The following is a 57,671-nucleotide window of genomic DNA, read 5'->3' as shown; positions in this document are numbered from 1 at the left end:
CAACTCCTGGGGCGGCTCGCTGAACCCGCATCTGACGAGCTTCAAGGCACCGCTCGCTTCCTGGACCAATGATTCAGTCCTTGGTGATTGGGCAGGTACGATGCTCGACTATGTGACCCGCTCGTTGGAGAGCGAGTTCTAGGGACGCTAACCAGGTCGCGCACCATCCTAGCCGACGCTCCTTCGGCGGACTAAACGATCAGCTGGGGACGCGCGCTACGCGGCACTGCGGGAGCTCGGCCGTGACCCGGGCGCCGAACCTGCCGACCTGCGTCCTGACTCTGCCTCACAATAGCCCGAAGCGTCCCTCGGCCGGGTTGCCTGTGAACACCGTGAGGTTGAGACCCTTGAGCTCACTATCCGGCGGATGCTGATTTTCGATGATGATAACCTGGCTTTCACCGCCATGGTGCGCTTTGATGTAGCTGTAGAAGCGCTCCTTCAGATCCGTACCCTGCAGCGCGGTGTCCTCGTCCCCCTCGGGCTTGAAATAGGCAAGGAGCGGGGAGTCCAGCAGCAGAAAGCCCGGGTGCGGCAGTTCATGCTCCTGGCAATATTCGAGCAAGGCGATCGAAACGGCGGCATGGGTGATCGCGCGCAGCCCTTTGCCGCGACTGCCTCTCGGTTTGCCGTCGATGACGAAATCACTCGCATCCTTGTCGTAATGGACGCGGCATTCGCCAGGAAAATTCCAGGCTTTGAGGAGCTGTTCGACCTTCAACGAGAACTGGTGGGCGACCACCTCCGAAAGTCCGACCGCAACCTTGGCCTTTTCGGCAGGCTCGGGCGCCACGTCATCCAGATCGGCGCGGCGTGCCTCGAGCTTTTCCAGCCGATCGAACAGGGCCAGGGATCCGCGGACCGCTGACCGGGTTTCGATGATGTCGGTGAATTTGGCGCGGGCCTCTTCCACCTCGGGCGCCATGGTTTGCCGGATCTCTGCGTCAACGTTCGCATAGGCGTGCTCGACCGTCGCCCGCAGCGCTGAGAGGCTGTCTTGTTCGGTCAACAGGTCGGTTACCGTCGAGGCGAGTTCCTCCGACAGTCGCTCTATCTTGCTGATTTCGGCCGTCGCGGCTTCGACGATCGTCGCGACATTTCCCTCGCAATCGGCGTCGGCATGCTGCGCCTCGGGGCCCGCTCCGCACAAGGGGCAGACCACGCGCTCGACATAAGCGAATAGCGTCCCGCTTTCCTGGATGGCCCCCAGGCGCTCCCGGTCGACGCCATAATGCTCCCGAAGCAGCTCGAAGCGCGCGAGCAGCTCACGGATCTCGTCGAGACGGTCGACGATTCTGCGCTGCTGCTTCGCCAGTTCGCGGCGCTCCCCCATCTGGACGTCGAGGGTCCGCTGCGCATTCGCCACGCTGTCCCTGTGTTCTGCCGCGGAGTCCTCGAGCCTTTCGAGCTGCGCTTCCAGCTCGCCTTTCTCTTCCCCCATGTCGATGATTTCCGAAACGAGGTCTGCGATCAGTTCGTCGAGTAAGCCGATTTGGCCGGCCTGGTCCGGCTCGTCGGGCGCGGCTGACACGACGGCGGAATCATCGATCCCGGTCAGGAGCAGCTTGATCGTGGCGAGTTCGGCCGTCTTGAGCGTGAATTGCCCACCCCAGAAAGGCGAGCCCTTCTGCTGGATTTCCCCTTCTTGCACGATCACCAGACGCGCCAGGTTGCGGAAGCTGAGGCTATTTGTCTTGCTCTTCGTGCTGCTCTTCAGGATCCGCTTTCCGAGAAGGCCGATCTTCGCGAGCAGAAATCCTGACACATTGTCGACGCGCTCATGGGCATGCGATTGGCGCAGCTTCTCTGTCACGTCGCCCTGACGTAGGATAAAATCCCCGCCGGAGATCGCGCGTTCGAAAGTCCAGGATTCGCCTTCGGTGCTGGATAGACCGAGCTCGATCGCGCTGTAGCCTTCCCGTTCCGGGATCACCCTGAGCTCGGAGCCGCCGAGCATGAAATCGACTGCCTCGGCGAGGAAGGATTTGCCGGTGTCCGACGCGCCACAGATCACGTTGACGCCCGAATAGAAGCGGATTTCGCTGTGCTTAGAGGGGCCTGAAAAGCCCAGTTTGTCGAGGCGCAAATAGCCGCTCACTCGGCAGGTCCCGGAAGCTGCCCGGGCTGGAACTGGCTCGTCCATTTCTCGAAGAAGCGCTGGGTAATGGAGCGGATTTCATCGGTGTTCATATGGCCGAACGCCTGCACGGCCCAGTTTGCCCGGGCGCGCAACTCGATCGAGTAGGGCGCGCTCAACGCAGCCATGTAGGGCGCCGCAGCCTCGCCCGCGCGGTAGAGAATCCCGTCCGGGCTTGCCACCCGCTCGACCAGCCCGCGGCTCGCCATCAACAGCAGTCCCTTCTCAATAATTTCCCTGCGCACCAGGAGTTCGCCGGCCCGCATCGGCAGGGGCGCGTGCAAGCTCTCCGGGCCCCCGGCATCGCCCGAATGAACCACGAGATAATCGAGCTCGACCAGCCGCTGCAGGTCGCAGCCGTTGGGGTGCGCCGCCTCCAGGATCGACAGCGCGCGGACGCCGGTTTCCAGGGGGCTGTTGAACGGGCTCACGCGTTTACTCATCGGGCGACATCCAATTCAGGCGATCCTCGTTCGCAAGCTGATGACAAATGCCCTGCCGGTCCTGAACCCGTGTGGCTGGGGCCAGCGGGTTGGATGTCGAGGCGACCTGGGCCGCTTGCGACACGGTCGCCTTCATGCGTTCGAACCCCGTAGAATGCGAACTCTCGCATATGTCGACGACGCCCTGGAAGATTTCCTCCTGCAGGGCGTCGAACGTGCCCTCGGGCACGGTGTCGCGCGAGAAATTCCTGAGCGCCTCCGCGCTGTAGAAGCGTTCGCGCTGCCTGCTGAAGTCCCGTTGCAGCGGCTGCTGCAGGGCGAGCGCGGCGAGATCCGGCACCTGTTCGCCCAGATGGTCCCCATAGGCATCGAGGAGCTGTCGGATATACCGGCTCTCATGCGCGGCGGGCTCCGCTGGGGGAAAATGTGGGGCCGGGCGCGGCGGGAGGCCGCCGCCGAAACGGATCGCATGAAATTTGGTCGTCTCATGCTGCGCGATCAGCTCCAGCACGCTCTTGGAGCCGAAGATCGAGAAGTCGAAGGCGTCGAAATAGGAGAGAAGTTTGCCTGTGAGTGCTACGTCTGCCGTCGTCGTGATCTGATGCCTGCACTGCTTTTCCCAAGCCAGCCTGACGCTTTCCCTGAGTTTCTTCGGATCGAGAAGAAGCTTTGCAGCCGTCGTGCCGACACCTCTGCTCGCCGCGAAATAGTGCCTTCTCGGCACCGTATATTCGCCCAGCCACGAATAGTAGATGATCTTCCCGATTTCGACATGGATGTCCGCGGGGCGCAGCGGATGATCGTAGCGCTTGCACTGATAATTGTCCCAGAGCGCACTGAAGCCCGCGGCGTCGTTGAAGCCGGCGACATCGAGGCCCATGTCTCCGGACCCGGCGAAGCGCCGCACGATGGCATAGCCCGTGAGCGAACTCGCCCACTCCTCGGTAAACCCCTCCCAGTCGTCCGGCGAGAAAATCTGCACGCGGGCGGCCTTCGGGATCGGTAGCCCGGCCTGGACATGATCTGCGGAAGCGGCGTGCACAATCCCTTTCGGCACAATCGCCTTGAAGTCAGAATTTTGAACCAAAGCCGTCTAAGCCCCCCAGGCCGCCCGCCGTCAAAGCGCAACTGACAGACAGTAACAAACGAATTTGGAGTGAGATCGGACTGATGGACGTCAGGCCTCTAATGTCGTCTCGCTATAAGGTACATCATAGCGCTTCGCGCGGGCGTGAACTCGCTCATCTTGACGTTGCTGACCCTCAGCCACTGGCTCGACAGCCAGCGATGCCAGGAATCAACGTCCGGAAATGCCGAGTGGTGCACGTCCGCTGTTCACAATTGTCACCAAAAGCTGCCAGTCAGCAAGCGGCCCGATTTAGGACATTCAAGACGAGGGGCATCGGGCCCAAAAGCTGACGTTCAATCAAACTGTCTGCAAACGTCAGCATGGGTCAAGGTCGTCACCAAATTCGGCTCCTACCCCAAGATCTCGATCGGGTAGTCAAGTGTGGCGCAGTCGCTGCAGCAATTCCCAGTGGGACGAGGAAGCCGCACTTCGTAGCAATGTGGCGCACCGTATCGCAGTGCCGCGGAAAGAGCCGCCGTCCGGCGCCCGGACCTTCGGCAGCAGGATCGCATCACGGGAGTTAGGATTCGTCGTCCGGCGGTGAATGGCGCCGCCTAGCGCTTGTGCTCGCGGAAGCTGCCACGGTTTTGAGTTGCCGAATGATAGGATTGTAGCTCTGTCGGCTATCGGTCGAAAACGCATGCATTCTAGATGCAAGGCATCCACAAAAAAAGACGTGGCACTGACGTTCTGGAATCTCTATTCTTTCAAATGAGCAATATGTGGTGCTATGAGATAGGTCACCGCATGAAGATTACGAATTATTTCATTCTTTCATCCTTGGTTGCGGGGGGATTATCGGTTGTCACGGGTCTACATCGCGACTGGTCGATGGGGATTAGCTTCGCCGCAGTCGGCCTGTTTGCGGCGCGTTCCCACCTGAGCGCAGTCGACGTGTTTGCGGCGCTTTCCCGCCTGAGGTGGAAGAACGACAAAAATAGCCCCCACATTGAAGCGCTAACCGACCGGACGCCCACGGCCGGTAAGCTAGAAGTCGCCGACGAGACAGCCAATGACACGTCGCACGAAGACCGGGCGGCGGAGCTGCTCGGGGACCTTGCGCTCGCGCCGAGCCTCGAAGGCGACCGGCCGGCGATAATGGCGATTGTCATGCGTCAAATCGTTGATGGCCTTGAGAAGGCCTCGAGGAGTTATTGGTCGACCACAGACGACCAGGGTGTCGCCTATAATGTCGGAAATGACATACTGGCGGCTGCCGGGCTTGCGATATTTGTGATGCGGCAATGCGCCGGCTCGAACGCTGCAATCCGGGAGCGCAAGGAATTGCTTGAGGGACTGGCAGGCGCCATTGCCCGCGCCCGCAACGACTTCAAAATTCTGGTTCCTGACCGCGATGGCTTCGGATCTGCGACGATGGGCGAGATTTGCCGCGATCTGCTTGCGCTTGCCGGAAGCGAGCTGACGTCCCTCGACTATCCCGAGATCGGTATGATCGAACGCCGCGGCGATGTGCGGACGTTGCTGGAGCGACTAGAATTCGAAACCGCACGCGACTTGAGCGACGCGCGTATTCACCTCCCGGTCTTCGCGCCGGACGTACCTAGCATTGCTTCGGACCACACGCGTAAGACGATCGGCACGTTTCGACGCCTCTTGGCAAACGAACTTTGGAACGTTCCGACGAGTGAACACTCTGGGAAAAATGTGCAGGCAAGCATAGCGCGGTTGCGCACCTCGGGCCAAGTTTTTGCCGCCGAGCACGAAGTACTTATCGGCCTTGAGGAAATATTTCCGGAATCTATCAGCCTTGACGCGGAAATTGCGGAATCTCGTTCAATTACGGATAGGATAATTGCTCTTGGAATAAAAGTCGGCCACAGACCTAACACATCAACGCTACGAAATCTTCGCGATATCGTGGAGCGCGCAGTTGACAATCCGTTATATCGATCAAGTTGGGCCGAGAAATCCGTCAATCCGAACGCACTGTGTCCTATTGGCGCGTATGTAACCTATGTCGAGAGGTTCTTCCGTGACGACATTCATGAAAAGATTCATAGCTATAGTCGCCTGATCCTTCTTCGTGATGGCTTATCGCTCCATCGAGAGATATTGATTGATCGCATCAATAATCTCGACAAGGGCACGCTGTACCTGGACTATTTTGTCGTAATCGACGAATGCGATCGCGCTTTCAGCGGCATTGCCCGCGCAAACTATATCGGAGTCAGTTATCGAGGCGGTGATCCCGCATCTATCAGACTCACAAAGTGTCTCAGCGAGAAAAACGAAAACGACCGCGAAATTGCCGATCTGCGAGGGCATTTAACCGGGCTCGGCGAAGTCGAAGCCCGTGCGGGCGGGATCATGCCCGTGCTCAAAGTAGCAATAGGTGTCGCGGAATGGTCCAAGGAGGATTTTCTTCTACTCAAAGGCTTACGTGTCTTCGGGTCATTGGCACGGGAGCTGGGGATAGTAACGAACGCTGGAATCGAACGACTCGTGATCAGGCCGGCCGGCGATATCGGCCGGGTGTCCTTTGAAGCTCTTCCCATGGGGGATATCGTTCGCCTGACCTTAGGGGACTGCTTCGCGATACGGTATGTCCCGTTTAGCCCATTGATGGATGAGGCCGGTCCACGGAATGCTGAACATTCTCATGGCGCGATGGTCGCGGGCGCATTCGACTATGATGCTACCGGCATCGGCCGCTCGACCAAGGTGCTCATTCCTGGCCGAACCAGCCTGTTCGAGCCTCTGGGCGGCGCAGAGCAAGAGATTGAACGCGTTGCCGGCCACCTTCGGGTTTCCCCGCTGCGCGACCCAACAAGAGAGTCGATAAGGGCTGCTGCGGAAGGCGGTGTGAGCGTTCTACACCTCGCAACGCACGCCTACAGCGTCGACCGCCAGTTCCATCAAGGTAGCGCGTTGGGCGGCATGTCCGAAACGGAAATGTTGCCTCGCCATCGCAAAATTTCTTTTGGCGGAATAGTGCTCTCCGGTGCGAATTCGCATATCGACAACAACGGCTGGTTTCATTCCGAGCGAATGCTCGAAAGCTCGGACATTGAAACGTGGAACCTCACACGCGTTGCTTTAGTTACGCTTTCGGCCTGCGAGTCCGCGCTCGGCGTGGTTGAACTTGACGGAATCGGCTATGGGTTGCGCGATGCATTCCTGCGCGCTGGGGCAGCTTGCATAGTGTCGAGCCTGTGGGCCGTCGACGACCATGCAACGGCGAAGTTTATGGACCGCTTCTACGCAGAATTTGCGCGCGGCCTGCCGGTCTCGGCCGCGCTGCTGGCTGCTCGCCGGGCAAGCCGCAAGGACATTGGCTTAGATCGATTTGCCTTTGTGGCGCTCGGGCGTGAAGTTTCGTGGGAGGATGCGGATGCGTGAAATAATTGTTGAAAGCAGAGTTTGCTCCAGCGCCAAAATTGAACAACTGCTGGAAGCCGCACTCCACGAGGGCGTAAGTCTTGCCAGACGCGGCGGCGCTGCGAAGCGCGGGGCCGATCCGAGCCTGTTGATCGCGCTTGTGGGCGCTGGCGGCGCGGCGTTGGGCGCACTCGTGGCCGGTCTTTTGGACATTGCAGAACAGGCGCGGGCCGCACGGATTATCTTGGTAGGCGTCAATGGCCGGCGGGTCGAAGTGCCTGCGACCGTCAGTCCCGCGGAACTAGACCTCTTCATCGCAAAGGCGGCCGAACTCGACGTCGAACGTGTGGTGCTCGACCGAGCGCAGGACTGATAACCGGGCGGCCGCCGGCGTCATCTTGCTCGCGAGCGCGAGCGGTCTTCTCGATGTGCCGCTCGCTTTGGGGTTCGCTCACAGGCTTCGAAACCTCGCGCGCCGTTGCCTGCGCCGTGGGAAGTTCAACTACCGGGATCGCCCCAACTCCAGTCGTTGCCGCTGGACGATCGGTCGATGTCCGCTTTCGCGACACGATGCTTGAATGCCGCCCTTCCGCAACCGGCCCCACACCGGACGCTCCGAGACGCGCTTTGCAAGGTCTGCTATTGGCGCAAAGCCGCAAGCTCTGAACTCGACGGGATGTCGAGAACCGGTCGGGCGGACGACGCGCAGCAGCGACGTACCGATCAACGACATCCAAACGCCCAAGTCCGAGTACCGAAATCGCTACACATTATGCTACACAAAGTACTACCCACGCAATTCGTAACTCATTGAAATACAATGATTCTTCCGTTGTCTGGGACAGAAACGACGGACGCTCCCTCCGCCACCAACACAGCCTCGCTGCCGACCAATCTCATGCCGTTGCTGATTGGCCGAGGAGTGCGTTGTGGCGAAGGAGATCCAGCTCGTCCTGCGGGCGACGTCTATCAGCTGAAGCGGCGCGTCCCGGTCCGCTACCAGGGGATCGAGCCACGCAAGGTCGTCTGGGTCCCGCTGCACACCGACTCGAGACGGTCACCCGCAGCAAGGTGCTGACGCTGAGGAACGAGCCGTCCAAGCTTGGGAGGCGCGGCTCGCTGGCGACAGCAAGGATGCCGAGCAACGATTCGCGGCTGCACGCGAGCTTGCCGAGATGCGCGGCTTCCGCTTCCTGCCGGCGAAGCGGGTCGCCGAGCTTCCGGCCGATGAGCTGATCGCGCGGGTCGACGCTATACCGGTCAGGAACGGCAAGCCTGACCTGGGGGTCGCCGCGGCCACCCTCGGCGGCGCGATGCCTCCTCCGATCACCATCACGCGCGCACTCGACCTCTACTGGACGCTGCCAGCCGACAAGACCCTCGGCAAGAGCGAGGACCAGCGAGGGTTCAGGCCTACTGCCGCATCACATCCATCTCGACACCAATGTGCCTCATATCAGCATCGAGCCGGAGGTGCGCCAGCTTAAGAGACCGTGCGCGCGACGGCGCATTCCGCTCGTCGGCGTGAGGCAACCGTCTTTGCCGAGCCCACGGTGCAGCTTCCTTCGATGCCGACCTGAGCTAGTGAGCCTGCATCGCCAGCGTACAGTGCTCAGCCTGCCTGTGGTTCCCATTCCTCGCACCTGCAAGCCCGGCTACGATGGCGTGCTGCGGACGATCGTTGAACTGACGAGGCTCAGCATTCGCAGCACTTCTCGGGGGGCCGGCTTGCGCCAGACGGTCTGAAAACACTCGACGACGTTTTCGGCGGTGACGGCGAGGCCGGGAAGGGCAACCCAATCCGGCGTCATCCGACCGAGCAGCGTACTGACGGTGACCGAGGCGGCCGTTTCCCCCTGCCGGAACGGCTGTTGGGCAGCGATCGCGACCAGCGAATTGTGCGCCGCGAGGCCAATGGCTGCCTCCTGGCCGAGGTCGACGGTCACCATCGGAATCTGGAGACCGAGCGCCGTCAGCACGCCGGCGGAGGCGATCGATGGCGTATCCCAGACCACGAAGAGACCGGCAATGTCGTGGTGATCGTCGAACAGGCTGCGGGTGACGCGGGCGGCATCGGCGAGCGACGGGAAGCGCCGGACATGCAGCCGCACATCCGGGCGGTTGATCCGCATCCACTTCACGAAGGCGATCTCGCGCTCGTTGGTCGCGAAGAAGTCCGCCTCATAGCCGAGGACGCCGACCTCGCTGCCCTCTGGAACATGCGGCGACAGGCATTCGGCTGCGATTTTGCCAAGGCCGAAATTGTCGGCCGAGACGAGCGACGTGTAGTCCTTGCCGGGCAGCAGGCCGGTCGGCACATTGTCGAGCAGCACCAGCTTGATGCCGGCCGCTGCGACGCGCGCATGGGCGGCGGCAACCTTGGCATTGGCAACGGGCAGCGAGAGAATCGCGTCCGGCGCCTCGGCGATCAGCCGGTCGAGCGCCTCGATCTGCACCTCCGGTGTGAAGGCGCAGTCGACGACGTCGATGACCGCGACGCCGCAATCGCCGAACATGCCGATCACGCCGGAAAGCTGCTGCTTGGCCCAGTCGCTCGCCAGCGTGTGCAGCACAATGGCAACGCGGAAGCCGCGCGCTCGCGCTCGCGCCATGTCCTCCGGCAGCAGGAGGACCCGTTCGGGGGCCGACGCCCGCTCTCCATGCGGGCCGAGACCAGAGATCGCCATTCCCTTCCTCCTCACGCGTCCGGTGGCCGGATGGTGGTGTCCTCCGCCAATCTCTTCCGCGCGATCTGATCCTTGAACCGCTGGAAAAGCGGATGCGCCTGAGGCCTGCCGGCCATGATCCAATCGCGCAGTATGGAGGGCGAGAACACGCCTTCGACCGCGACGATGGCCGCGCCCACAAGGCCCGCCGAGCTTCCCATCTGCGAGCGGACAACCTGCAGGTCGCGGCTCACCAGCGGATGGCAGGCGCCATAGATCGCCTCGCGCGCGGAGGCGAGCAGGATGTCGTTCGTCTGCGCGATCGAGCCCGAAAGCACGATGAGCGCCGGATTCAGCATGTTCGCGAGCGTCGCGACCACCTGGCCGATCAGTCGGCCACTCTGCGAGAGAATCTCGATCGCCGCCGCATCGCCGATCTGCGCTGCCTGCGCCACTTCGAGCGCGGTAATCTCGCCGCCACGGCGCATGTGCTCGGCAAGGATCGGACTTGCCCCGCGCTCCGCGGCGCTCCTGCCTTCCTGGGCGATGTGGTCCGAGCCGGCCATGGCCTCCAGCGTGCCGTTACCCCCGGGCCCTGAAACCGGCACGGAGCCGATGAGCCCGACGGCGCCCTGCGCGCCGCGGAACAGCGCGCTATCGCTGCCGAGGCCTGCGCCGATGCGCTTGCCGACTTTGACGAACAGGATGGTTCGATGGCCGCTTCCTGCGCCTGCATGCAACTCGCCCATCGTCATTGTCTCGACGCTGGATCGAACCCAGACCGGCGCATCGAAGGCTTCGACCAGCGTTTCGACGAGGGGGAAGCTCTCCCAGCCGGGCAGCACCGCAGGCGTGGTGCCGAGGAAGAGCGCTTCGCCGCCATCCGGCACGGCGCCGGGAACCGAGATCGAGATGCCGTAGAGCGGCGGGTTATCCTGCCGTTCGAGAATCCAGCGAAACAGCGTGATCAGCCGCTCGGCGAGCGCCGATACCGGTTGGGTCAGTTCGCTCGCCTCGTGATGCTCCATGATGAGCGCACCATCGAGATCGGCAATCCCGACGCCGAGCGCCGTCTGGTCCAGCGTCGCGACGAGGATCCTGCCGCGATCGGCGCTGAACCGGACGAGGCGCGGGGCGCGTCCGCCGGTCGCCGTACCAAGCTCGCTTTCGTTGATCAGCCCGAGTTCGGCGAGCGTCCCGAGTCGGTCCGCCACGACCGCGCGTCCGAGCTCGCTGTGGCGCTCGATCTCCTGCCGCGTGGTGGCCTGCTCGGACCGAACCAGATTGAGGATTTGGACGAGGCTCGGCGAGGCCGTCTCGGACACGCGCGGGCGGCCCTTCCGACGCGGCAGGGAGGCGGCTTCCGCAAGGGCGGGCGTCGACATGTCTCGTTCTCTCTGCCGCATCGCGTTCGCTCCTTCATAAGACCGAGCGTTTCGACTGGCAACGCCGCACTTATGCAGTAAATCAGCAAAAGTGGCGCTGTATATGATTATAAATTGTTGACATCCATTTTTTCTCGGCCTAAGCCATCGTCACGGTTCGAGGCAAGCACTGGGAGGAGATGCCGATGTCGAGCTTCAAGCTCGCCTATCATGCGAATTGCTGGGGAAGTCTCGGCGGAGACGCCGTTGGCGTTACCTCGATCACCAACCTCGCCTATCGCACCTTCGGCGACATGCGCCGGGCCTGCGCCGATATCGCCGCGGCCGGGTATGAGGGCGTCGAGCTTTTCGACGGCAACCTTCTGGACTTCAGCGCCGCCGAGATGCGGGCGCTTCTCGCCGATAACGGGCTGACGCTCGTTGCGACCTATGCCGGCGGCAATTTCATTTTCGACGACATCCTGCCGGAAGAGCTGGCCCGCATCATTCGCGCGGCGGACCGGGCAGCAGAGCTGGGCGCGCCCCATCTCGTGGTCGGCGGCGGCGCCAAGCGCTTCGACGGCATCCGCGAGGCGGACTATCCGCGGCTCGCCGCAGCGCTCGACCGCGTCAAGGAAATCGCCGAGGAGCGCGGGCTGACCGCCCATTACCACCCGCATCTTTCGACCATCGTCGAGGGGCCGGAGGAAGTGCGGAAGATCTTCGCCCTGACCGGCATCGACTTCTGCCCCGATACCGCACATCTGGCTGCGGCCGGCGGCGATCCGGCAGCGCTGATCCGCGAGCATGCGGCGCGCATTTCCTATGTGCATCTCAAGGGCTTTCAGAAGGAGCCCTTTGCGTTCACCCCCCTCGACCGAGGCGATGTCCCGACCGACGCGATCATCGCGGCGCTGCGCGAGATCGGCTTTGCAGGCTGGGTGTGCACGGAGCTCGATTCCTGGGCCGACCCGCTGGAGGGCGCGAAGGCCAGCAGGAGCTATCTCGAATCGGCCTGAGGGCCGCGACCGGGGCCAAGCCCCACTTCCGGGAGGATGAGTAATGATTTCCAGACGAACCCTGTTGGGCTCGGCCGCCGCGCTGACGCTCGCTCTCGCTTATGCCGGGCCGGCGCTCGCCGATCCTGACCAGGCGCTTGCCGACCTCCAGAAGACCGTTCTTTCCAAGGGTCCTTCGGGCGAGGCGCCCGCGCCGGCTTCCAGCGTCGTGCTGACGCCGGACGAGCTTGCCAAGATCAAGGACATGCATGCGACCGCCGCGATCGTGATGCATTACGGCGGCAATGACTGGTCGCGCGCTCAGATCAACGGCCTGCAAAAGCAGTTCGCCGACATGGGCATCAAGGTGCTCGCGGTGACCGATGCCGGCTTCAAGCCGGAGAAGCAGGTCGCCGACATCGAAACGATCATGGCCCAGAAGCCTGATATCATCGTCTCGATCCCGACCGATCCCACCGCGACGGCCGCCGCCTATAAGGCAGCGGCTGCAGCCGGAACCAAGCTGGTCTTCATGGACAACGTCCCGACCGGCTTTGCCGCCGGCAAGGACTATGTGTCCGTCGTCTCGGCCGACAATTACGGCAATGGCGTCGCCTCGGCGCATCTGATGGCCAAGGCTCTCGGCGGCAAGGGTGAGATCGGCGTCGTGTTCCACGCTGCCGACTTCTTCGTCACCAAGCAGCGCTACGACGCCTTCAAGGCGACGATCGCCGCTGACTATCCGGACATCAAGATCGTCGCGGAGCAGGGCATTGGCGGCCCCGATTTCTCGGGCGACGCCGAGAAGGCTGCTTCGGCGATCCTGACCTCCAACCCGAACGTCAAGGGCATCTGGGCGGTCTGGGACGTGCCGGCCGAAGGCGTGATTTCGGCGGCGCGCAACGCCGGCCGCGACGATCTCGTCATCACCACGATCGACCTCGGCGAGAATGTCGCGATCTCCATGGCCCAGAACGGCTTCGTGAAGGGCCTCGGCGCGCAGCGTCCCTATGACGCCGGCGTCGTCGAGGCAAAGCTTGCCGGCTACGGTCTGCTCGGCAAGGAGGCTCCCGCCTTCGTTGCGCTGCCGGCTCTCCCGGTGACGCGTGACACGCTGCTCGAAGGCTGGAAGGCGGTCTATTCGACCGACGCGACCGACAACGTCAAGAAGAGCCTCGGCCAGTAAGGCCCTGGCGCACGGGGCGCCGCCGCGCGCCCCGTGCCGCATTGAACGGTCCGACCTGCGTCGGCCTCCAGGCCAGAGCAGCGGACGGCTGCTGCTTGCCAAAGCCGCTCTCTTTCAGGAGAAAATCGATGACCAAAGTGATGAACGTCGCCATGATCGGCGGCGGGTTCATGGGCAAGGCGCATGCCATGGCCTATGCTTCCATGCCGATGTTCTTCTGGCCGGCTCCGGCCATTCCCCACCGCAAGGTCGTGGTCGACGTGACCGACGGCATGGCCGAGGAAGCACGTCGCCGCTACGGCTTTGAAGAGGCATCGTCGGACTGGCGCGCCGTCGTTGCCCGGCCTGATATCGACGTCGTCGACATCTGCACGCCCAACAACGTCCATGCCGAGATTGCTATCGCTGCGGCCAAGGCCGGCAAGCACATCATCTGCGAGAAGCCGCTTGCCCGCACCGTCGAGGAAGCGCGGGCGATGGTCGAGGCCGTCAAGGCCGCCGGCGTCATCCACATGGTCGCCTTCAATTATAGGCGCACGCCTGCCGTTGCGCTGGCCAAGAAGTTCATCGAGGAAGGCCGGATCGGCCGCATCCTGAACTTCCGCGGCACCTATCTGCAGGATTGGTCGGCCGATCCGGACTCGCCGCTGTCCTGGCGCTTCCAGAAGAAGATCGCCGGCTCCGGTTCTGTCGGCGACATCGGCACGCATGTGGTCGATCTCGCGCATCATCTCGTCGGGCCGATCGCCGAAGTGATCGCGATGACGCCGACCTACAATAAGACCCGTCCCCTTCAGCAGGGTGGCGTCGACAAGTTGGGTGCCGCCGAGAAGTCGGCTGATGCCGAGCGCGGCGAGGTCGATGTCGATGACGAGCTCGTCTCGATGCTGCGCTTCAAGGACGGTGCCATCGGCAGCCTCGAGGCGACGCGCAACGCCTATGGCCGAAACAACTTCATCACGCTGGAAATCCACGGCACCAAGGGCTCGATCCACTTCAACTACGAGCGCCGCGACGAGCTTCAGGTGATGTTCGCCGACGATCCGGCCGATGCGCGCGGCTTCCGCACGATCTACACCGGCCCGGCCCATCCCTATGGCTCCGGCCTGTGGCCGATCCCCGGCCTCGGCATCGGCTATTCGGAAACCAAGATCGTCGAGTGCTATGACTTCTTCTCTGCAATTGCGAAGAAGCAGCAGCCGAGCCCGAACTTCAATGATGGCTTGCTGACGGAACTCGTCGCCGACGCCTTCATCCGCTCGGGCGAAAGCGGCGTTTGGGAGAAGGTTGGATGAACGCCACCGCCGCCGCAGTCCGCATGACCGGCATCTCCAAGGCTTTCGGGGGTGTGCGCGCGCTTGACGACGTCAGCCTCGAAATCCTGCCGGGCGAGGTTCATGCGCTTCTCGGCGGCAATGGCGCCGGCAAGTCGACGATCCTCAAGATCCTGAACGGGGTTCATCGCCCCGATCAGGGCACGATCGAGGTCGGCGGCGCGCCGCTCACGACGCATACGCCGGAGGCCTCGCGCGCTGCCGGCATTGCCATGAACTATCAGGAAATGAGCCTGGTCCCGACCTTGACCGTGGCTCAGAACATCTTCCTGACGCGCGAATGGCGCGACGGCATCGGCTTCATCGACGACAACGAGGCCGAGCGTCGGGCCGCCGAGATCTTCGCGATGCTCGAGGTCTTCGTCGACCCGAAGGCGATCGTCGCCGATCTCGGCGCCGGCCAGAAGCAGCTGACAGAAATCGCCAAGGCGATCTCGCAGGATGCAAAGGTGCTGGTGCTCGACGAGCCTTCGACGGCGCTTGCCGTTTCCGACGTCGAGCGTCTCTTCGTCTTCCTGCGCAAGCTGAAGGCGAAGGGTGTCGCGATCATTTATGTCAGCCATCGCATGGACGAGATCGCCCGCATCGCCGACCGCGCGACCATCCTGCGCGATGGCCGTCATGTCATTACGGCGCCGCTGTCGGAACTGCCGATCGATACGATGATCGAGCATATCGTCGGCAAGCGTTCTAAGGGGCTTTCCGATGTCGCACGCATCACGGCGACAAAGGGCGAGGTGCTGCTTGAACTGAAGGATGTCAGCGGCAGCCACAAGCCCGAACACGTCTCTTTGACGCTGCATCGCGGCGAAGTGCTCGGCCTTGCCGGCCTGCTCGGCTCCGGCCGCTCGTCCCTGGCGCGCGCCATGGCCGGCATCGACCCCATTGCCAGCGGCGATATCCGCATCAAGGGCCGGGCCATCGTCATTCGAAAGCCAAGCGACGCGATCACGGCCGGCGTGGCGCTCGTGCCGGAAGCGCGAGCGACGCAGGGCATCATTCCTGCCCATTCGGTCGCTTCCAACATGATCCTCGCGGTCATTGGCCGCCTCTCGAAGGCCGGGTTCGTCGATACCAAGGCGGCGAACACACTCACCGATACCCAGATCGAGCGCCTGAAGGTGAAGACCGCCAGCCGCGATCACGCCGTTGCCACCCTCTCCGGCGGCAACCAGCAGAAGGTCGTGATCGGCAAGTGGCTCGCCACCGATCCCGAAATCCTCATTCTCGACGAGCCGACGGCTGGCATCGACATCGGCTCCAAGGCCGAGATCATCCGCCTCGTCCGCGAACTGGCAGCGTCCGGGAAGGGGATCATCATGATCTCCTCCGAGCTGTCGGAATTGCTGACCGCCTGCGACCGCATCCTCGTGATGGCCGACGGGCGCGTGCATCAGGATCTGCCGCGCGAGGCGCTGGACGATCCGGACGTCCCGGCCGACGACCTCGCCCACCGCCTCCAGGCGGCCGAGCAGCGGCTGCAGATCGAAATCCAGAAGGCCCTTGCGGTTCAGGAGATTTAAATGGCTAGCGCCTTCTTCGCCAATTGGCGTCAGAACATCATCTATATCGGCTTCCTGGTGATCTTCGTCGTCTTCGCGGCGACGCTGGCCGACAAGGGGTTCTTGAACCCCAACAACCTGCTCAACATCGTGCGCCAGACGGCAATGATCGCCGTTATGGCCATCGCCATGACCTTCGTGCTGTCAGCCGGCGAGATCGACCTTTCGGTCGGGGCCGTTGCCGGTCTCTCGACCGTCACGGTCGCCATGGCGATCGCCGTGGGCGGCCCGGTCGTCGGCGTGATCGCCGGCCTTGCCACGGGTCTTGCGGTCGGCATGTTCAATGGCTGGCTGACCACGCGCGTCGGAATTCCCTCCTTCCTCACCACGCTCGCCATGATGGGGATCGCCAAGGGCGTCGCGATGTGGATTTCCGCGACGGCAGCCGTGCCGATCCTCTCCCCCGGCTATTCGTGGCTGTTCGGCGGCGGCAATATCGGACCGGTTCCCGTCCTCTTGCTGTGGATGGTGATCCTCGGCGCGATCGGCCACATCGTCCTGCGCCGCACCGGCTTTGGCCGGCGGGTCCTGGCGACCGGCGGCGGCGAGACCGCGGCCCGCTATTCGGGCATCGACACCAAAGCGATCAAGTTCAAGGTGCTCGTCATCTCGTCCTCGGCCGCGGCGCTCGCCGGAATGCTCTATGCCGGCCGCCTGCAATCCGGCCGATTCCAGCTCGGCGAGGGCGATGAGCTCTCGGTGATCGCGGCGGCGGTGCTTGGTGGTACCAGCCTGTTCGGCGGCCGCGGCACGGTGATCGGCACGATCGTCGGAGCTCTGATGATCGGCCTGATCAACAACGGCCTGATCCTCATGGGATTGGAATTCAGCCAGCAGCTGATCGCCCGTGGCGCCATCATCATTCTCGCCGTCGCACTCAGCCAGAAGAAGGCCTGACATGACCGTCACCGTCATCGGTACCCTCACGGCGCGCCCTGAGCGGCGCGAGGACCTGCACTCTATCCTCGCCGCGATGGTGGCGCCGACGCGGACGGAGCCAGGCTGCATCAACTATGACTTTCATGTCGATGCGACGGACCCTTGCGTCTTCGTCTTCTACGAGAACTGGCGCAGCGAGGCCGATCACGCGGCGCATATGAAGACGCCGCATCTGGCGCCGCTTCTGGCTGCGGTCGATAGCCTGCTGGCAAAGCCGGTCGATGTCCGCCGGCTGTCGATGCTCAGCGCTTTGGCGTGACGCAGCCAATTGCGCAGCCCGGCCGCCCGTTGGTTCCTGGATCTTGCCGACGCCCGCGAAAGCTGGAGGCTTGGCGACGAGATTGCTGGGTCGAATAAGATCAAGGGGCTCCTGCTGATGCAGGCGCCGACGTTCCGGCAGGCGGAGCAGCGGATAACCCTAGACAAGGGGCAGGAAGGATTGCATGGCCAGCGCGATTGCGCCCTGTGCGACGGGCTTCCGACCAAGCAAAGAGGGGCGAACGATCGCATCCCGCCCAAGCGGGTCGACGACATCGCGCAGAATCATCTGGCGGATCGCAGGGTCGAGATAGTTGAAGATCGGCACGAGCGCGCCGCCAAGCACCACCGTTCCGATATCGAGAACGTTCAACGCGTTGGCGATCGCCACGCCGAGATAAGATCCCGCCTCCGACAACACCGTTCGCACGAGAGCTTCGTTGACACGCGACGACAGGACAGCGTCGTCGAGCGTCCGCGCGCGCACGCCGAACTCGGCAAGCCGACCGAGGATCGCTCCGGTCGACAGATAGGCGTTCAGCGACCCGGGGCCGCCGACCTCGGCCAACCGGCCGTTCGGATCCACGATCATGTGGCCGAAGCGCTGCGTGAGGCCGGAGATACCATGGTGTATCCGGCCGCCGAGGAAAGGGACGCCGCGAACAATGCTGTCCACGTGAATATAGAGGAAGTCGTCCAGGTCTCCGGCCGCGCTGTTGTAGCGCTCGGCAAGAGCAAAGGCGTGCACATCGTAGGCAACTTCGATCGGGCCGCCGCCGAAGTCCTCGATGCGGGTGAGGATAGACCGCTCGATGATGGATCGGGCTCCTGGTCCGGGTTGCCCCTTGGTCGGCGCCCCTTCGACAAGGAGGCCAATCCCGCGGATGGGTGCTGCCAGGTGCGGCATGGACTCGCGAAAGCGCGCCAATTCCGCAATCAGAGCGTCCTCGGACGAAGCAGTATCCAGCCGAAGCTCGACTTCCGTGCTGGTCTGGATGATCCCGTTGAGCCCGGCGCCGGCGACGCTAAGCCTGCCGTCTTTCGAGAGCGCCAGCCCGATCAGCAACCCGGCCGTGGGTTCGATCTCCAGCTGATCCTCGGGGCGGCCCATGCCATAGCTCGGCTTGCCGCGCGAGCGTTTCAGCAGACCGTCGACCTCCAACTGGTGCACGACGGTAGAGACCGTCGATCGGTCGATCGAAGTAATACCGCGCAGTGCACTCTGCGAGGTGCCGGGATGCTGTCTGATTGCATGGAAAAGGGCAGCCGTGTTATGTCTCCGTATAGATTTGGAGTTCAACAACGGCTCCGCTGCTCCCTGCTGCCTGCGCTCACGCCATGATGACATGGTTGATGGATAGCGCGGCCCCCCGGCCCGGTACAGGCCCGAGTCCGATCTTCGGAAAAAATCCACTGAATGCTTGACACCAAAAACGCAAAGCACTTAATCTGACCCTCGGAGGAAGTGCTGAACCGGGATCGAGGTCCATGGGAGGACTAAGGGGTTCAGCCATTTTGCACCATGAAACCTGCACAAGCGCGGGCCGCTGAGGTTCGTCCGCATCTCGTCGAGGTGCGCAATGTCGTGAAGCGATTTCCGGGCGTCATTGCGCTCGGCGATGCTGTGCTTGAGATCCGTCCCGGCGAGGTTCACGCCCTGTTGGGAGAGAACGGCGCTGGCAAATCGACCCTGATCAAGCTGCTCAACGGCATCTACCAGCCTGATGGCGGGACCATTTTCGTCAACGGAGTCGATCAGACCATCGGCGGCCCGCGTGAGGCCCAGGCCCTCGGCATCAGCACCATCTATCAGGAGCACACGCTCGCAGCGGACCTCTCGCCGATCGAGAACATCTTTCTCGGTCGCGAGCTCAAATCCGCCAGTGGCCTCATCGTCGATCGCGCCGCGATGAAGAAGCGCGCCGAAACGCTCTGGTCGCAGTTCGGCGGCGACCGACGCGATCTCGGCCGCCCCGTCGCAGAACTTGGCGGCCTCAAGCAGCGTCTGATCGAGATCGTCAAGGCGCTGGCATTCGAAGCCTCGCTCGTCATCATGGACGAGCCGACGGCTCAGCTGCCGGACGGGGAGCGAGCATTGCTCCTCGCCCATATCCGCGCCATGCGGGATCAGGGAGTCTCCGTTCTCCTTGTTACCCACCGGCTCGACGAACTGGCCGGCACCGTCGACCGCGTCACAGTGTTCCGCGATGGCCGCTGGGTCGGCACCATGCCGATGAGCGAGACCAGCGTCGACGATATCATCCACAAGATGGTCGGCCGCGATGTCGGCTCGATGGTTGCCGCCGCCGCGCGCGATGCCGACCAGCCGCTTGATGACGGCGCGCCGGAGGTTCTGCGTGCCACCGGACTCGTGCGTCGCGGTGTCCTGCACGACGTCTCGCTGACCCTCAGGGCTGGTGAAGTGCTCGGTATCGGCGGTCTCGCCGGCTCGGGGCGCACCGAGGTCGCGCGTGCTTTGATCGGTGCCGATCCGATCGACGCCGGCACGATCTGGGCGAATGGCCGGCAGGTCTCGCCATCTTCACCTGCTGATGCGGTGAAGGCCGGCATCTTCATGGTTCCCGAGGAGCGCAAGACGCAAGGGATCGTCGCCGGGCTGGATGTTTCTCGGAACATCACGATCTCGGCGCCGAACAAGGTCGCGCAGTCAAGCTTCATCCAGCGCCGTCGGGAGAGACAGGTCGCCGCCGGCTATGTGAAGGAACTCCGGATCAAAACGCGCAGCCCGGCGGAGTTCATCGAGAATCTCTCCGGCGGAAACCAGCAGAAGGTCCTCTTCGCGCGGGCTCTTTTTTCCGACCCCAACATCATCATCGTCGACGAGCCCACGCAGGGAATCGATGTCGGCGCCAAGACGGAGGTCTATCGCCTCATCCGCGACTTCGTGGCTCGCGGCCGCTCCGTCATCGTGATTTCCTCCGAATTGCCCGAGCTGCTCGGCTTGTCCGACCGCGTGATGATCATGCGTGAGGGCCGCAAGGCGGGGGAGATCGCCGTTCCGATCGGTGCGGCCAGCGACCAGGCCGCCATGGCGCTCCTGCAGCGTCAGGTCATGGCTTTGGCGACGGGAGGGAAAATTGAACAACAACACTAAATTCGATCTTGGTGCCCTCTTGAATATCGAGGGGGCGACTGTCTTCTTCGCGGTGGCGGTGCTGATCCTATTCTCGTCGATCTTCGCGCCATCCTTCCTGACGCCCGAGAACATCTCCAATGTGCTCGTGCAGTCGGTGTTCGTGGTGATCCTCGGCATCGGCATGACCTATGTGCTGATTTCCGGCGGCATCGACCTGTCGGTCGGCTCGGCCATGGGCCTTGCGGCGGCCGTCTGCGTCTACTGCATCAATGCCGGCCTGCCGCTTCCTCTGGCGCTTCTGATCGGCCTCGCGACCGGCGCCGCGGCGGGCTTCGTCAACGCCTATCTCATCGTCGTGCTGGGTTTTGCGGATTTCATCGCGACGCTTGGCACGCTGTCGCTCATGCGCGGCATCGTCGAGGTGATGACGGCGAGCACCAGGCTCAACTCCAAGAATCCCGAGTTCATGTTCCTCGCCGGCGGTTCGCTCGGCGGCATCCCCTTCGCCGTGATCGTGGCTCTCGTGGTGGCCATCGTCGCCGGCGTCATCCTCGCCCGCACAACGATGGGACGCGCCGTCTATGGCGTCGGGCTTAATCCGAAGTCTTCATTTCTCGCCGGTGTCCTGGTCAACCGGGTTCGCTTCTCGGTCTTCGTCGTATCGGGCCTTTGTGCAGGATTGTCCGGGATCCTCCTGGCATCCCGCCTGTCCTCGGTTCATCCCGCGATGGGCACGGGTTACGAACTCACCGCAATCGCTGCAGCAGCTCTTGGAGGCGCAAGCCTTTCGGGCGGCCGCGGATCGGTACTGGGCACGGCACTAGGCGCGCTGTTCCTTGCCATCCTTCAGAACACGCTCAGCCTGATGTCTGTGAACGCATTCTGGTTCCAGATCATCACCGGCGTGATCATCGTGCTCGCGGTCCTGATGGACGGCGGCGTCCGCCGGTTCGTCGCCCAGCGTGCGCGCGCGGCCTGACCGCCTGCGCCGGGAGGCGCCGAAGCCATGATCTTGTATTCAAGCAAGCCTGTTCTGCGGAAGGGCACGGACATGACCGTCATCTCTCATACTCCGCCGTCGACAAACGGCATCGCCGAAACCCTGCAGTCTTTCGCGGGTCGTCCCGGCGCCGGAATCTTCCTGTTTCTCGTCGTCTTCCTTCCGGTGATCTCTTTCTTTGCGCCCCAGATGCTGCAGGAGGCCAATCTTGCCGGCATCCTCAATCAGATGGTGTTCATCTTCATTCCGACACTTGGAATGACGATCGTGATCATCTCGGGCGGCATCGATCTTTCCGTGGGGTCGGTCATCGGACTCTCCGGCGGCGTCGCCGCGAGCCTGCTCGGCATCGGGCTGCCATTGCCCCTGGCGCTGCTCGCCGGGATCGCAGCCGGCTCAGCAATTGGCTTCCTCAACGGCATCGTCATCACGCGGCTCAAAGTGCCCGATTTCGTGGCGACGCTCGCGATGATGGGGGTTGTCCGAGGCGCCCTCTATGTGTGGACTAGCGGCATTCCGTTCCGCAACTACATGGATCCGGCCTACTATCTGATCGGCGGGCTGCGGATGGTCGCCGGCAAGTTGACGCTGCCGGTCTTCGTCGCCCTGGCGCTGCTGCTCATCCTCACCTTCGTGCTGAAGCGCACCTATATCGGCGCCCATTTCAGAGCGACCGGCTCCAATGCCGAGGCAGCGCGTCTTTCCGGCATCCGGCCGGACCGGGTCAAGCTGACGGCCTATATCGCCTCCGGCACGCTCGCCGCCATCACCGGCGTCATGCTGGCCGGCCGCCTCACCACGGTGCATCCCGCGATGGGAGCCGGTTACGAACTCGAGACGATCGCGGCGGCCGTCATGGGCGGCGCCGCGCTGTCGGGCGGCCGCGGATCGTTCTGGGGCGCGCTCGTCGGCGCGCTGACGCTCACCGTAATCCAGAACGCCATCAACATCCTCAACATCGAATCCACCTGGGAGAACATCATTATCGGCGGGATCATCCTCTTCGCCGTTCTGATCGACCGGGCGGCCATGGCCCTGTCGCGCACCGCGTTGCGCAGCAGGCCGCACTGAAGACCAACCAAGGACAGCCAACCAAGGAGGACACAATGGCTGACAGGGAGGAGACTATGGACAAGGGCGGCATTTCGCGTCGTCAGATCTTCGGCACGGCATTCGCTGGTGCCGCAACGGCAGCCGGAACGGCGATGCTGGGATCGCTCGGTTCCGCCGCGATGCCTGGCCGGGCGTTCGCGCAGGACGCCGCGAGCGGGGGCGCATCGACCTCGATCGCCTGGGGCGACGAGGCCTGGCGCAAGGTTGTCGCCGACAAGGTTGCCGGCCGCACGCTGAAGATCGGCTTCACCGGTCCGGCGGCGTCGGAGTTCTATGACGAGATCGAGCACGGTGCCTTCGCACAGATGCACGCTTACTCGGATCTCTTCGGCGTCAAATGGGACTGGACCTATGCTTCGCCTCAGGAGCACCAGGACATCAACGACCAGGTGAACACGATCGAAGCCTGGGTCACCAACAAGTTCGATGCCGTGCTTGTCTGCACCGCGGGCGACTTCGAGTCGATGCAGAACGTCTATGCGCGGGCCGAGACTGCTGGAACGCGCGTGTTCCAGTTCAACATGCCGGCCGAGCTCTGGGACGAGAACCAGAACCGCGCCATCTCCAATATCGGCTACAACAACGTCATGCAGGCAGGCTATCTCGCTGGCCGCTACATCGCAAAGCAGCTCGGCGGCAAAGGGAAGATGATCCTGATCTGGGGCCTGCCCGGCCACTGGTCGACCGCGCGCCGCAAGGGCCTCGACATCGCGCTGGCCGAATTCCCCGATCTCAAGATCGTCGGCGAGCAGCGCGGCGACTATGTGCGTGACAAGGCGCTCAACGCCGCGATGAACCTCTTGCAGCGCGATCCCGACATCAACGCGATCTATGGCGAGAACGAGGAAATGGCGCTCGGCGCCTCGCAGGCGATCCAGGCTCTTGGCCTGAAAGCCTGGGACGGCAAGGAGGGCATCATCACGATCGGCGCCGACGGCCTCAAGTCGGGCTTCGAGTCGATCCAGCAAGGCCAGATGACGGCCACGGTCTCGGTCGGCGCTGTCGATCAGGGCCGGCAAAGCATCGAAGCGATCTTCTGGAATCTGATCTTCGGCCAGGTGCCGCCGAAGGTCTTCAACGTGCGCACGCAGGTGGTGGACAAGACGAATGTCGACGAGCCGCTCGCCTACGTCAATTGGGCGCTGAGCGTGCCCAAAATCTAGGATCCGCCTCGCGAGAAACGGATCCTAGACCATGCAACCGGCGGTACGGGAGTGCCTAGGAAACAAGCCCGAACCGCCTAACAACGAAAGACAAGACGATGATCAATGAGAAAGTCAAGCAGTGGTTTCCCACTCTCATCGAGCGCCAGCTGCGCTTCCATGAGCATGAGACCACGGGCGCCGAGCAGTTGCCGCACAGCCTCTACAAGGAGCGGATGGACAGGGCGCTGAAGGAAATCGAGCGCGAAGGCTACGATGCCTATATCGTCTATGGCGATTGCTACCGGATGAGCAACATCCGCTGGCTCGTAGACTATCGCACCATTGACGGCGTCTATCCGCAGCCCGAGCTGCTCTATCTCGTGCCCGGCCGCGACCCGGTATTCTTCCTGCCAATGAGCGAGATCCCCTCCGCCCACAAGGCCTCGGCAATGCACCTGATGGGTGGTGACATCCGCGAGATCCGTGCCGACTGGGAACCCTTCCTGAAGGAGCGGGCCGCCAAGGACAAGCCCAAGAAGATCGGAATCTCCGGCTACCGCTACATGGATCTCGAATTCTACCCGCCGATGCTGCGTGCCTTCGGCGAGGCGGCGCTCACGCCGGCGATGATCATCGAACAGCTGAAATCGGTGAAGACCGAGGCCGAGATCAACCTGATGCGCCGCGCCGCCCGCGTTTCCGACGCGGCGATCGAGACGCTGATGGAAGTGCTCCGGATCGGCGAGGGCATCACGGAGCGCGAGGCGAATTCGCTCTGCTATGCCGCGATGTTCGCCAAGGGCGGCACCTCGATCGCCTATGACACCATGGTCCAGGCCGGCGACAACACCGACGTGCTGTTCCGCCATCCGACCGACCGGCCGATCCGGCGCGGCGAGCTCGTCATGATGGATTATGGGATCCGGGTGAACGGCTATTCGTCGGACAATGCCCGCACCATCGTCTATGGCAACTGCACAAAGGAGCAGCGCCATCTGATGGAAGCGTGCAGCCGCGTCTACGAGGCCGGTCTCGGCCAGATTCGCGCGGGCATGACGGGCATCGAAGCGGACGCGGTTCTGCGGCGCCTCTTCAAGGAAGAGGGCGTTGAGCAATATCTCGTCGCCCCGTCGGAAGGTCGCACCGGTGCCCATGCAACCGGCATGGACCCGGAAGAGGACATCCCCGAGATCGGAAACATGATCGAAAACGTCCTCGAGGAGAACCAGACCTTCGCCTACGAGCTGAGCCTGATCATGCCCGGCGTCGGCGGTGTCCGCACGGAAGACCAGGTGGTCGTGCGCAAGGGCGGGCTCGAGCCCTTCCACACCTTCAACCGCTTCCTCTATGTCGAGTAGCTGAATTTGCGAGAGGGAAGGCGGGCCGCGAGGCCCGCCTTCGAATGACAGCCGCCGCTGCGGTGTCGGCTCATATTCGACGTCTCGTGGCGACCACAGGGCACCGCAAGCGGCACCCGTTCAGGTCCCCTCCTCCGCGATCCCTTCGGGACGGGCGTCGTGCGTCCTTCATCGCATCGCTGCGATGGCTTGCAGGCAGACTTTTCACCATATTGGGCATGGCAAACGGCAACTGCACGCTCACTTGATGAATGCGATTCCTTCGATGGTGTCTGCTCGCTCAACACGCCGAACATTGGCTGGGATTCCGGAAGGCCCTTATGAGGCCCTGGATGCGATCCACATCGACGCGAAATCCAATCTCGAGGCGCAACAGGTCGCAGACTTCGTCGATCGCGTTTACACGGAGAGCCGCCTTCGCTTGCTCATCGGCGAAGACGTCCGGGCGATCGGTCTCGTCCTCGAACTGGTTCGCAATCATTTCGCCGGTCGATTGACGACCCCGACCTCGCTTGCCCGTGCTTCGGGTCTCAGCCACGGCACGGCGATGCGCACAATCGACGAATTTCTGCAGCACGGCCTGATTGTGCGACGTCCCCGCACGGAGACGGGTCGATCCTTCTCGCTGCATCCCACGACCGAACTGCTCGCGAGATGGCACGGCCTTGCGAAGGAGATGCGAGCCATCGCTGGCAATCTTGCGGCTGGGAAGCCCTCACGCTCCCGCGCGGGGATGGAGAGTAGCGAAGCGCTGATCCCGCCGCTCGCAGTGCTCGACGCCAAGCTCAACCTGCCGCGCGGGCTGCGCGTGCTGGTGCATGCCGACCCGACCTTCATGGCCATGAATGCCCTCAAGCGGCAATTCGAAATGATCCTCGGTGTCGAGATCCATTCGCGCGCGCTCTCGATCGACAGGCTCCGAAAGGCGATCGTCGCGAACGGCTCCCAGCGGGTCTCCGACTACGATATCCTCGCCTGCGACTTGCCCTGGTTCGGCGAAATGGCGGGAAGCGGACTGCTTCTGCCGCTCGACGCCCTCATCGCCGAGACGGGCACTGACATCGGTGACTTCGTGCCGGATGCCGTTGCCAGCGCCCGCTGGAATGCCGTCCAGTATGGACTGCCGGTGATGTCGACCGCCGAGATGCTGGTCTATCGCACCGATCTCTTCGCCGATGCTGGCGTGGAGCCGCCTCGGACGCTCGCCGAGCTTCTGGTCGCCGCCCGCGTACTGCACAGGCCGGACCGAGGGATATACGGGCTTGCCTGGAACGGCGGCCGCGGCACGGCGCTCGGCCATACCTTCATGACGCTGATGGCCGCCCATGGCCGGCCGATCGTCGAGCTTCCGAGGACAAAGGACGGCTTTGACGGCGAGGCGGGCGCGATCCTTCCCCTCCGTCCGGCCTTTCTTTCGACGGAAGCGCGCGAGACGGCGGAATTCCTGCGCGCTTTGATGCCGCTGTCGCCGCCCGAAATTCTGTCGATGGCCTGGTACGACCGCGCGCGGGCCTTCGCGTCGGGCCGCTCCGCCATCGCCTATTCGCACACGCTGCTCGCCCATCTGTATGAGCGCGATCCGGAATCGCCGGCCTTCGGCCGTACGGGACATCTCCCGCACCCGCGTGGCCTGAACGGGCGGCATATCGCGCCGCTCGGCGGCTATGCCCTGGCGATACCGGCGAATATTGCCCCCGAGCGCATCCCGGCAGCGTGGCAGGCGCTGTCGCTGCTCACATCCCCCGGCGCGGCGAAGCTCTACATCCTCAACGGCAGCCTTGCGAGCCCGCGCTTTTCCGTCAATGGCGATCCCGATGTCGCGGCCATATCGCCGGTCATTGGCATCGTCGACACGATGGCGCGGCAGCGGGTGCTGCGAATGTGGCCCCGCCCCCCGGTACGCGGCATCTCGCAGGTCATCCAGATCGCCGGCGAGGAGATCCACGACATGCTGCTCGGGCTGAAGACGCCAGAGGCAGCGCTCGCGGATGCTCAACGACGGGCCATGTCTATCGACGGCGCCGCGATTCCGTCCTGAGACGGTCCAATCTGGACATCTTTGCCCGACCGGTAGGCCGTGCGCTGTGGAATATTCCGCCAGCGACGAACGCGACATCGAACCGCTGATGGCGATACGGCAAGCCTTTTCCCGGGCCGGTCCGGCACGGCCATTTCAGGGACGAGCAAGGAGGAACTGACGTGAAGCTCGCCTTCAACACATGGGTCTATTCGAGTTTTCCGGTCTGGGTACCGGCCTATCCGCTCGACGAAACCATTCGCCGGATCGCGGCAATTGGCTATGACGGCATCGAGATCGGTGCCGCGGCTCCCCATGCCTATCCGGATCATCTGTCGCCAGCGCGCCGCCGCGAAATCCGGAGTGTTCTCGAGAGCTCCGGGATTGCGCTTGCCTCCATGCTGCCGGCGCCGGGCGGCGGTCCGGGCTTCAACGTCGCGTCGCCGATCGCGGAGGAGCGCGCCGACGCCATCAGTCAGTACAAGAAGGTGACGGACCTCTGCGCCGAATGGGGCGGCAAGACGGTGCTCTATGTCGCCGGCTGGCAGATCTTCGGCAGCAGCCGTGACGAGGCTTTCGCCTGGAGCCGCGACGCGCTCGCCGACATCGCCGACCATGCGGCGACACTCGGCGTCACCATGGCGATCGAGCCGACTTCGGCAGACAGCAATCTCATCGACAGCTGCGACGACGCCATCGCGCTGCTGCACGCGGTCGACAAGCCGAATGTCGGCGCGATGTTCGACACCTATCACACCCTCTACCGCAACGAGGTGCCGACGGATTACGTGCACCGCCTCGGCAAGGATCTGGTGCACCTGCACCTCGCCGACGTGAATCGCGATCCGCCGCAGCCCGGACCCGTCGACTATGCCGGCCTCGTCGCCGCGCTGAAGGCGAACGACTTCGCCGGCTATCTCACCATGGAAATCGGCTTCAACCGCCGCGGCGTCGATCCCGACCAGTTCGCCCGCCGCGCCTACGACTTCATCAAGCCAATGCTCTGAGCATCGTCTGCCGCGCCTAAGAAGCCGCGGCCTATGACAGAACCTGCACGAAGGGGAGGAACCCACCATGAAACAGCGCCTCAAGATGCGCCTCGTCGCCTCGACCATGCTGGTCGCCAGCATCGTTCCGGCCAGCGCCGAAACCGTCGTCACCCAATGGGATCAGTTTGCGACGTCTGGCATCACCGCCGCTGGGCCGGCCATGGATGAACTCATCGCCGCCTGCGAGAAGGCGCTGCCCGGCACCAAGATCCTGCGCACCGTCGTGCCGTCGATCGGCATCCGCGAGAGCTATCGCCTTGCGGTCTCCGCCGACAAGACACCGGACCTTGCCTATACCTGGCCGGCGGCTTCGGTGCTCGCCGGCTATGCCCGTACCGGCAAGGTAGCGCCGCTCGACGCCTATTACGCGAAGTACAAGTGGGACGGCATCAACGACTTCTATCGCGGCCGCAACTCCTACAAGGGCAAGCTCTATGGGATTCCCATGGAGCAGGACCTGATGGGCGTCTACTACAACCGCGATCTTTTCAAGAAGCTCGGCCTCGAAGTTCCCAAGACCTATGCCGAGTTCCAGGCCGTGGCCGCCAAGGTCAAGGAAGCCGGCTATGTGCCGATCGCCTTTGGCAATCGCGACCGCTGGCCGGCGACCAATACGCTGAGCCTCATCCTGGGTCTCACCGCCGGCCGTGACGGCGAGGAGAAGGTGCTGTTCGGCGATGCGAGCTGGAACCAACCCGCCTTCAAACAGGCGGCCGAAACGCTGGCCAGTTGGGCGAAGGATGGCTATTTCCCACGTGGTTTCAACGGGATCGGCTATGACGAAGCCAATGCACTGTTCCTCGGCGGACGGGCGGCGATGACCGTAACCGGTTCCTGGGTGCTGCAGGACATGGCCCGCGGCGCGAAGTTCGATCTTGGCGTGTTCATGCTACCACCGATCGCCGAGGGGATCCCCGCCGGCACGATGTGGGGCGAGGGCTCGCAGTGGCAGATCGCAGCAAGCGCGCCGGATGCGACGAAAGACGCCGCCGCAGCCTATGTCGACTGCCTGATTTCGCCTGAGCATCGGCAGGTCTGGGTCGAGAAGGGCTTCCTGGTGCCGATCGGCACCAAGGCCGAGGATCTCTCTGGCTGGAACACGCTGCCGGCCGTGAAGGAGTTCTACGCCGAAGGCCTCAAGACGCCCGACACGAACTTCTACGATCTGCACACCACGCTGCCCGAGAGCGTTACGCAGGTCCTCTATCCTGAACTGCAACGGCTCATCGGTGGCGATGCGACGCCCGACGAGTTCCTGACCGCGATGCAGCAGTCGTGGACCAAGGCCGTCGCGAACGGCGAGCGTTGGCAACCCTAGTCGCCCGCAAGCATAGGGCGCCGGCAGGCGTGGACCGCATGCCGGCGCTCCCATACTCCAGAGGAAACACGCGATGACCAGCCAACGAACGGCGATCCTGTTTGTGCTGCCGGCACTGGTGCTCTATCTCGCCTTTGTCGGCCTGCCGATCCTCCAGGTCGCCGCCTACAGCCTGTTCTCATGGGACAATGGCAGCGTCACGGGCTTCGCTGGACTCTCCAATTTCGCCCGGCTGATCGACGATAGCGTGTTCTGGACGGCGCTCGGCCATAACGGCATCTGGGTGGTCCTGACGCTGGCCTTTCCACTCATGATCGGCCTGCTGCTGGCCTCGATCCTTGCCGAATGCTCGCCGCGCACCATCCGCATCCTCGGCGCGATCTATTTCCTGCCGCGCACCATTCCGCTGGTCGTGGCCGGCATCATCTGGGGCTGGATCTACAATCCGATGTTCGGCCTCGCCAATTGGGCGCTCGACATGGTCGGGCTCGGCGCCCTCGGCGGCGCCTGGCTCGCCGAGCCCTCGACGGCGCTCTATGCGCTGAACGTGGTCGGCGCCTGGACCTTCTTCGGCTTCTGCGTGCTGATCTATCTTGCCGCGATCCAGGCGATCGATCCGTCGCTCTATGAGGCGGCGCAGCTCGACGGCGCCTCGTGGATGAAGCGGTTCCGCTTTGTGACAGTGCCGCTCCTGAAGCCGACCACGCTGTTCCTCGGCCTCTATGCGGCGATCGAGGCGATGCGCTTCTTCGATCTGGTCTGGGTCACCACCCAAGGTGGGCCGGGCTACGACACCGAGGTGCTGACCACGCACATCTACAAGACATTCTTCCTGGTTGGCGACTTTGGCTATGCCGCCACGCTGTCCGTCGTCCTGCTCGCGATCGTTCTCACGGTCAGCGGCGTCTCCTATCGCCTGTTGAGGTCAGCATGAACGCCACCGCAATGCTCGCCGCCCCGTCCGCCTCGCGGCCTGCCGGTCGGCACCGCAGTCTCGGCGCCTATGCTGCCGGGCGCCTCGGGCGCCATCTCATTCTGGTGCTGTTCGCTCTCTACGCACTTGCGCCGGTCTATCTGGTGCTGCTCGCGTCGGTGCGCAGCGAGGCGGATCTGTTCTCCGGTCCCCTCAGCCTGCCATGGCCGATCGACCTGTCCAACTACGCGCGGACATGGAACGAGAGCGGTTTCGCCCATTACTTCCTCAACAGCCTGATCATCAGCACCGGCTCGACAGTTCTCGTGCTTCTGACCGCGCCGCTCGCCGGTTATGCCTTCGCCAAGCTCGATCTGCCGCGCAAGGAATTGCTGTTCGGCCTGTTCCTCGCCGGTCTCGTCGTTCCGGCCCCGTCCGTCATCGTCGCGCTCTATGGCAATCTGCAGAAGCTCGGGCTGCTGGATACGCGGCTCGGCGTGATTTTGCCCCAGGCGGCGCTGCTGCTGCCCTTCTCCGTGTTCATGATGCGGACCGTCATGCAGGACGTGCCGAAAGAATTGATCGAGGCAGCGGTCGTCGACGGAGCCTCGCCGCTCTCCGTTTATTTTCGCGTGGTGCTGCCCGTGGTCAGGCCTGGCCTGATGTCGCTGGCGCTCATCGCCTTCCTGTTCTCCTGGCAGGAATATCTGCTGCCGCTCGTCGTCATCCAGGCCGACGATCTCAAGCCGCTGACTGTTGGTGCCGCCACGCTGCAGGGGCGCTACGGCGTCGACTATGGCGGCATCGCCGCCGCCGGCACGATCGCTTTCGGCCCGCTTGTCGTCCTTTTCCTCGTCATGCAGCGCTCCTTCGTCCGTGGTCTGACGGCCGGGGCTGTGAAGTGAGCGTCTCTCAAGAAAGGTCCATCCCCATGAAAGCCGTCTATCTTCCTGGCAATCGCAAGGTCGAAATCCGCTCGGTCGCGATCCCGGTCCCCGGGCCCGACGAGGTGCTGATCGAGGTCAAGGCGTCGTGCATCTGCCGCAGCGATCTCAGCCTCTATTACGGCAATGCCGTTGTCGGCGGCGACGCGGCGGGCGGCTGCATCACCGGCCATGAACCCTCGGGCGTCGTCGTCGAAACCGGCGTCGCGGTGAAGAACTTCAAGCGCGGTGATCGCGTGGCGGTCTATCTCGCCGTCGGCTGCGGCGTCTGCGCCCGCTGCCGGCAGGGTAACTTCCATCTCTGCCCGACCTGGACGTGTCTCGGCTTCACGCAGGATGGCGGCAATGCCGAATATCTCGCCGTGCCCGAGCGCAACCTGTTGCGCATCCCCGCCTCGATGTCGTTCGTAGCGGCAGCCATCTCGACCGACGCCTTCGGCACGCTTTACAGCGCCTGCCGCAAGCTCGGCCTGTCGGGAGCGTCGACCGTCGGTATCTGGGGCCTCGGCCCGATGGGCTCCGCAGGTATCCTGGCCGCCAAGGCGCTGGGCGCCCGCGTGGTCGCGCTGGACCCGATTGCCGAGCGGCGCCACTTTGCCGACGAACTCGGCGCCGATCTGACACTCGATCCGACCGATGTCGATGCGGCTGCAGCCATCGCCACCTTCTCCGGCGGTGACGGGCTATCGGCGGCGATCGATTGCTCAGGCAATGGCGCCGCGCAGAATATGGCGCTCGACAGCCTCGCCCCGCTCGGCCGGGCCGCCTTTGTGGGTGAGAGCCGCGAAACGACTATCCGTCCGAGCGACCAACTGATCCGCAAGCAGATTTCGCTGATCGGCTCCTGGTATTTCGGCATCAGCGAGTATGAAGAGATCATCCGGACGATCGAGACCCACAAGATCGATCTCGAACGCCTGGCGACACATCGCTTCTCCATCGACGAGGCCGAAACGGCGTTCCGCCTGTTTGATGAGCGAAAGACTGAGAAGGCCGTTTTCGTCTTCTAGTCACGACGGCTTTGAGAACCGCAAGGTCGAGGGCGGCGCCATGAACTTCACTGTCTGAGCAGTGAAGTTCATTCCTTCACGGCCCCCGCCAGGATCCCCTCGACCAACTGCTTCTGGACCCGCAACAGGATCGGCACCAAGGGCAGCAGGATCAGCATGCCGCCGGCGGCGATGAGATCATAGGGAATGGTGTTCGCATCGGCGCGGATCGGAATTTCGAACAGACGAACCGTCAAGAGACGGGTGCTCGGCGTAATCGTCAGCGTGAAGGCGAACAGGAACTCATTCCAGCCGGCAATGAACAGCAGCAGGAACGTCACGGCAACGCCCGGCAGCGCGATCGGCACGATGATGCGGAAGAAGATGTCAAGCAGCGAGCCACCGTCGATCGCCGCCGCCTCGTCGAGTTCCTTGGGGATTGCCTTGAAATAGGAGAAGAGGGTCAGGAACGCGACCGGGATACCTTCGGCCATGAAGACGAGGATCAGGCCGAGATGCGTGTCGAGCAGCCGCAGATCCTTATAGGCGAGGAAGATCGGGCCGAGCGTGACCATCGCCGGGATCGCCATCGAGCCGACGACCGTCGCATACAGCAGCGACTTGCCCGTGAAAGCCATGCGCGAAAAGCCGTAGGCGGCAATGCCACCCAGCATCGTGGCGCCGAACGCCGCGAGACCAGCCACGAGGACCGTATTGCCGAGCGTCCGCCAGTAGCTCCAGGCCTTGATCACGAACGGATAGGCCTGCAGCGTCGGATTATGTGGCCAGAGCGTGGCCGGCAGCCGATAGGCCTCGCCCGATGATTTGAGCGAGGTCACCAGCATGAAATAGACCGGAAACGCCAGGAAAAGGAGGACCAGGAGCAGGAGCGCCATGAGGAGGATGCGCTGCGGGTGCAGTGGTGAAAGGGTGCGTGCGGCCATGATTGTTACCGGGATGATGCTTTGTACATGCGCCAGGCGAAGAAGCCCCCGATGAGGGCCGTGAGCAGCAGCAGCAGCACATTGATTGCCGAGCCGTAGCCGTAGCGCAGCTCCTGGAAGAAACGCTGATAGGCGTAGTAGGCGAGGTTCTGCGTCGCGGTGCCTGGCCCGCCGCGCGTCAAGCCGCCGATCTGCTCGAAGGTCTGGACCTCGCCCATGCCGCGGAACATCAGCACGAGGAAGATCGTCGGCCTCAGCATCGGCACCGTGATGGCTCTGAACCGCTGCCATGCATTGGCGCCATCCACCTCAGCGGCCTCATAGACGTCCTTCGGGAGCGCGGCGAGCGCAGCCATGAAGATGAGGGCGACCCACGAGACGTTCTTCCAGACGGTGACGAGAACGACCGAGCCGCGCGCCGTGTTGGCGCTGGAAAGCCAGCGGATCGGGCTGCTGATCAGACCGAGGTCGCGGAGGATCTGATTGAGGATGCCGCCATCCTCATAGAACATGATCTTCCAGACGGTGGCGGCCAAAAGCGGCGCCATCACCCAGGGCAGCAGCATGATGAAATTGCTGATCCACCTGGCGCGCAACTGCCGCATCAACAGCATGGCGATCGCCAGTCCGAGCGCGGTCTCGAGCGCGACGCTCGTCACGGTATAAAACAGCGTGAAGCCGAACGAGCCGATCAGGGTCTTGTCCGACAGCATCGCCACGTAGTTGGCAAGCCCGATGAAACGCCCCGGCGCCATCAACGATTTGTCGGTGAAGCTCAGCCAGAAAGTCTGAAGCGCTGGCACCAGCGTAAAGGCGAGGCGCAGAAGGATAGCCGGCAAGACAAGACAATAGGCAATGGCGTTGACGCCGGTGAGCGCGTCGCCAAGGCGTTCGGCCGCCGAGCGAGATCGCGCGCGATCCACGGTTTGGGAACTCATCGGGCTGCTTCTATCTCTCAGGGATGGGTATCCCGGCAGCGACGGCCGCCGGGATCGTGAGGGAGCTGCCGTGTCGGCCGCCAATGCCTCAGCCGCGGATCGCCTGGTATTCCTCGATCGCCCAGGCCTGCGTTGCAGCGGGATCCTTCTCGCCCGAAAGGATATAGCTGCCGATCTTGTCGAACATGTTCCACAGCTGGGTAACCTGGGGGCTCGATACGATCGGCTCGCGGAACCTTGCACCGCGGATCTGATCTTCCCAACCGGAGCCGATCGTCAGCTGCGGCAGCTTGGCGACGATATCGGGGTCAGTGAACATCGAGCGATAGGGCGGCGCAGCGCTCTGGGCCAGCGAGACCTGCTTGATGATGGCGGGCGAAGACAGCCAGGCGAGGACCTCCTTCGAAGCATCCTTTTTCTGACTGAACTTCGAGAGTAGCCAGCCCCAGCCATGCACCAGGCCGATATCCGAAGCCGGGCCCTTCGGCCAGCGCGACATGCCGATATTCTCCAGCGTGACCTTGGTCTGGTCGGCCCTGAGGATGTTGGCGAGGCCACCATCATAGGTCCACCACATCGCGGCCTTGCCGGCGGCGGCGAGCGCCTCGACCGCCGGATTGTCCTCACTGATCGCCGAGGGCGGGGTGATCTTGCTCGTCTGAACCCAGTCATACATGAACTGCAGTGCCTGCAGCGTCGCCGGGTCCTGAAGAGTCTTCAGGTCCGCGCCCGCCTGATTGAGCATCAGCAGGACGGTGTTGAAGGCATGGCCCTGGCCGCCGAGCGGCCGCCAGCCCCAGATGCCGTCATCGGCTTTGGTCACCGACTGGCCGACCGAAACCAGCTCGTCCCAGGTCTTGGGGGCGTTCGGGACGAGCGATTTATTATAGAAGAACGGCTCCAACCCCATCGTGAAGAAGATGCGGTAGACGCCGCCGACAGCGTTGTTGAGGACTGTGATGTTCTCGACGATATCGGCGGAATTCTTCGTCCAGGCGTCGGTGCCACTCAGATCCTCGGCCCAGCCATTCATCCCCCAGAGACCGCCGATCAGATCATCGGCGAACAGCACGTCGATGCCGTCATAGCCGGTCTGGCCCCACAACGTGATCTTGGCCATCACATCCGACCATGCAGCCGGCAGGACGTCATAGTTGATCTTGACGCCGACCTCCTTCTCGGCCCGGGCAAAGATGTCCATGAGAGCGGGCGCGTTCCACCCGATCATGTTGATCTCGCTGGCGCCTTGGGCGCGCACATACGGCGCACTGAGAGTCACGGCCGCTCCTGCCAGGGCCGTCGACTTCATAAAGCTTCTGCGGCTCATGTGTGAAATAGGCATGGTCTCCTCCCTTATGGTCTCTTGTTGGCGGAAAAAACGATTAACTCTTCAGTCGGTTGGCGTCGCCAAGGGTTCCGTTCAGATGCTGAAATCCGGAATCTCGACTGCGGCGCCGTCCTGCATGGCCGATTCGTGCGCGGCGATGCCGGGTGCGGTCCAGTTCGCGGCCGTGACGACGTCGATCGCCGGACTGCGGCCTTCGACCGTCGAGCGCACGAACTCATGGACAAGATGTGGATGGGATCCGGAGTGGCCCCCGCCCTGCACGAATGACAGATGCTTGCCATCGGAAAAGACCGACCGCTTGGTGAACGGAGCGATCTCGGGCGGCAGCAGATCCTGCCGGTCCGGCGGCGTGACGATTTCATGGTGAATCTTGCGCCCGCGGCTGAAGGCAGCCTGCGGCATCGAGAAGATCAGCGGATCTTCTTCCTCGATCTGCTGCCACTCAAAGCCCAACTTGTCGCCATAGATCGAGAAAGCCTCGCTATAAGGGCGGACGGTCTGGAACAGCGACCGCGTGACCTCGACGGCGACGGGACTGTTCGCGAGGCGGAAGATAGCCGTTTCGACGGGGAAAGGATTGCCGTAGCGCCTCTGGCGCTCCTCGGGCAGGCGGCCGGATCCGAAGCAATGCACCTTGGCCACTCGTTCGCCAAGCAGCTTGAGAACCGGCGCGATGGCATGCGTCATGTAGTGATGTGGCGGCAAACCCATCCAATAGTCCGGCCACCCCTCCATGTCCTGCATGTGCGAGCCGCGCGCAAAGGAGATGGTGCCAAAATCGCCGCGCAGATAGTGGTCTTCGACCATCAGAAATTCGCGGGTATAGGCGGCCGTCTCCATCATCATGTAGTTCTTGCCGGATTTGCGCTGCGCCGCGATGATCCGCCTGATATCGGCGAAGCTCGTGGCCATCGGGACGGTGCAGGCGCAGTGCTTTCCGGCTTCAAGGACGCGGATGGCTTGTTCGGCATGAAGGGGGATCGGCGTCACCAGATGGACGGCGTCGACATCTGGATCCGCCAGGACCGCTTCGAGCCCCGGATAACTCCGCTCAATGCCAAACCGGGCCCCTGCCGCGGCCAATTTTTCTGTGTTGCTGTCGCTGAGCGCCACCCACTCGACGTCGGGGTGGGCATTGTAGATCGGCGCGAACTCCGCCCCGAATCCGACTCCGACGAGCGCAATCCTCAGCTTGCGCTTTGCCTCAGACATCGGCCTTCCTCCTTGTATTGCTCTTGTCAGGGACATCGATTAATCGTTTTTTCGATGGCTGTAAACGATTAATCGTTGTATCCAATGTCGGAAGCATTCGAGGGCGTTGATTTGGCTGGTCGCAGAAAGGGAGTCGAAACCCGTGTTTCGATGCGTAACGTCGCGGCCTATGCCGGGGTTTCGATAGCCACCGTTTCCAAGGTGATGCAGGGCGCGCCCACCGTGCTGCCGGAGAATGTCACCAAGGTGCAGAACGCCATCGAGGCGCTCGGCTACCGCATCAATCCACTCGGCGCGGAGCTGCGCCGCGGCCGTCGCAATCTCGTCGGTGTGATCGTACCGACCTTCGAAGAGCCACTCATCGCCCGCCTTCTCGTTCGGCTGGAGCTTGAGGTGGAGCGGCGCGGTCATGTGCTGTTCGTGGGCTGCAGCCAGGGATCCGAGGCGCGCGAGACGGACATCGCGGTGCGCATGCTGGACTGGCGCGTCGCCGGCGTGATCGTGAAGCCCGTGAAGGGGCAGAAGAGTCCGGCCGCGCTGTTGCTGGAAGACGCAGCGATGCCGGCCGTGTTCGTTCAGGCCCGCAATGCCGCGCCGCGCTTCGACAGCGTCATCTTCGGCATCAATCCCGTCATCGCAGAACTCGCGGCCGCCTCGGTCGACATGCTCTTCGCACGGATAGAAGCGCCCGACGAGCAACCCGCCATCCAAATGAGCAGGCAGGCCGACGACAGTTCAGGCTGAGTTCGAAGAATCCGCAACGGCAGGTCGAGGAAGATTGGCCTGCAGCGAGCGGTTTTCCCCCCGCGCGGTCCGTCCGCCCATACATCGGGCAAGCCGGCCTGAATGTCGCAGCGTCCTGCATCATCGGGATCGAAGGTGAAGACGCCATCCCGTCCTAGGCCGTAGAGGCTCGGGTCAAAATTCGCTTGCGCAATAGCCGAGCGAGGCCATTGCCAACACATAGGCCGGGGCGATGAGATCGGCGCCGTAGAGGCTCGCCCCGCTGCCGGTGCCCATCGGCGAGAACCATGATGTTCCGCCTATCATACCTCCACTCAAGCAAATCGACAGGCTGTCTCTGGCGCCCGGCATAGTCGGACTCGGCTGTCGCCATGATGGAATCGGCTAAGCGTTAGTATACGCCCCTTGAATGTCTTCGGAAGATATGCGATCGATTCATAGTGGCTTCGCGCCTATAGTCCGACGGCCAAGAAGTCGCGAGGGGATGCAAGAGAGCACATCTACTGATCTTTGGCGTTCGACGTGCTCAGGCGCGGGAGAAGCCCAATGTCGTTCGATAGGGATTGGCACGAGCGATATGAAGGAGGCAGCGCGGAGGCCGAAAGGTCGATCTTCGCCGCCTTTGCACGCGACATCATGGACGTGCAACTCGCCAACAAGAAAAAATCTAAGGCGAGCGAGGTCCGACGGGCGTTCCATGCCAAGTGTATACTTGGAACGACCAACGCCAGACTGAAGATAAACGCGAATTTACATAGCGATCTTGCCGTCGGATTTCTCGTGCCGGGCGCTGAGTACGAGACGACAATCCGCCTGTCGAATGCCAATGGCGCGCGGCAGGGCGACTTCAAGCGTGACATGCGTGGCTGCGCGCTCCGCGTGAAGATCGATGCGGACGAATATCACGATCTACTGATGACGAACTTTCCCGTTTCGCACGCGCGGAATGCGTTCCAGTTCGTCGCGCTCGCAAAGGCGATGGCCGGCTCCAGATTGCTGTTGCTGCCGCGTCTCGTCCTCGATGTCGGCTTCGGCGAGACCTTCCGCATACTGAAGAACATCAACAGCGGCGCGCGCGTCGTCGACAGCCTTGCGCTCGAGACCTATTGGAGCCGGGGCGCTATCCTCTGGGACGCCGCAGGTCCGGTCCGGTTCATCCTTCGCCCGGCTGTGGACGCGGTGAAGGCGCCCAAGGCATCGGAGACGGATTTCGACTTTCTGCATCATGAGATCGCCGACAGGCTGCGCCAGGACGATGTCCGCTTCGATGTCCTGGTCCAGCGCTTCGTCAGCGAGGCGTTGACGCCGATCGAGGACGGCGCCATCGAATGGACCGAGGCGAACGCGCCGCCGGTCTCGGTCGCGACGCTGACAATTCCAAAGCAGGATATCGACGCAGCGGACGGTCGGGCAATCGAGGCGCTGGTCGACCAGGTCGCATTCAATCCCTGGAATACGACGGAGAATTTCCGCCCGCTCGGCAATCTCAACCGTGCCCGCAAAGCCGCCTACGCGGCTTCGTCAGCGCACCGCATCAGCTATCAGTTTCGCGATTCGACGCCGCTTCGCAACCTCATCGCCGGACGCCTCGTCGCTTCGTTTTTTCGCGTCCTCAATCGCTATGTCGAATGGCACCGGCTGGACTGGCGTCTCGGCCTGCTCAATCTCTCCGCCTTCCGCACGCAGCTTCGCGCGACCAACCTCATCGACACGGAGGCGGCCGAGGCTCCGCCCCGCCCTGTTCCTGTGCCCCCCGTCACGCCGGAGTGGGTCCGCACCGTCCGCACTTTCGACGGAAGCTACAACGACCTCTCCAATCCACGCATGGGAGCGGAGAACTCAACGTTCGGCCGCAACATGCAGCCGAAATACCAGCCGGATCTGTTTGCCCAGCCCAACCCGATCGACATCAGCCGCGAGCTGATGACCCGTAAGGCGTTCATCCCCGCCCGCTCGCTCAATATTCTCGCGGCGGCCTGGATCCAGTTCCAGGTCCATGACTGGGTCAATCATCGTCGCCATCCCCTCGGCAACCCGGAACACGACATCGTCATCCCCATGCCGGGCGGCGACACATGGCAGAGCTATACCGGCGGCGCGGCGGAGCGCGATATGCGTATCGCCGGCAACAAGATCGCGCGCATGTCCCCGGCCGGCTATCCGGTGTTCGAGAATCTGACGACGCCTTGGTGGGACGGCTCCGAGGTCTATGGCGACAGCAAGGAGAAAGCCGCGCTGCTGCAGGACGGCGGGCGCCTGCGCTTGACACCGGATCACTATCTGCCGACTGACATCAACGGCATGAACCTTACCGGCTTCAACGAAAGCTGGTGGCTCGGCCTCAGCATGATGCACACGCTCTTCGCCCGCGAGCACAATGTCCTCGCCGAGGCGCTGCAGCGAGAATATCCGGACTGGTTGCCCGAACGGGTCTACCAGACCGCCCGCCTCATTGTTTCTGCGCTGATCGCCAAGATCCATACGGTCGAATGGACGCCGGCCATCCTCGCCACGCAGACCATCCAGATCGGGCTGCGCGCGAATTGGTATGGCGCGCCGAAGGACTGGCTCACCCAACTCGGCATCTGGATGCTCGACATACAGGAGCTGAAGGGCATTCCGCAGACCCTGACGAACCATCACAGCGCGCCCTATTCGCTGACCGAAGAGTTTGCCTCGGTCTACCGCCTGCATCCGCTCATTCCCGACGACTACCAGTTCTTCAACTATGAGAGCGGTGAACCGACGCAGAAGCTGAGTTTCAACGACATCCAGGGCGCGGGAACGGACGCGCGGATGCGCGAGCTCAGACTGCACAACGTGATCTATTCGTTTGGCATTGCTCATCCAGGCGCGATTACTCTGCACAACTATCCCGCGTCACTGCAACGCTTCAGACGGCGCGGCGCGGATCCTTCGGTCGAGGAGATCATCGATCTATCGGTTGTCGACATCGTGCGTGACCGCCGGCGCGGCGTGCCGCGTTTCAACGATTTCCGCGAGGCCCTGCACAAGCCGCGGATCCGCAGCTGGGAGGAGCTTTCCGGCGATCCGGAGACAGTCCGCACCTTGCGGCGACTCTACGGCTCGATCGACGCTGTTGATACCATGGTCGGCCTTCATGCCGAGCCGCCGCCCGAGGGCTTCGGCTTCAGCGACACCGCATTTCGCATCTTCATCCTGATGGCCTCGCGGCGGCTGCAAAGCGACCGCTTCCTGACCGTGGACTATCGCCCCGAAATCTATTCGCCGTTCGGATTGGACTGGATCGAAAAGAACGGCATGACCAGCATCATCCTTCGCCATTGCCCGCAGCTCGGGGCTGTTCTTCCGCGCACCGCCAGCGCGTTCTCGCCGTTCCGGGCGATCGCAACGCCTATCGCTACCTGAGGCGGCGCGCTGGTTTCAGCGGGCGAGCCTGGGATACTCACAGCCTCCAGGGAGGCGATCATGTCGATCTCCAGAGACAGACTCTACCGCGTCTCGCATGCCGCGTTGATCGGCGCCAATCTGCTCGTCTTTGTCGCCCTGCTCGCCACCGCCATCTTCATCCACCTCGAAAATGGCTGGGCGAAGCCAGTATTCCGCGCCTCGGAGGAGGCATTCGTCCACGGCACGATCGGCACCGAGCTCATGCCGCTGGCCGTTGCGCAGGTGCTGCCTGATCTGTTTCCCGAGGACTTCCAGCCCGGCGGGCCCCAGGCAGGAGACTGGATTGCGCAGTTCGGCTTCCAGCGCACAGGGGAAGCCGCGGATAAGGGGGCGCTGCCGATCGGTTTCGCCGTCAGCCACTACCGTCCCGGCTCGGGCGCCGCTTCCCCGGTGCCCTTCGTCGGCTTCAGCTGCGCGCTTTGCCACACGACGCGCATCCGCGAGACCGCCGACGATCCGGGCCGCTTGCTCTACGGGCCCGGCAGCGTCTCGCTCAACCTGTTTGCGTGGCTCGATGCCTTTCAGTCGGCGATACTCGCCCGGGAGCCCGCCGCGCCGGGCGGAGCGGCATCTCGGGAGCCGCCCTACCGGCTGACGCTGACGACGATCTCGAAGGCATATGCGGCGAAGACTGGCCGCGAACTCGGCATCGCCGAACGCATCATGATCTGGGCCTGGCTCCGCGAGATCCGCGGCCGCATCCAGGCCGGCCTGCCACGGTTCGACGCGCCCTTCGGCGACGGGCGCTCGCGCGATCCAGCCGTGGCGCCCACGGGACCGACCCGCACGCAGCCGTTCCGCACGCTCGTGCGGACCGTGCTCGACCGGCCCGGCAACGACATGCCCGTCTATACGAAGATCGCGACCGTCTATTCAGAAGATCTGAGGCGCCGCGCCCAGTTCGACGGAACCATCGCCGATCTCTATGCGCGCAGTTCCCTCGCCGCGCTTGCGGCAGGCGCCACGATCACCAACATGGCGCTGCCGGAAATCGCCCACAACATCCGCAGCGCCAGCGACTTCACCTCGACATTGCGCCCGCCGCGTTATCGCGACATGTTCGTGAGCGCAGCGGCAGGCCTCGACCCCGCCCGCCTCGAGCGTGGCCACGCCGTCTATCGGCAATATTGCACGGCGTGCCATGGTGACCGTGAAGCCGTCGGCGGTGCCTGGAAGAACGGCCCGCAGACCGGCGAGGTCGTTCCCTTCGCAACAATCGGCACCGACCCCGAGCGCGTCCTTTTCCGTCATTACGACGAACTCGCCGAACGGATGTTCGAATTGTTTCCCGCCTCGCATCCGTTCCATTTTCCGCGCGAGGATATCTGGCCGCAGCCGGGCGAGGAACAGAACGTCGCCATTCGCGGCTATGTGAATGCGCCGCTCGACGGCATGTTCCTGCGCGCGCCCTATCTGCACAATGGCAGTGTTCTGACATTGGCGGAATTGATCAACCTGAAGAAGCGGCGCGACGTCTTCTATCGCGGCGATAACTTCTATGACCCCGAGGATGTCGGATTTCGCTCGCCCGATGAGGCGGACACCCGCAATTACTTCCGGTTCGACACCTCTGTGAGAGGCAATTCGAACCGGGGCCACGACTATCCCTGGGCTTATGACGATCCGGCACGCAATACCGACGATCTCGCCGCGCTGCTCGACTATCTGAAGTCGCTCTGATCCTTCGGAAGGGTGGTTCCCATGCGCACCAAGCCGCCGGCCGATATCACGCTACCGCAATTCACGCTCGTCTTCGTGATATTCGGCGTCCTTGCGATCTTCGCGCTGTTGTGGCCGGAGACGACGCAGCAGGATCTCGCGCTCGGCCGCACCCGCGCGACGATCTGGGTCACGAGCGTGATGCTCATTCCCGCCTTCGTGCTGTTCCCTTACCGGACGCTTTCTCCCGGCGTCGCGAACCTGGCGCATCTCTTCTGGACCTTCGCCTACCTTCTGTTCCTGATCCACGCCTATTGGGCCGTCTTCATCATCTTCGGCGGCGTCGGCAACACGTTCCGGCAAATGGGCGCGTTGATCGCCGGCGTGAACTTCCTGCTGGTTCTCTGGTGGGGGCTCGATGTCATCCTGTTGTGGACGATGCAGGCGACATCCCCCGCCGCCGCGCGCTTCCAGATCGCGACGCGAACATTCACGTTTCTGGTTTTCGCGATCACGCTGATCGTGCTGCGCGGAGGACCCGTCCGAACGCTCGGGATCGCGCTCACGGTCGCGACGGTGCTCGCTGTTGTGATCAGGTTCTGGGTGCGCGACCGCGACGCGGAGTATGTGCCGGTGGCGTGACGCTGCCCGGCGCGAGCACGAGACTGGAGAATGCAATGAGCGACAGCACGACGGGAAATGCAGGGCTGGACGAACTTCTCCGCCGCCCCCTGATCGAGACGATCTGGCGCCGGAGGACGCATCGCGTCGGCAAGGGCGTCTCGCTGCTGAAGGCGGGCTCCATGACCTATCAGTCGAGCCAGAAGGCGGAGCCGCTCGGCGATCTCGAGGAGGCTGTGCTGATCGCCGCCACAGGCCATACCGGGCTGACCATGCCGGATCGCCCGTTCCAGGACCCCATTTCCGGCGAATTCGTCATGGCGAAGCCGAACCTGACCATGGAAGGACGCACTGCCGGTAGTCCCGACAACGCGCAGGGAACGCATTTCTTCCTGATCAATGACAGCGGCACCTATTTCATCAGGAAGCTGCCCCAGGCGGCGCCGTATCCGCTGACCGCCGAGGCTCTCGTCGAGCGCGCGGCACAGGCGAAGGTCAAGGTTCTCGACCGCCGCATCGATGTGCCCGACCGGGATTTCCCGGCCTATCTCGATTCCAACCGGCTGCTGTCTAACCTGCCCGGAACCACCGTCCTGCTGCCCGTGGTGGACCTGTCGCACCAGTATATCAATGGGCTCATGTATATCCTGACGCAGCCGAAGGGCAGCCGGCCGGCGATCGTCGACGACCGCAACTTCTATCGCTCGGCCGGCGTCGGCAAATGGGTCAAGAACGGCTTTCTCAACGAGAACATCAAGCTGCCGCTCGGCGTGATCGGCACGCTGAGGACGCAGATCGAGGCCGACCTGCTGCTGCAAAACCTGATGCTGGTCGCGGATGCAATGGGGCTCGGCGCCTATATCCATGCCTCGATCGGCCCGCCCGTGCTGCTCGGCGATCCGAAATTCACCGCAACCTATGGCTCGATGCTCGGCTTCGAATTCGCGACACCGAAATGGCGGCTTCTCGACCTCCTGCGCTGGCAAGTGCCGCTGCCGAAATATGCCGATCTCCGCGCGCATCCGATCGGGCTAAAGGTCGGCGGCGAACATCTGATCAAGGCGAAGTCGCCTCCCTACTATCCGAGCATGCGTGAGGCCGTCGCCGCAGTGATTGCAGGCAAGTTCGGTCCAGGTGGCATCTACAAGAACAACGCGCTGTTTGGCGAGATCTACAAGGGCGATTTCGGAGACCGCTATCTGGCCGAGGCGCCGGAATACAGCGGCGACGTCATCGAGTGCGTGATCGACATCTGCCAGTATATCTATGACACCCACGGACGCTTCCCTGCCCATGTCGACGCGATCCACGTACCCGGCGTCTGGATGCAGGTGCATCATGTCGATATCGACTACTATGACCGCTACTTCAGGAATGCGCTCACTGAGCAGCACAGGCGCCATGACGCGCTTTGGCACCGGGCAGCAGATGCGGGAAGCCAGGCGCCTGCAGGGAGCCAAGCGCCGAGGACCGGTGCCTGAAAGCGGCCTCCGATCCCCTCGCCGAGTTCGGCGATTACGCCATCAACGCGATCATGTCGCGAAACAACTCGAGATCCTGGCGAGCATCGGCCAGCGAGGTCTTCGGCGTGCGGCGCTCGGTGACATTGGCGTGAAAGTCGCGCCATTCGACGGCAAACGCGTCATAGCGGGTCGGGAAGCTGGTATCGGTCGAGGTCCCGGCCGCGCCATGGGCCGAAAGCACAGTCAGCTTCGCCGGCAGATGGCGGATATAGGGCGTGTCATAATCGATGCGGATGATCTCGGTCGGCGTCACCACCTCGAGATGGGCATCGAAATGCGGGATGCGGTCGACCGCCGTCTCGAACTGGCAGACGAAATGTCCGTAGTCGAAGCTTGCCGTGATCACGCGGCCGCCATTCCGCTGCGTTGCCGAGAGCACCGCTTTCGGCATGCCGATCAACTCGCGCATCGCCGAGATGTCATGGCTGGATAGGCCGAGCAGCAGGTTGTAGGCCATGAATTTCGGGCCCTCGCCGACGCCGACCGCGGCGAGCGCCGCTTCGCTCATGCGCCGCCTGCCCTCCTCGAGCACTGTCTCCGGCACATCCTTGGCGCGCGTGACGTTGGAGGTCGAATCGATGATTGCGGCATTGGGGCCGATGACGTCGTGCACGCGGGCGAGGATGATGTCGCCGCGGCGCTCCGCCAGCATCTTGACGGCCTCGACGAAGGCGGGCGCATGGCGGCGCATGAAGCCGACCTGCACGGTGACGCCGCTCGTCTTCTCGGCGGCGATCAGCCGGTCTGCCTCGTCGAGCGAGACGCAGAACGGCTTCTCGATCAGCACATGCTTGCCCGCGGCCATCGCCGCTAGCGCCACCTCGGCATGGTAGACATTCGGGTTGGCGACGAGCACGACATCGACATCGTCGGAGGCGACCAGTTGCCGGTAGTCGGCAAAGAGGGCGGCGTCCGGCGCCTGCCGTATGGCCGCCTCGATGACGACGGGACTGACGTCGCAGAGCGCGGTGACGCGGAAGAGATCCGGCAGGTCGCGGAGGGCCGGCAGGTGGATGACTTGCGCGACCTCGCCGCAGCCGACGATTCCGACGCGAATGGGATGTGTCACTGTTCGATGTCCTTGAAGTTTCCCGAGATTCTTTGCGGATTCACCCTTTGACGCCGCCAGAGACGGCGCCGTAGGTGATCCATTTCTGGATGCCGAGGAAGAGGATGAAGGTGGGCACAACGGTCAGCGTCGCCGCAGCCATCAGGCTGCCCCAGTCGGTCGAATATTGCTGCATGAACATCGTGATGCCCACCGGCAGCGTCATCGCGCTCTGGTCCTTCAGGAACACATTGGCGACGAAGAACTCGTTGTAGGAGAACAGGAACGAGAAGATGCCGATCGCGGCGAGGCCGGGGCCGGACAGCGGCAAAACAATCCGCACGAAAGCGCCGAAGCGCGAGCAGCCGTCGACCAGCGCCGCATCCTCCAATTCGCGCGGGATGGTGTCGAAGAAGGCGCGCGCCATCCAGGTGGCGAAGGGCAGGTGCACGACCGTGTAGAGGATGATCACCGAGAGCGGCGAGTTGATGAGGCCGAGCGTCCGGAACAGGATGAACAGCGGGATCAGCGCCAGGATGATCGGAAACATCTGGACGACGAACAGCGCGCGCGAATAGCCGGTGACGAGACGGCCGCGGAAGCGCGACAACGCATAGCCGGCCAAAGCTGCAATCGCCGCGCTGGTGACCGTGCTGACCCCCGAAACGGTGAAGCTGTTCCACAGGAACTGCCAGAAGCTGGTGCGCTCGTTGAGGTAGCGGTAGTTGGCAAGAGTCAGGTCGTGCGGCAGGATCGATGTCCGGCTCACCAGTTGCTCTGTGGTCTGGAACGAGTTCATCACCATCAGGATGATCGGCAGATTCACCACCAGGGTGATCGCCACCAGCAGCCAGAACAGGCTCCAGCGCCGGGCCGGCGACGTTGCGGGATAGGCCATCTCAGCGCTCCCTTTGCCGACGAAGCATCACCACGACCAGCACCATCAGAATGATGAGGGTTATGAACGAGACGGCCGAGCCGAGACCGACATCGTTGCGCCCGAAGGTGTAGCGATAGGCAAGCAGCACCAGGTTCTCGGTCGCGTTGGCCGGGCCGCCCTGCGTCAAGAGCCAGGGCGTGTCGAAATCGTTGACGGTCCAGATCGTCATCAGGAGGCAGAGCACGATCGAGATGTTGCGCAGCTGCGGCATGGTCACGAAGCGCAGCTGGTTCCAGCGCGAGGCGCCATCGAGCGCGGCTGCCTCATAGAGGCTGCGGTCGATGCCCTGCAGCGCCGCAAGGAGCGACAGCATCATGAAGGGGAACGAGCGCCAGATCTTGATGACGATCACCGCGGCGATGGCCCAGTTCTGGTCGCTGAGGAAGTAGATCGGGCTGCCACCGAAGGCGCCGATGATCTGGTTGAAGAGCGCATGCTGGTCGGCCATCATCCAGCGCCACGACACGATCGAGACGATCGATGGCACGATCCATGGCAACAGCAGCGCGACGCGGAAAAACCCCCGGAACGGGACGTCCTGGTTCATCAGCAAGGCGAGCGCGAGGCCGAGCACATAGCAGCCGATGACGTTGAAGACGGCGAAGAGCAGGCTGAACCACAGCGCATGCAGAAAATCAGGCGACTGCAGCAGCCGCAGGTAATTGTCGAGCCCGACGAATTTGCCGGGCTTCAGCAGCGTGCCGGTGGAGAAGCCGTACATGAAGCCGGTCAGCATCGGATAGGCGATGACGGCCAGCATCAGCACGATGGAGGGCGCCAGCAGCAGGAAGGGCAGGGCGTCGCCGGAGGCGTACCAGCTCCTGGCGCTGGCGCGCCAGGATCCGGTTTCGCCGGCCAGCCGGGGCTGAACCGTCACGCGTCTATTCCTTCAGGATCGACTTCAGGCGCGTTTCGGCGGTATCGACGATCGGACCGACCGGCTTGCCCTGCCACAGCTCCTGGGCGAAGGATTGCATCGCACCCTCGCCTTCGACGTCGTTCAGCGCCGGGAAGATGCCGGCGGCGTTGGTGGCCGTCGTCTTGCCGATCGGGACATAGTTGTTCAGCACATAGGCACGGGCGACGTCGTCCTTGATCGCTTTGTCCGCAGCGATCGACTTGCGCGTCGGCAACTGGCCGGTATTGCCCTTGGTCCAGAGCGGAAGCTGGTTCTTCGACCACCATTTCAGGAAGGTCTTGACCTCGTCCGGATGCTTGGTCTGCTCATAGACCATGATGTTGTTGACCCAGAAGATCGTCGCCTTGTCGCCATGCGGACCTGCAAGCGGCGGGAGGACGCCGATATTCTTGGCCTCTGCGCCGGCCTGCGCGATCAGGCCGGGGCCGTCGAGCGTGAAGGCGGCCTGGCCGCGATTGAAGGCGGCGCGCCGGTCGTCGCTGTTGTAGCCTGTCGAGGCGGGGCTGACAGAGCCGTCGGCGACCATGGCGGCGAGGGCCTCGAACGCCTCCATGTTGCGGTCGCTCTTCAGGTCGAGCTTGCGATCGGCCGTGAACATGCCACCGCCATTGTTGAGGATGGCGTTGTAGAGGAAGTGCGAACCGCCGGTGTCGCCCGAGGCGACGATGCCGTATTTGCCGTCCTTGGTCGTTGCTTTGGCAGCAGCGCGCAGTTCTTCCCAGGTGGTCGGAACCTTGACGCCAGCCTGCTCGAGCAGGTCCTTGCGGTAGAACCAGACGCGGATGTCGATGCCCCAGGGCAGCGCGACATAGTGATCGTCATAGCGCAGCGTATCGACAGTGTTGGGCAGGAAGTCGTCGAGTTCGCCGTCGGCCTTCAGTTCCTCGATCACGTCGTCGATCGGGCGGATGGCGCCCTGGTCATAGAGTTGCACGGCCTGATAGCCGGCCCCGGTCGAGATGTCGGGCGCGGTCCCCGAGCTGATCGCGGTGACGAAGGTCTGGTACCAGTTGTTCCAGGGCACCGAGCGATACTCGACCTGGATCTCCGGGTGTTGCTTGTTGAATTCGCCAACAAGCTCCTTGGCCGCGTCGATATATTCCGGCGGCCCCCAGATCATGTCCCAGAAATTGAGCTTCACGGCGTCGGCTGATGATGCGGCCATCGGCGCGAGGCCGATCAGCGCGGCGGCGGCAATGGATGCGAGCATCCCGGCTTTGCGCGGATGCGCACGGGCTTTCGTAGTCATGGCGTTGTTTCCTCTCCGGTTGATTTTCTGCGGCCTTACGGCCGTCTATCCTTATGAGCGGGTTGGGATTGCCTCCTTTCGACGGCTTGCGGATGAGATGGATCAGCTGCGCGCCTTTGGCGCGGGCGCAGCGGGACCGGTCGATTCGCGAATAACGAGATGCGGCGCGAGCGTGACGACCCGCGGCGCGAGACCCTTGTTCTCGATGGCGCCAAGCGCCAGCTGAAAAGCGGTGAGCCCGAGCTCGGCCATTGGCTGCGCCACCGAGGTAAGCCGCGGCGCGAGATGGGCGCCGAGCGTGTCGTCGAAGCCGACCACCGAGAGATCGTCCGGGATCCTGAGGCGCGCCTCATAGGCGGCCCGGAATACGCCGGCAGCGAGGATATCGCAGGCGGCGAAGATCGCGGTCGGCGGATCACGCAGCGCCAGCAGCGCCTGGGCGTGGCGATAGCCCTCGATATTGGAGCCGCCATCGATATGGACATAGCGGCCGAGCCGGATCAGATCCGGATCGACGGAGATGCCGGCGAAGCGCAGGCACGCGACATAGGTATCGAGCCGCTCCTCCTCGATCGAGCGCGGCTGGACCCCCGAATAGGGATAGAGCGCCGGGTCACCGCCGATGAAGGCGATCCGCCTGTGGCCGAGCTCGATCAGGTGGCGCATCGCCAGTTCAACGCCGAGCGGGTTGTCGACCAGGACGGCATCGGTATCAGCGGTCTGCTGGCGTTCGATCTGCACCACGGGCATCTCGGCGGCGCGCAACAGGGCGATGCTGTCGCTGTCGATCGGATAGGTGAAGATCACCGCATCGACCTGACGCTCGATGAAACGTTCGACGCCGAAGCGCTCATCGTCCTTGTTGCCGTGGTGATTGAACAGGAAGGCCTTGTAGCCGTTGCCGAGGGCCTCGCCCTCCACCGCCCGCGCAACATGGGCGAAGAACGGATTGGTGGTGATCTCCAGCAGGATGTGGCCAATCGTGAACGAACGATGCGTCCGAAGACTGCGCGCCATGACGTTCGGCCGGTAACCGGTCGCCCGCGCGGCTGCCTCGACCTTGATGCGGGTCTCCTCGCCGACATAACCCGTCGCGTTGAGCACCCGCGCCACGGTCGCTCGGGAAACCCCGGCCTCCCGCGCCACGTCGAGCAGCGTGATCGCCTTCTGCTTCATGCCCCACCCTATGAGATCGATCTCTCATGAGAATAAGATCGATCTCATACGTCTGGCAAGACTGTTTTCGCACTCTTGGGGACCCTGATCCGGGTCCGTCGGGGCGGGGTCGAGGCGTCGACCAGCTCGATCCAGGCTGGGGCATGATCGCTCGGCTTCTCCCAGCCACGGACGTGGCGATCGACGCCGGCGGCGATGAGACGCGGCACGAGCGGGGGGCTCAGCAGGAGATGATCAAGTCGCAGCCCGGCGTCGCGGCCATACGCATTCCGGAAATAGTCCCAGAACGTATAGATGCGCTCGGCGGGATGGAGCTGGCGGACAGCATCCGTCCAGCCTTGTTCGCCCAGAGCGTGAAAGGCCGCGCGAACTTCAGGCCGAAAAAGTGCATCATCCGTCCAGCGTTCGGGCTTGTAGACATCGAGTTCGGTCGGCATGACGTTGTAGTCGCCGGCAAGCACCACCGGCGCGCCGCTCGCCAGGAGGTCAGCGGCGTGCGCATGCAGCCGTTCGAACCAGCGCAGCTTGTAGCCGAATTTCGGCCCCGGCGCCGGATTGCCATTCGGCAGATAGAGGCAGGCGATCAACACGCCGTTCACCGCCGCCTCGATATAGCGGCTATGGGAGTCGTCCTCATCGCCCGGCAGGGAACGCCGCGTTTCGATGGGATCGACACCCCTGGCCAGGATGGCCACGCCGTTCCAGGACTTCTGCCCGCGCCACACCGCGCCATAACCCGCCTCAGCCAGCGCGGCCTGCGGGAAGCGGTTATCCGGCGCCTTGAGTTCCTGCAGGCAGACGACATCCGGCGCCGCCTCGGCGAGCCAGCGCAGGAGCACGGCGAGCCGACCATTGATGCCGTTGATGTTGAAGGTGGCGATCCTCATCCCTACGAAACGCCGCCGATGCGCCGCCGATCCATGACCGCGTCGCTGAGGAACGCTCGCCCTGTTGCCCGCAGGTCAGACTGCCGCCGTGGAGGCCGGACGCCCGTCATCGCTTGCGGTTTGCGGCCTGCCGCTGCGCAAAGACGCGGGTGACCTCGGCCATGTTTTCCGTCCCCCAGCTGCACAGCGGCACGAGGGCCAGGGCCAGGCTGCGCCCCAAGGGGGTGAGGCTATAATCGACACGTGGCGGGACTTCCTTGTAGTCGGTCCGCTTCACGAGTTCGTCGGCCTCGAGTTCCTTGAGCTGCTGGATCAGCATCTTGTCGCTGACATCGCGCACGGCGCGGCGGAGCTCGCCGTAGCGAATGGGCCCCTCCTGGGCGAGAAAATAGAGGATCAGCGGCTTCCACTTGCCGGAGACGACGCGCAGCGTCGCGTCGAGCCCGCAGGTGAAACCGGGCAGTGTCGGGGTACAGCCCGCATCCGGCGACGAAGGGAGATCGGAGAGGTCGAGAGACATTCTTTGCTACTTACCAAAAGGTGCATACTTGTTGATAGGTGGGCAGCCAGCCACGTGAGTGCAACCTCATTGAAGGAGCACATCATGAGCAGGCTACAAGGCAAGACGGCGGTCATGACCGGTGGCGGAAGCGGCATCGGACTGGGCGCCGCCAAGCGGTTCGTCGAGGAAGGCGCGTTCGTCTATCTTTTCGGAAGGCGACAGGACGCACTCGACGACGCCCTCGCCCAATTGGGAAGCTCGGCGCGGGCCGTGCAGGGTTCGGTGGCCGATCCGGCCGATCTCGACCGATTGTACCAGGCCGTCAAGGACGAGCGCGGCAGTCTCGACATCGTCTTTGCCAATGCCGGCACCGGAAATCTGGCGCCACTCGGCGAGATCACTTCCGAGCAGTTTGACGAGACCTTCAATGTCAATGTGAAGGGGCTGCTGTTCACGGTCCAGAAGGCGTTGCCTTTGATGGCGGCCGGCGGATCGATCATCCTGACCGGTTCGAGCGCCGGGGTGATGGGGGCGCCGCAGTTCAGCGTCTACAGCGCCAGCAAGGCGGCCATCCGCAATCTGGCGCGGAGCTGGGCGCTCGATCTGCGCGGAACGGGCATCCGCGTCAATGTGCTGTCGCCGGGCCCGACCAAAACGGAACTGGCGCTGCAGGTGGTCGGTGAGGACGCGATGATGGAACTCGGCGCCTCGACGCCACTCGGGCGTATCGGCGACCCGTCGGAGACCGGAGCGGTGGCTGCGTTTCTCGCCTCTGCTGACAGCAGCTTCATGACCGGTGGTGAGATCTTCGTCGACGGTGGTCTGGCGCAGGTCTGAGGCCAGCGCGCCAGCGGCTTCGATGAACGCGGCTCGCGGCAGCCGCGTCTAGCAATAGGGCGTGCCCGCCATCGCGGCGAGCACGCCGACGGTTCCCTGGTCGACAATGCCGAGAAGGGCAGAGCTCGCATCCTCGGCGTCGCCTGTTTGCCGGAATATCCGGTGCGCCTCGGCGAAGGCCGTCGACCAGACGGCCAGGAGCAAGGCGGCGGCCAGTCGGGCATCGGGGTCGCCGGATGCGCGTCCGGCGGTCTCGGCCAGCGCCGACGCCACGACCTCGGCAAGCTCGTCGCGAATGGCCCGCGCCCGTGCCTTCAGGGTCTCGCTTGCCTCGATCGTCCTGACGAAATTCTGGCTCTCGGGCGAGAAGACGACATAAGGGGCCCGTTCCGCCACGAGCCGATGCGCGAGTTGTCGGAGCGCCTCGATGGGCGTGGTGGCGCCATCCCCGTCACGGAGCGCGCTGCGCAGCACCTCCCGCCCCTCCTCTTCGCGATCGAAGAACATGTCCTCCTTGCGGGGAAAATGGTTGAACACCGTCATCCGCCCGACATCGGCGGCCTCGGCGATATCGTCCACTGTGACGGCCTCGAAACCCCGTTCCCAGAACAGCCGCGTGGCCGCGTTGGAAATGGCCTGACGGGTGGCCAGACGCTTGCGCGTTCGACGGTCGATCGGCTCGGACATGCGTTTCGGATATCACCCATTTTATACCGAGTACAGGTTCGTCTTGACGCGAACTGCCAGCCACCTTATCAGAAATAGACTCAGTCTATTTTTATGACGCGTACATTTCGTGTTGAAAGGCGAACCCGATGAAGTCAATCGAGCTCGGCCGGCAAGCCTCAGCGGCGGCTCGCGCGGATGCCGAGACCGGCGTCACTCGACCGACCGGGCCCGTCCCGGCGACCGCCGGATGCTTGCCTTGAACCGATCCCTCGTCGTGATCTTCGCCGCCGTCCTGATCGATGCGATCGGGATCGGCCTTATCTTCCCGATCCTGCCGCGCCTCCTTGCCGAAGTCGAGCACACGGCGGACATCGCGCCGTATATCGGCATCCTGGCGGCGCTCTATGCCGCTATGCAGTTCGTCTTCGCCCCCGTGCTTGGGTCACTGAGCGATAGGCTCGGTCGACGGCCGGTGCTGCTCGTTTCGCTGGCGGGCGCGACCGTCAACTATCTCATCATGGCATTCGCGCCGCAGCTCTGGATGCTGGTTTTGGGGCGGGCCATCGCCGGCCTCACCAGCGCCAATATCTCCGTCGCCTCGGCCTATATCACCGACATCTCCACGAAGGACCAGCGCGCCGGGCGCTTCGGCCTGTTCAACGCGATGTTCGGGGCCGGTTTCATCATCGGACCCGTGCTCGGCGGCGTGCTCGGAGACGCCTGGCTGCGGCTCCCGTTCATCGCAGCCGCCGCACTGACAGCCGGCAATCTCCTGCTCGCCTTGCTGATGCTGCCGGAATCGCGCCTACAGAGCAGAAGCAAGCTGACCGTCGCCGCGTTCAACCCGCTTCTGCCGCTGCGCTGGCTGTTCTCGATGCCGCCGCTGCTGCCGATCGTCCTGGTTTTCTTCATCCTGGCCGGCGGAGGAGAGGCCTATGGCATCTGCTGGGCATTGTGGGGCTCCGACACGTTTGGCTGGAACGGCGCCTGGATCGGCTTGTCGCTCGGGGCCTTCGGCGTCTGCCAGACTCTGGTCCAGGCCTTTCTGCCCGGCCCGGCAGCCCGGCTGCTCGGCGAGCGCGGCGCCGTCCTGGTCGGGACCTCCTGCTCGGCGGCAGCCCTCGTCGTCATGGCCCTCGCCAGAGAGAGCTGGGTCATCTTCGCCATCATGCCGTTCTTCGCCCTTGGCGGCATCGGTATCCCCGCGTTCCAGGCGCTCGCCACCCGGCGCGTCGGCGAGAGCCAGCAAGGCCAGTTCCAGGGGGTGCTCGCCTCGATCGTCAGCCTCGCCTCGATCGTCGCTCCACTCGGATTCTCGACATTCTATATTGCCGTGCAGCCATTCTGGCCTGGCGCCATCTGGCTGCTCGTCGCCGCGGTCAATCTCGCAGCGGTGCCCCTGGTCGTGCTCGGAACACGGCCGACCCGAACGGCAACGAACTGATGGTCTGGCGCGTCTAAATCAGATCAGCGACAAGCCGGTCGGGAGGCTGATGGTCTGGGATATGGGCCGCACGACGCATGGCGGCGACGTGGAACTTCGTCTTCAACCTCGTCTAGCTGGCGGTCGTCCTGTTCCTCTGCGCCTCCGGTATCGTCATGTTTTACGATGGCGGGCATCGCTCATCTGCGTGCTCACGGCCGACATGCTGGTGCTGACCCGCGTGCCGGCCCCGAAGCGCGCCTTCTCCTGAGCCGGCCTGGGATGGCGGCGACGCGCGCCGCCATCCCTTTCATGGGAGCTTGAGCCGTCAGGCCGCCTCGAACAGCCGGCGCTCGAACAGCGGGTTCCCCTTCAGGCGGTGCAGCGTCTTGGCAGCCGCGAGAACCACGAGATCCACCAGCGGCTCGATGATGATCACCGGCATATAGGCGCCGCCGAAGGATGCGATCGCGGCGGTGTTGTCCGCTGTGAAGCCATGGCCATAGAACGCCCAGAAGGCCACCCACGCGACGATCCCAGCCTGGTAGGTGGTCGAGAGGGCAAGCGCCTGACGATATTTGAGCTCAACATAAGGCGTTCCCGCAGCGATGACCCGCGGGGCCAGCGCCGATAGGGCAAACAGCGGCACCAGGAGCGTCGTGACGTTCATGCCATATTGCGGCAGATCGAACGGCGCGAAGAAGAGTCCCTGGATCAGCAGGCCGAGGGCGAGGCCGATCGCCGCCGGGGCCGCGCCGAAGACCAGGAACAGCGTCGACCCGAGAATGAGATGGACCTCGGAAACGCCGACCGGATAGTGCGGCAGGATCTCGAAGAAGGCGAAGACGAGCGCGGTCGTCGCGCCGCTGCGGGCCAGGAGCGAAAGCGGTCCGCGCGCTCGGATCGTCTCGGCCGCCAGCTTCAGCGCGTAGCCGCCGGCGCCGGCAGCCGTGACATAGCTCAGCCAGATCTTGCTACTGTCGACCAGTCCAGGTTCGATATGCATGGGGTATCTCCGTTTGCCGTCCCACCGACGGCTTCAGTTGAACACATGCACAGGGTCGGTCTCCTGACTCGCGGTTCATCACAGCCTGCCGCCTTCCCGGATCTCGCCGCTTTGGACGAGATCCAGTGGCAATCGGCAGGTCGCTCGCCGCTCACAGTCGCGGGGGCGGTCGAGGCTTCGGGCAAATGTGCCCTTCCTCGTTCCCTATCGGCCGGTATCCCTTTCCGAATCTCGGCCGAAACCTTGTGCAGGGCCAGCAGGCGCCGACGACGCCTTCGCGTCAAGCGCGCCCTTGACATCGCACCCCGATTTCGCGCTTTCCCCCAGAGGAAGCCGACGGGCGGTGAATCGCATGGCGTATGGTTGTCATAGCGCCGGTCGGCGACATGTTGCAGCGGGGCAGGTTCGGGAGAACGGCGATCCAGGCGCGCGATATCACCAACAAGAAGAACCTGCTGCTGCTGGTCCAGCTGCGCTGGCTGGCGGTCATCGGCCAGGTGCTGACGATCCTCTATGTTCATTTCGTGCTGGCGATCGCCCTGCCGCTCGCCGCGATGGCCGCCGTGCTCGGCTTTCTGGTTCTGCTCAACATCATCAGCCTGTTGCGCCAGTCGCGGCGGCAGGCGATCTCCAATTCCGAGCTCTTTTTGGAGCTGATGCTCGATGTCGGCGCGCTCACCCTTCAGCTCTATCTGAGCGGCGGCGCCTCCAATCCGTTCGTGTCGCTTTATCTGCTGCAGGTGATCCTCGGCGCCGTGCTCGTCGACGCCTGGTCGGCATGGATGCTGGTGCTCGTCACCTCCGGATGCTTCCTGTTCCTCACGGTCAGTTTCCGCGCCCTCGACATGCCGCATGCCCATGGCGAACTGCTCGGCCTGCATATCCAGGGCATGTTCATCTGCCATGTCCTCGCCGCCACATTGCTGGTGTTCTTCGTGACCCGCATCCAGCACAATCTGAAGGCGCGCGATTCCCGCCTCGCGGAACTGAGACAACGCTCGGTGGAGGAGGATCATATCGTGCGGATGGGCCTGCTCGCATCGGGCGCGGCCCATGAACTCGGCACGCCGCTTTCGACCCTCTCGGTGATCCTCAGCGACTGGCAGCGGATGCCACAGCTTGGCGCCGATCCCGAGATCGCCGGGGAGATCGCGGAGATGCAATCGCAGCTCGACCGCTGCAAGGCGATCGTCTCGGGCATCCTGATCTCGTCGGGCGATGCGCGCGGCGAGGGCACGATCCGCACGACGGCGACACGGTTCCTGGACGAGACGGTTGGCGAATGGCGCGAGAGTCGGTCGCCGGCCGTGATCGATTATTCGAACCTGATCGAACCGGATGCCGCCATCATCTCCGATACAGCCCTGAAGCAGGTGATCTTCAACATTCTCGACAACGCCCTGGAGGCGTCGCCCGGATGGATCGGCGTCGTGACGGGGCGACAGGCCGACACGATCGTCATCGCCGTCTCGGATGCCGGGCCCGGCTTCGAGCCCGACATGCTCGAAACCATCGGCAAGCCCTACCGATCCAGTAAGGGACGGCCGGGCGGGGGCCTCGGGCTGTTCCTGGTCGTGAACGTCATCCGCAAGCTCGGCGGCACGGTGGCGGCGGAAAACGGCGCCGATGGCGGCGCCTGCGTGACGCTTGCGCTGCCGCTCGCCTCGCTCGCGACGGGAGGCCATCCTGAACACTGAACAGCCGCTTCTGATCGTCGAGGACGATGCGTCCTTTGCCCGCGCGCTTCGCCGCTCGCTCGAACGGCGCGGCTTCATTGTGCATCAAAGCGATGGCATCGAGGGCATCCGCACGCTGCTCGAAACCGTGACACCGCATTATGCGGTCGTCGACCTCAAGCTTGCTTCCGGATCCGGCCTCGAATGCGTCGCACTGCTGCATGCACATGATCCGACGATGCGCATCGTCGTCCTGACGGGCTTTGCCAGCATCGCCACCGCCGTCGAAGCGATCAAGCTCGGCGCCTGCCACTATCTGCCGAAGCCGTCGAACACCAACGACATCATCGCCGCCTTCGAACGGGCAGATGGCGACAGCTCGGTCGCGCTGACGCAGCGGCCGACCTCGATCAAGAATCTCGAATGGGAGCGCATCCACGAGACGCTAGCCGAGACCGGATTCAACATCTCGGAAACCGCGCGTCGGCTCGGCATGCACCGTCGGACCCTCGCGCGGAAGCTCGAGAAGTCCCGGGTGAAATGAGCCGCTAGCGCCGGGAGGCCATTTCGAGCCGGCGGTTCGCACCGAGCGCCAGCAGCGTGCACACGGCGCCAGACAA

Annotated in this window: 50 protein-coding genes and 1 riboswitch (2 of these 51 cut by a window edge); of the genes, 29 read left to right on the top strand and 21 right to left on the bottom strand. The window is 63.5% G+C overall.

Features of this window, described 5'->3' with window-relative positions:
- Window positions 1-142 carry the 3' end of a hypothetical protein gene (locus tag LB518_RS21960; RefSeq protein ID WP_224579957.1) on the top strand. It extends 3,668 nt beyond the left edge of the window, so the window shows 142 of its 3,810 coding nt (coding positions 3,669-3,810); the start codon falls outside the window, past its left edge; its stop codon occupies window positions 140-142.
- A gap of 144 nt (window positions 143-286) precedes the next feature.
- On the opposite strand, the gene LB518_RS21955 is transcribed toward LB518_RS21960, so the two are convergent.
- Genes LB518_RS21955 through LB518_RS21945 form a run of 3 tightly spaced genes read right to left on the bottom strand, consistent with a single transcriptional unit; the run spans window position 287 to window position 3,562 of the window.
- Entirely contained in the window at window positions 287-2,098 is a 1,812-nt protein-coding gene (locus LB518_RS21955) for an ATP-binding protein (protein WP_224579956.1), read from the bottom strand.
- The gene (locus LB518_RS21950; RefSeq protein WP_224579955.1) at window positions 2,095-2,580 is read right to left on the bottom strand and encodes an ABC-three component system middle component 2; all 486 of its coding nucleotides are present in this window, start codon (window positions 2,578-2,580) and stop codon (window positions 2,095-2,097) included. Before LB518_RS21950 ends, LB518_RS21955 begins: the two co-directional genes overlap by 4 nt.
- Entirely contained in the window at window positions 2,573-3,562 is a 990-nt protein-coding gene (locus LB518_RS21945; RefSeq protein ID WP_224579954.1) for an ABC-three component system protein, read from the bottom strand. The genes LB518_RS21950 and LB518_RS21945 overlap by 8 nt, the downstream gene beginning before the upstream one ends.
- A gap of 798 nt (window positions 3,563-4,360) precedes the next feature.
- On the opposite strand from LB518_RS21945, the gene LB518_RS21940 reads away from it, so the two are divergent.
- Entirely contained in the window at window positions 4,361-7,069 is a 2,709-nt protein-coding gene (locus LB518_RS21940; RefSeq protein WP_224579953.1) for a CHAT domain-containing protein, read from the top strand.
- Window positions 7,062-7,421 carry a hypothetical protein gene (locus LB518_RS21935; protein WP_224579952.1) on the top strand — a complete coding sequence of 120 codons (360 nt, stop codon included), beginning with the start codon at window positions 7,062-7,064 and terminating at the stop codon, window positions 7,419-7,421. Before LB518_RS21940 ends, LB518_RS21935 begins: the two co-directional genes overlap by 8 nt.
- Before the next feature lie 1,282 nt (window positions 7,422-8,703).
- Here the strand turns inward: LB518_RS21935 and LB518_RS21930 are convergent.
- Together LB518_RS21930 and LB518_RS21925 are read right to left on the bottom strand one after the other, a co-directional pair.
- Window positions 8,704-9,735: a substrate-binding domain-containing protein gene (locus LB518_RS21930; protein WP_224579951.1), complete on the bottom strand. Its 1,032-nt coding sequence runs from the start codon at window positions 9,733-9,735 to the stop codon at window positions 8,704-8,706.
- Between the two features lie 11 nt (window positions 9,736-9,746).
- Complete coding sequence (locus LB518_RS21925) at window positions 9,747-11,099, bottom strand: ROK family protein (protein ID WP_224579950.1); 1,353 nt, start codon at window positions 11,097-11,099, stop codon at window positions 9,747-9,749.
- Between the two features lie 185 nt (window positions 11,100-11,284).
- On the opposite strand from LB518_RS21925, the gene LB518_RS21920 reads away from it, so the two are divergent.
- The 6 genes from LB518_RS21920 (at window position 11,285) to LB518_RS21895 (ending at window position 17,356) form a co-directional block, all read left to right on the top strand.
- Window positions 11,285-12,097 carry a sugar phosphate isomerase/epimerase family protein gene (locus tag LB518_RS21920; RefSeq protein ID WP_224579949.1) on the top strand — a complete coding sequence of 271 codons (813 nt, stop codon included), beginning with the start codon at window positions 11,285-11,287 and terminating at the stop codon, window positions 12,095-12,097.
- Window positions 12,098-12,140: 43 nt separating this feature from the next.
- On the top strand, window positions 12,141-13,262 hold the full coding sequence (locus LB518_RS21915) for a substrate-binding domain-containing protein (RefSeq protein WP_224579948.1): 1,122 nt from the start codon (window positions 12,141-12,143) through the stop codon (window positions 13,260-13,262).
- 128 nt (window positions 13,263-13,390) lie between these two features.
- Window positions 13,391-14,557: a levoglucosan dehydrogenase gene (locus tag LB518_RS21910; protein ID WP_224579947.1), complete on the top strand. Its 1,167-nt coding sequence runs from the start codon at window positions 13,391-13,393 to the stop codon at window positions 14,555-14,557.
- Entirely contained in the window at window positions 14,554-16,119 is a 1,566-nt protein-coding gene (locus LB518_RS21905) for a sugar ABC transporter ATP-binding protein (protein ID WP_224579946.1), read from the top strand. The genes LB518_RS21910 and LB518_RS21905 overlap by 4 nt, the downstream gene beginning before the upstream one ends.
- Window positions 16,120-17,055, top strand: coding sequence for an ABC transporter permease (locus LB518_RS21900; protein ID WP_224579945.1), 936 nt, complete (start codon window positions 16,120-16,122; stop codon window positions 17,053-17,055). It abuts the gene before it with no gap.
- Window position 17,056: 1 nt separating this feature from the next.
- Entirely contained in the window at window positions 17,057-17,356 is a 300-nt protein-coding gene (locus tag LB518_RS21895; protein WP_224579944.1) for a putative quinol monooxygenase, read from the top strand.
- Window positions 17,357-17,515: 159 nt separating this feature from the next.
- On the opposite strand, the gene LB518_RS21890 is transcribed toward LB518_RS21895, so the two are convergent.
- Window positions 17,516-18,655, bottom strand: a complete 1,140-nt coding sequence (locus tag LB518_RS21890) for an ROK family transcriptional regulator (RefSeq protein WP_224579943.1) — start codon at window positions 18,653-18,655, stop codon at window positions 17,516-17,518.
- Window positions 18,656-18,877: 222 nt separating this feature from the next.
- Between LB518_RS21890 and LB518_RS21885 the strand changes: the two genes are divergently transcribed.
- The 11 genes from LB518_RS21885 (at window position 18,878) to LB518_RS21835 (ending at window position 32,319) form a co-directional block, all read left to right on the top strand.
- Window positions 18,878-20,470 (top strand): sugar ABC transporter ATP-binding protein, encoded by a 1,593-nt coding sequence (locus LB518_RS21885; protein WP_224579942.1) that lies wholly within the window; start codon window positions 18,878-18,880, stop codon window positions 20,468-20,470.
- Entirely contained in the window at window positions 20,454-21,431 is a 978-nt protein-coding gene (locus LB518_RS21880) for an ABC transporter permease (protein WP_224579941.1), read from the top strand. Before LB518_RS21885 ends, LB518_RS21880 begins: the two co-directional genes overlap by 17 nt.
- A 72-nt stretch (window positions 21,432-21,503) precedes the next feature.
- Window positions 21,504-22,523 (top strand): ABC transporter permease, encoded by a 1,020-nt coding sequence (locus tag LB518_RS21875; RefSeq protein ID WP_224579940.1) that lies wholly within the window; start codon window positions 21,504-21,506, stop codon window positions 22,521-22,523.
- A 35-nt stretch (window positions 22,524-22,558) separates the two neighbouring features.
- Window positions 22,559-23,728: a sugar ABC transporter substrate-binding protein gene (locus LB518_RS21870; protein ID WP_224579939.1), complete on the top strand. Its 1,170-nt coding sequence runs from the start codon at window positions 22,559-22,561 to the stop codon at window positions 23,726-23,728.
- A gap of 98 nt (window positions 23,729-23,826) precedes the next feature.
- Window positions 23,827-25,068: a M24 family metallopeptidase gene (locus LB518_RS21865; protein WP_224579938.1), complete on the top strand. Its 1,242-nt coding sequence runs from the start codon at window positions 23,827-23,829 to the stop codon at window positions 25,066-25,068.
- Window positions 25,069-25,489: 421 nt separating this feature from the next.
- Entirely contained in the window at window positions 25,490-27,106 is a 1,617-nt protein-coding gene (locus LB518_RS21860; RefSeq protein WP_224579937.1) for an extracellular solute-binding protein, read from the top strand.
- Between the two features lie 161 nt (window positions 27,107-27,267).
- A complete protein-coding gene (locus tag LB518_RS21855) occupies window positions 27,268-28,092 on the top strand; it encodes a sugar phosphate isomerase/epimerase family protein (protein WP_224579936.1) in 825 nt (274 codons plus the stop codon).
- Between the two features lie 67 nt (window positions 28,093-28,159).
- On the top strand, window positions 28,160-29,452 hold the full coding sequence (locus LB518_RS21850; RefSeq protein ID WP_224579935.1) for an ABC transporter substrate-binding protein: 1,293 nt from the start codon (window positions 28,160-28,162) through the stop codon (window positions 29,450-29,452).
- Between the two features lie 73 nt (window positions 29,453-29,525).
- Window positions 29,526-30,386, top strand: a complete 861-nt coding sequence (locus tag LB518_RS21845) for a carbohydrate ABC transporter permease (protein WP_224579934.1) — start codon at window positions 29,526-29,528, stop codon at window positions 30,384-30,386.
- The gene (locus LB518_RS21840; protein ID WP_224579933.1) at window positions 30,383-31,270 is read left to right on the top strand and encodes a carbohydrate ABC transporter permease; all 888 of its coding nucleotides are present in this window, start codon (window positions 30,383-30,385) and stop codon (window positions 31,268-31,270) included. The genes LB518_RS21845 and LB518_RS21840 overlap by 4 nt, the downstream gene beginning before the upstream one ends.
- A 26-nt stretch (window positions 31,271-31,296) precedes the next feature.
- Window positions 31,297-32,319 (top strand): zinc-binding dehydrogenase, encoded by a 1,023-nt coding sequence (locus LB518_RS21835; RefSeq protein WP_224579932.1) that lies wholly within the window; start codon window positions 31,297-31,299, stop codon window positions 32,317-32,319.
- Between the two features lie 68 nt (window positions 32,320-32,387).
- Here LB518_RS21835 and LB518_RS21830 read toward each other — a convergent pair whose 3' ends face one another.
- From LB518_RS21830 to LB518_RS21815, 4 genes are all read right to left on the bottom strand, one after another.
- Complete coding sequence (locus tag LB518_RS21830; protein ID WP_224579931.1) at window positions 32,388-33,242, bottom strand: carbohydrate ABC transporter permease; 855 nt, start codon at window positions 33,240-33,242, stop codon at window positions 32,388-32,390.
- Between the two features lie 5 nt (window positions 33,243-33,247).
- Window positions 33,248-34,180, bottom strand: coding sequence for a carbohydrate ABC transporter permease (locus LB518_RS21825; RefSeq protein ID WP_224579930.1), 933 nt, complete (start codon window positions 34,178-34,180; stop codon window positions 33,248-33,250).
- An 88-nt stretch (window positions 34,181-34,268) separates the two neighbouring features.
- Window positions 34,269-35,507 carry a substrate-binding domain-containing protein gene (locus LB518_RS21820; RefSeq protein ID WP_224579967.1) on the bottom strand — a complete coding sequence of 413 codons (1,239 nt, stop codon included), beginning with the start codon at window positions 35,505-35,507 and terminating at the stop codon, window positions 34,269-34,271.
- Window positions 35,508-35,600: 93 nt separating this feature from the next.
- Entirely contained in the window at window positions 35,601-36,740 is a 1,140-nt protein-coding gene (locus tag LB518_RS21815; protein ID WP_224579929.1) for a Gfo/Idh/MocA family protein, read from the bottom strand.
- Between the two features lie 150 nt (window positions 36,741-36,890).
- Here LB518_RS21815 and LB518_RS21810 point away from each other — a divergent pair, with 150 nt between their 5' ends.
- Window positions 36,891-37,484, top strand: a complete 594-nt coding sequence (locus LB518_RS21810; protein ID WP_224579928.1) for a LacI family DNA-binding transcriptional regulator — start codon at window positions 36,891-36,893, stop codon at window positions 37,482-37,484.
- Between the two features lie 174 nt (window positions 37,485-37,658).
- On the opposite strand, the gene LB518_RS24735 is transcribed toward LB518_RS21810, so the two are convergent.
- Window positions 37,659-37,790: a hypothetical protein gene (locus tag LB518_RS24735; protein ID WP_286198813.1), complete on the bottom strand. Its 132-nt coding sequence runs from the start codon at window positions 37,788-37,790 to the stop codon at window positions 37,659-37,661.
- 474 nt (window positions 37,791-38,264) lie between these two features.
- Between LB518_RS24735 and LB518_RS21805 the strand changes: the two genes are divergently transcribed.
- Genes LB518_RS21805 through LB518_RS21790 form a run of 4 tightly spaced genes read left to right on the top strand, consistent with a single transcriptional unit; the run spans window position 38,265 to window position 44,677 of the window.
- Window positions 38,265-40,874, top strand: coding sequence for a peroxidase family protein (locus LB518_RS21805; protein WP_353619978.1), 2,610 nt, complete (start codon window positions 38,265-38,267; stop codon window positions 40,872-40,874).
- Window positions 40,875-40,934: 60 nt separating this feature from the next.
- On the top strand, window positions 40,935-42,596 hold the full coding sequence (locus LB518_RS21800) for a c-type cytochrome (protein ID WP_224579927.1): 1,662 nt from the start codon (window positions 40,935-40,937) through the stop codon (window positions 42,594-42,596).
- Between the two features lie 21 nt (window positions 42,597-42,617).
- Window positions 42,618-43,217 carry a hypothetical protein gene (locus tag LB518_RS21795; protein ID WP_224579926.1) on the top strand — a complete coding sequence of 200 codons (600 nt, stop codon included), beginning with the start codon at window positions 42,618-42,620 and terminating at the stop codon, window positions 43,215-43,217.
- Window positions 43,218-43,252: 35 nt separating this feature from the next.
- The gene (locus LB518_RS21790; protein WP_224579925.1) at window positions 43,253-44,677 is read left to right on the top strand and encodes a hypothetical protein; all 1,425 of its coding nucleotides are present in this window, start codon (window positions 43,253-43,255) and stop codon (window positions 44,675-44,677) included.
- A gap of 34 nt (window positions 44,678-44,711) precedes the next feature.
- On the opposite strand, the gene LB518_RS21785 is transcribed toward LB518_RS21790, so the two are convergent.
- The 7 genes from LB518_RS21785 to LB518_RS21755 form a co-directional block, all read right to left on the bottom strand.
- On the bottom strand, window positions 44,712-45,788 hold the full coding sequence (locus tag LB518_RS21785) for a Gfo/Idh/MocA family protein (protein ID WP_224579924.1): 1,077 nt from the start codon (window positions 45,786-45,788) through the stop codon (window positions 44,712-44,714).
- A gap of 40 nt (window positions 45,789-45,828) precedes the next feature.
- A complete protein-coding gene (locus LB518_RS21780) occupies window positions 45,829-46,665 on the bottom strand; it encodes a carbohydrate ABC transporter permease (protein ID WP_224579923.1) in 837 nt (278 codons plus the stop codon).
- Window position 46,666: 1 nt separating this feature from the next.
- Complete coding sequence (locus LB518_RS21775; protein ID WP_224579922.1) at window positions 46,667-47,584, bottom strand: carbohydrate ABC transporter permease; 918 nt, start codon at window positions 47,582-47,584, stop codon at window positions 46,667-46,669.
- 4 nt (window positions 47,585-47,588) lie between these two features.
- The gene (locus LB518_RS21770; RefSeq protein WP_224579921.1) at window positions 47,589-48,875 is read right to left on the bottom strand and encodes an ABC transporter substrate-binding protein; all 1,287 of its coding nucleotides are present in this window, start codon (window positions 48,873-48,875) and stop codon (window positions 47,589-47,591) included.
- Window positions 48,876-48,977: 102 nt separating this feature from the next.
- A complete protein-coding gene (locus tag LB518_RS21765) occupies window positions 48,978-50,051 on the bottom strand; it encodes a LacI family DNA-binding transcriptional regulator (RefSeq protein ID WP_224579920.1) in 1,074 nt (357 codons plus the stop codon).
- Window positions 50,052-50,095: 44 nt separating this feature from the next.
- Window positions 50,096-50,938, bottom strand: a complete 843-nt coding sequence (gene xth, locus LB518_RS21760) for an exodeoxyribonuclease III (protein ID WP_224579919.1) — start codon at window positions 50,936-50,938, stop codon at window positions 50,096-50,098.
- Between the two features lie 106 nt (window positions 50,939-51,044).
- On the bottom strand, window positions 51,045-51,458 hold the full coding sequence (locus tag LB518_RS21755) for a winged helix-turn-helix transcriptional regulator (protein ID WP_224579918.1): 414 nt from the start codon (window positions 51,456-51,458) through the stop codon (window positions 51,045-51,047).
- Window positions 51,459-51,542: 84 nt separating this feature from the next.
- On the opposite strand from LB518_RS21755, the gene LB518_RS21750 reads away from it, so the two are divergent.
- Window positions 51,543-52,277 (top strand): SDR family NAD(P)-dependent oxidoreductase, encoded by a 735-nt coding sequence (locus tag LB518_RS21750; RefSeq protein ID WP_224579917.1) that lies wholly within the window; start codon window positions 51,543-51,545, stop codon window positions 52,275-52,277.
- 48 nt (window positions 52,278-52,325) lie between these two features.
- Here the strand turns inward: LB518_RS21750 and LB518_RS21745 are convergent, their stop codons facing one another.
- A complete protein-coding gene (locus tag LB518_RS21745) occupies window positions 52,326-52,964 on the bottom strand; it encodes a TetR/AcrR family transcriptional regulator (protein WP_224579916.1) in 639 nt (212 codons plus the stop codon).
- Window positions 52,965-53,202: 238 nt separating this feature from the next.
- On the opposite strand from LB518_RS21745, the gene LB518_RS21740 reads away from it, so the two are divergent.
- A complete protein-coding gene (locus LB518_RS21740) occupies window positions 53,203-54,390 on the top strand; it encodes a TCR/Tet family MFS transporter (protein WP_224579915.1) in 1,188 nt (395 codons plus the stop codon).
- 307 nt (window positions 54,391-54,697) lie between these two features.
- Here the strand turns inward: LB518_RS21740 and LB518_RS21735 are convergent, their stop codons facing one another.
- On the bottom strand, window positions 54,698-55,375 hold the full coding sequence (locus tag LB518_RS21735) for an energy-coupling factor ABC transporter permease (protein WP_224579914.1): 678 nt from the start codon (window positions 55,373-55,375) through the stop codon (window positions 54,698-54,700).
- Between the two features lie 36 nt (window positions 55,376-55,411).
- Window positions 55,412-55,636: riboswitch (cobalamin riboswitch) on the bottom strand.
- Between the two features lie 125 nt (window positions 55,637-55,761).
- Here LB518_RS21735 and LB518_RS21730 point away from each other — a divergent pair.
- Together LB518_RS21730 and LB518_RS21725 are read left to right on the top strand one after the other, a co-directional pair.
- A complete protein-coding gene (locus tag LB518_RS21730) occupies window positions 55,762-57,072 on the top strand; it encodes an ATP-binding protein (protein WP_224579965.1) in 1,311 nt (436 codons plus the stop codon).
- Window positions 57,062-57,595, top strand: coding sequence for a response regulator transcription factor (locus tag LB518_RS21725; protein ID WP_224579964.1), 534 nt, complete (start codon window positions 57,062-57,064; stop codon window positions 57,593-57,595). Before LB518_RS21730 ends, LB518_RS21725 begins: the two co-directional genes overlap by 11 nt.
- Window positions 57,596-57,599: 4 nt before the next feature.
- Here the strand turns inward: LB518_RS21725 and LB518_RS21720 are convergent, their stop codons facing one another.
- Window positions 57,600-57,671, bottom strand: the 3' portion of a protein-coding gene (locus tag LB518_RS21720) for an MFS transporter (protein WP_224579963.1). 1,239 nt of this gene lie beyond the right edge of the window; the window shows 72 of its 1,311 coding nt (coding positions 1,240-1,311); the start codon falls outside the window, past its right edge; the stop codon is at window positions 57,600-57,602.

This window comes from Mesorhizobium sp. BR1-1-16 (assembly GCF_020165495.1).
GTDB lineage: Bacteria > Pseudomonadota > Alphaproteobacteria > Rhizobiales > Kaistiaceae > Kaistia.
Note: the sequence above shows the minus strand (reverse complement) of the source record. Positions and strands in the feature narration are given on the sequence as shown.

What these genes read in the sequence shown, in the direction of transcription:
- LB518_RS24735 (WP_286198813.1), bottom strand. Translation starts at nt 37,790, where the DNA reads ATGATAGGCGGAACATCATGGTTCTCGCCGATGGGCACCGGCAGCGGG.
- LB518_RS21780 (WP_224579923.1), bottom strand. Translation starts at nt 46,665, where the DNA reads ATGGCCTATCCCGCAACGTCGCCGGCCCGGCGCTGGAGCCTGTTCTGG.
- LB518_RS21925 (WP_224579950.1), bottom strand. Translation starts at nt 11,099, where the DNA reads ATGTCGACGCCCGCCCTTGCGGAAGCCGCCTCCCTGCCGCGTCGGAAG.
- LB518_RS21810 (WP_224579928.1), top strand. Translation starts at nt 36,891, where the DNA reads ATGCGTAACGTCGCGGCCTATGCCGGGGTTTCGATAGCCACCGTTTCC.
- LB518_RS21840 (WP_224579933.1), top strand. Translation starts at nt 30,383, where the DNA reads ATGAACGCCACCGCAATGCTCGCCGCCCCGTCCGCCTCGCGGCCTGCC.
- LB518_RS21735 (WP_224579914.1), bottom strand. Translation starts at nt 55,375, where the DNA reads ATGCATATCGAACCTGGACTGGTCGACAGTAGCAAGATCTGGCTGAGC.
- LB518_RS21920 (WP_224579949.1), top strand. Translation starts at nt 11,285, where the DNA reads ATGTCGAGCTTCAAGCTCGCCTATCATGCGAATTGCTGGGGAAGTCTC.
- LB518_RS21905 (WP_224579946.1), top strand. Translation starts at nt 14,554, where the DNA reads ATGAACGCCACCGCCGCCGCAGTCCGCATGACCGGCATCTCCAAGGCT.
- LB518_RS21815 (WP_224579929.1), bottom strand. Translation starts at nt 36,740, where the DNA reads ATGTCTGAGGCAAAGCGCAAGCTGAGGATTGCGCTCGTCGGAGTCGGA.
- LB518_RS21750 (WP_224579917.1), top strand. Translation starts at nt 51,543, where the DNA reads ATGAGCAGGCTACAAGGCAAGACGGCGGTCATGACCGGTGGCGGAAGC.
- LB518_RS21885 (WP_224579942.1), top strand. Translation starts at nt 18,878, where the DNA reads ATGAAACCTGCACAAGCGCGGGCCGCTGAGGTTCGTCCGCATCTCGTC.
- LB518_RS21795 (WP_224579926.1), top strand. Translation starts at nt 42,618, where the DNA reads ATGCGCACCAAGCCGCCGGCCGATATCACGCTACCGCAATTCACGCTC.
- LB518_RS21935 (WP_224579952.1), top strand. Translation starts at nt 7,062, where the DNA reads ATGCGTGAAATAATTGTTGAAAGCAGAGTTTGCTCCAGCGCCAAAATT.
- LB518_RS21850 (WP_224579935.1), top strand. Translation starts at nt 28,160, where the DNA reads ATGAAACAGCGCCTCAAGATGCGCCTCGTCGCCTCGACCATGCTGGTC.
- LB518_RS21755 (WP_224579918.1), bottom strand. Translation starts at nt 51,458, where the DNA reads ATGTCTCTCGACCTCTCCGATCTCCCTTCGTCGCCGGATGCGGGCTGT.
- LB518_RS21745 (WP_224579916.1), bottom strand. Translation starts at nt 52,964, where the DNA reads ATGTCCGAGCCGATCGACCGTCGAACGCGCAAGCGTCTGGCCACCCGT.
- LB518_RS21770 (WP_224579921.1), bottom strand. Translation starts at nt 48,875, where the DNA reads ATGACTACGAAAGCCCGTGCGCATCCGCGCAAAGCCGGGATGCTCGCA.
- LB518_RS21940 (WP_224579953.1), top strand. Translation starts at nt 4,361, where the DNA reads ATGCAAGGCATCCACAAAAAAAGACGTGGCACTGACGTTCTGGAATCT.
- LB518_RS21870 (WP_224579939.1), top strand. Translation starts at nt 22,559, where the DNA reads ATGGCTGACAGGGAGGAGACTATGGACAAGGGCGGCATTTCGCGTCGT.
- xth (WP_224579919.1), bottom strand. Translation starts at nt 50,938, where the DNA reads ATGAGGATCGCCACCTTCAACATCAACGGCATCAATGGTCGGCTCGCC.
- LB518_RS21900 (WP_224579945.1), top strand. Translation starts at nt 16,120, where the DNA reads ATGGCTAGCGCCTTCTTCGCCAATTGGCGTCAGAACATCATCTATATC.
- LB518_RS21845 (WP_224579934.1), top strand. Translation starts at nt 29,526, where the DNA reads ATGACCAGCCAACGAACGGCGATCCTGTTTGTGCTGCCGGCACTGGTG.
- LB518_RS21950 (WP_224579955.1), bottom strand. Translation starts at nt 2,580, where the DNA reads ATGAGTAAACGCGTGAGCCCGTTCAACAGCCCCCTGGAAACCGGCGTC.
- LB518_RS21910 (WP_224579947.1), top strand. Translation starts at nt 13,391, where the DNA reads ATGACCAAAGTGATGAACGTCGCCATGATCGGCGGCGGGTTCATGGGC.
- LB518_RS21825 (WP_224579930.1), bottom strand. Translation starts at nt 34,180, where the DNA reads ATGAGTTCCCAAACCGTGGATCGCGCGCGATCTCGCTCGGCGGCCGAA.
- LB518_RS21820 (WP_224579967.1), bottom strand. Translation starts at nt 35,507, where the DNA reads ATGAGCCGCAGAAGCTTTATGAAGTCGACGGCCCTGGCAGGAGCGGCC.
- LB518_RS21930 (WP_224579951.1), bottom strand. Translation starts at nt 9,735, where the DNA reads ATGGCGATCTCTGGTCTCGGCCCGCATGGAGAGCGGGCGTCGGCCCCC.
- LB518_RS21835 (WP_224579932.1), top strand. Translation starts at nt 31,297, where the DNA reads ATGAAAGCCGTCTATCTTCCTGGCAATCGCAAGGTCGAAATCCGCTCG.
- LB518_RS21765 (WP_224579920.1), bottom strand. Translation starts at nt 50,051, where the DNA reads ATGAAGCAGAAGGCGATCACGCTGCTCGACGTGGCGCGGGAGGCCGGG.
- LB518_RS21915 (WP_224579948.1), top strand. Translation starts at nt 12,141, where the DNA reads ATGATTTCCAGACGAACCCTGTTGGGCTCGGCCGCCGCGCTGACGCTC.
- LB518_RS21800 (WP_224579927.1), top strand. Translation starts at nt 40,935, where the DNA reads ATGTCGATCTCCAGAGACAGACTCTACCGCGTCTCGCATGCCGCGTTG.
- LB518_RS21790 (WP_224579925.1), top strand. Translation starts at nt 43,253, where the DNA reads ATGAGCGACAGCACGACGGGAAATGCAGGGCTGGACGAACTTCTCCGC.
- LB518_RS21830 (WP_224579931.1), bottom strand. Translation starts at nt 33,242, where the DNA reads ATGGCCGCACGCACCCTTTCACCACTGCACCCGCAGCGCATCCTCCTC.
- LB518_RS21730 (WP_224579965.1), top strand. Translation starts at nt 55,762, where the DNA reads ATGTTGCAGCGGGGCAGGTTCGGGAGAACGGCGATCCAGGCGCGCGAT.
- LB518_RS21865 (WP_224579938.1), top strand. Translation starts at nt 23,827, where the DNA reads ATGATCAATGAGAAAGTCAAGCAGTGGTTTCCCACTCTCATCGAGCGC.
- LB518_RS21895 (WP_224579944.1), top strand. Translation starts at nt 17,057, where the DNA reads ATGACCGTCACCGTCATCGGTACCCTCACGGCGCGCCCTGAGCGGCGC.
- LB518_RS21875 (WP_224579940.1), top strand. Translation starts at nt 21,504, where the DNA reads ATGACCGTCATCTCTCATACTCCGCCGTCGACAAACGGCATCGCCGAA.